Raw genomic sequence first — 55,514 nt, 5'->3', positions numbered from 1 at the left:
GCAATGTGGCGCTAAAGCGTCCGGGTAGCCGGTTTTTCGTACGGTCATATTTCCGGGCAGCCGCGCCGGTTGGCGAAGACCATGCGTTCCGGCCCGCGGCGCGTCATTCCCTGAACGACAATGCTGCGCGGCGACATGCGGACGATCTGGGCGCGGCGAAGGCCTTCGCTGCGGGCAATGTCGAGCGCGTCATCGGGATCGCAGCCGCGCGGCCCGCGACGGTCGTAGCGGTCGTAACGGTTGCGGTCTCGGTCCCGGTCGTAAACGCCGACCCCACCGGGGCCGAGGCGCAATTCCAAATCCTGCGCGGCGGCGAGCGTCGGGGCGATGGTCAGCCCGCTCATGGCGGCCAGGCCGCACAATATGAACTGAAGAGACTTATGCATGGTTTCCTCCCATGGTCTTAGGCTTATTGCCATACCAACATCGCTATTGGGATATTGTTCCGTGAGCAGGAGAAGCCGGGGCAGGAGTGAAAGCCTCCGATCACCGCCGCGGCCCGGCCATTCAGTTCTGGAGCCGCACATGCTGCTCCAGCCAGGCGACGCGAAGCTGCAGATCGACGCCGCGTCCACAGAACCGACGACGCTTCTCCAACCGGGCCTTGCGCACCCTGCCCGCCGGCAAGGAATTCGGCGACGATCCGGGCGAAGCAATCGCTTTCAAGCCCGGCCACCACTACGCGACATCCGTCAATGTCGCAGGCTCGGCCTGCTGTAAGGAGGAACGCTCTTCGATGATCGCGTTCAGCATCCGCAACACCACGGCCGGGGCGATATGATGTGGCAAATGGCCAACGCCTTCGAGGCGTTTCACAAGAAGGTCGGGATGTCTTTGCCGAAGCCAACTGATGTGCCGGTCCGGATCGACGATGAGGTCTTGCGACCCGAAGAGCACATGGACGGGAAGCTGCTCGGGCAGACCTGCCAGCAGAGCCATGTCCCGGTTGAAGGCTCGCAACTCGTCGGCCATCGTCTCGATCGCGCTTGCCCGGATCATATGGCCGGCAGGCAACATGCTCAGATGGGAGGGAAGAGCATTGGGGAATGATGATGAGCGAAGTCCGTGCCGGAGAAAGAAGGAAGCCCAGCGGGGCATGATGTGGCGGCGGATCGCCGGCCCTATCAAAGGCGCAACTGCGGCGCGCAGCAGGACCAAGGGTTCCGGGGGAACCGGGCTGCAGCAAGGCGAGAGCAACAAGAGCGCTTTCAAGAGCTCAGGTCTGCGGGCGGCCAGATGAAGGGCTGAGGCACTGCCGATCGAATGGGCGACGATCGTTACAGGGCCGACCCCCGCGGTCTCGATGAAACGCTCAAGCCAGAAAGACTGCCCGAGCGGACCCCGCTCCGGTGGCGGCAGCGGGGAACTCAATCCGTAGCCGGGACGATCGACGGCGATCAGTCGGTGTTTGCTGTTTTCGAGAGGAAGCAGCACCTCTTGCGCCAGGCTGCCGCAGCCATGAAGAACAACAACTGGGCTTCCATTTGTTGAGCCGCTTTCAAGGACATGAACCTGTTGGTCGTCCATGACGCTGATCGTCCCGAGTCTCGGCTGGATGAGCTGCTTCTTCAACATGGGCAGCAAACCCGGCAGGCCAGCAAAAGTTCCGGCGCCGATAGGGCAAGCGACTGATAACATGTGATTTAATACGTCGTCGACGGACATTCTCGAGGGTACGGCGAACTTTTGGCCGGCATCCGATTTCCGTGCCGCAGACATTCGCTCGCATGATGGCCCGGATTCCCTGGATTGCTGTACGGCCACTTACATCTTATTCTAGTGTCCTCGCGCCCCATAGCCGCGGAACGTGTGTCACGCCGATTTCACGCGATTTCTATGGCGGCTCTGATTAGATTCTGCTGAGATTTCGCCAGCAGGATTTTGGCCAGCATCGCCGGCCGCCGCAACGGTGAGGAGTTCTCGGGCCGATGAAATCCCATGGTGGGCGGCGGTCGGCTGTTTTGGTCTTGATCATGCTGCAGCAGGGGGCAGCTGAAGATGCAATTTCCGGTCCATTCAAAGACGATCGCCGAGCTTGATTACGACAGCCAAACCTGCCTCTTGCGGGTGCTCTACAAAGACGGACGAGTAAGCTCTGTTCCCCATGTCGCTCCCACGCTCGTGATGAAAATCGTCGCGCGCGTTCCCGTCGAAAAATCGTCATACCTCATGCAGACGGCCATCTGAGACTTCCGCGAAGCGGATCAGTCAAACAGCGCCTCTTTCCGCGTGGAACCTTTCCTGGCCGACCGGGATGGATCCTCTACCGCCGATCGCTTCCGCCTAGGCCATCCTTGCGATCTATGAAAGCTTCGGCTTCATCCACCACGCGTTCCTTGATGGCATCATGAGTATCGGAGGCAACGTCCATGGCCGTGTGATAGACCTCCGACGCTACCTCTTTACCCTGCGCGACGACGTCCTGGGCCTGGCGGCTGAGGCTATCTCTAGTGCTATCTGCGGCTTCGCCGACCAACTCATCCTCGGTGTCGGTATGGGGCAGCGCCGCGCCGATCGCTGCACCGACCGCAAAAGCCAGAGCACCGCCGACCAGCGGCTGGTCGCGGAAATGGGTGAGGATCGCCTCGTTGAGCTTGCTCGTTTGCTCCTGAAGACTGGTCGCCGCCGAAGAGGATCGGCTCGACAGGGAGCTCGCCGCGCCAGACGCACGGGCGGTCAGGTCGCTCGCGGCGCTTTTCGCCTGCTCCCATTTCTCCGCCGCCCAGCCGGTTGCCGCGTCGAGCAATGCACCAGTCTCGTCGGTGATCTGGCTGATCTGTTTTCCGCTGGCGTCGGCGAAGCCGCGATAAGTCTTGCCCGCCTCGTCCATGAAATGGCCGGCACGACCTCCTGTTTCATCTGTCAACGCTTTCAACCTCTTGCCGGATTCATCGGCAAAATGGCTGTAACGGGCTCCGTTTTCCATTGCCGGTGGACCAATCCTGCGGACCCGGCCCGTCGCCGGATAAAGCGGATATTCAGGATCCTCCCTCCAGGTCGCCGTGTCGCCTGATGACTGACTGCCTTTCGCCATGAGCCAGGCCAGGCTCACGCCCATTAGCGCGACCGGCAGAGGATTCGCCTTCAGCGCGTGGCCAAGATTGCTGACATATTCTCCGCCGCCGCTTCCCTTGGCATAGGCAATCACCTCATCGATGAGCTGGCCCGGCGACATCCGTTCCTGGATCGCGTCAATCCGGTCTCCTATCCGGCGGCGGTCCTGGTCGATCTCCCGCTGAAGCTCGGCCGATGTTTTCTCCATTGAGTTTTCCATTAGATTTTGTCCTTCACAACATCAACGTCGCGGCGAAGCGAGGTTGCAGTTCGATCCAGTGTCAAGTTGTTGCCGCGAAGCGCGGCCAGGCCACGGGAGACCAATGCCCACGCGATGCCGGCGATGATGATGCCGACGATCAACGAGGCGAGCGCACTGGCAGTGGTTTCGGTAAATCCCTGTGTCACGAGGAAGGCCGCGAGGCCGCCGACAAGGGCACTCAGCAGGACGCCGACCGCCCCGATTGCCAGGACCAACCCGAACAGGAGAATCTCCACGCCGCTGAGCGCCTGCGAAAGTTTTTCCGAAGCCTCCGTCTTGGCAAGATCGATTTCCTTGCGAAGCAGGCCGGTGACATCACCCACGAGGCCACTGACAAGTTCGGAGAGGGGTGTGTTCTCTGAAGATTTAGCCATTGTTTTCTCCTCCGGTCGTTGCGGTGCCGGGGCGAAGGCCAATCGATGGTTCGCGCGGCGCGGCAGCTGTTTGCCTTTTCGCGGAGGCTGTTAGGAAGCGGCTCGCGGCCAAGCCTGCAAGTGCGGCGATGCCGAGAAAGGCGAGCGGTTGCTTGCGCCCGAAATCCTCTGCCATGGTAGCGATTTCGCCGATGTCCTTGCCTTCCATCCGCCGAGCGACAGTCCGCACGCTCCGCCCGATTTGCTTGGCGTATCGTCCGACCTCTGCCTGACCGGAGCTTTCCATTTCGGCGCCCGCTTTCTCAAGTGCCATTGCAACGCCGCCGACCTGGCGAGCAGCGAAGCTGGTGCGTTCGGAAATGACTTCCTTGGCCTTCTCGACGGCAGTGTCGGCGCCTTCCTTGATTGTTTCCTTGGCGGCGGAAACATCTTCGCTCACCTTCGCTTCCAGATCGGAAATGGAGGTGCGCGTCCCCGGCGAAGAACCGGAACCTGGGAATGAGGACGGTGTCTGCGCCGATGCGCTTCTTCCTGCCGGATCTGTGAAATCGTTTTGCATGTCTAACCTCCCATGTCGTGGCGGCGACTGCCGCACCCCCGAACCACGGGTTGCCCGCTTTGTTCCCCGAACGCGCTTCAAACGTTCCTCTTCGGCCCGTGATGACATAATGGGGCTCATAACTGCGACTGCCATGAAGCAGCGCCGTCCTCGGCTCCTTGCTGATCTTTGGCGGGCGTGACAATAGACGCTGCGACGTAACGCTCCTCCCTGTCGCCATCGTTGAAGTAGTAGACGGCGAGCAAGGATCCATCGCCGCGTTTTGCGATTCTGGGATAACCGAGATCAGCCGTGCCGCCGTCGCTCCGGATGACCTTCTCGGCGCCCCATGTCTGGCCGTCATCGAAACTCACGCGCATCCTCATACCAAATGGCGGATCACGGTAGCCGTAGACGACGAGAAGCATGCCTTCGATCCGTCCGAGCGCTGGCGGATTGCCATTGCTGCCCGTGTCGTCGACAATGCAGCCTTTCCGCGTCCAGGTCTTCCCTTCGTCGTGGGAGGTGAAGGCTTCTATCCAACCCTTGCCACCGCCCCTCCCCATGCATCGCGTCAAGGTCAGCATGGCGCCACCGGAAAGTGCCGTCGAGGCCGGCATGATCGAATAGCCCTCAGGTTCCGGGCCGACAAAGCCTTGAAGGACGAAGCTGCGCCCGCCGTCCGCGGTGCGCGCGCAGAACACTCTGCCTTCCGCGCCGTCCTCTTTGGAGGTGCTGAGCATGAAGAGCGCCTGGTCTCTGCCAAGAGGAACGATATCGGTGCGCGCCGAGATCGGAAGATGCAAGCCGGTGAAACGATATGGACCTTGCCATGTCAGGCATCGATCCCGGCTGACATAGAACCAGCTGACAGCATCGCCCTGTATATCCGTCCTGGCGCACATCACGATCGTCCCGGGATCGAGAAAGTCTATGGGTTCATCCAGAACGCAGAGGTCATCACGGAGCGACAGATGGGGACGAATCTTGAGATCGGCGTTCAGGTGCTCGTCGGCCGAAAGCGAGAGCCCACCCGGCAGGCGGCCGCAGAACGGCTCGCCCATCCATGTCAGTCCGCCGTCCAGGCTGCGTGCCTGCCAGGGGACGAATGGATAATCACGGTCCAGTTCGTGCAATTCCCCCTTGGCTCCGAGTTTGCCGCGCGCGAAGACGACGACCATTTCGTCACCCCAGGACCAGAGACCATAATTTGCCGGCCAGGCTGCGAACTCACCCTCTCTGCGGTAGATTTCAAGATGCCGGAATTGCGTGTCCATGGAGGCTTCCAGCGGTCAGAGCGTTTCGACCGGAAGTGCCCGCACGAGCAGTTCATCCTGCCCGAGCAACTCTTCGAGTTTGCGCCGGTATTGGCGCCACCAGGCCCGGTCGAGACTGTTCACCATCACTTCGATCACGATGACGGTATCTTCTTCAGTGCCCTCATCATTGGACCAAAGCCCCTTTGCGGGGGAATTCAGATATGCCGTCACTCCGCCATGGCGCTCCGTCATCTCGCGCTGAATTGTCGCGATAATGTCTTCGATGTCGATCGCCGCCCGCGGCGCTGCCGGAATAAACAACTGTATCAAATGCATGTGGAGTTCTCCTCGTTTCGCAAACTTCGCAGGTCTGACGAGGTTCCGGCTCGGCTCGAAATCTGTGCGATGCCATGATGTCGGCTCCGCCGCCGAATTCGCGGATACCTGTCGGATGACAAGGAAAGCGGCAACAGGCGGTGGTCGCCGTCGTGCAGGGTGCACCGGGCTGCGGTGGCGAACGCAGACGCAAGGTGCCGCCATAGGGCTGTTCAAACAACGGGCATCGCTTTTCAGTCCACCCCGGAGACAGATACAGATTAGTGTTGACTCATCAATTAGTCCACGCTATTGAGTTTCTCATGATCCAGACCGCTTCCATCGACGCCGTCATGCGCGCCCTTGCCGACCCCACCCGGCGGGCCGTGTTCGAGCAGATCGTCAACTCCGATGAGATCACCGTCGTCGAATTGACGCGGGCGAGCCACGTGACGCAGGGCGCCGTCTCGCAGCATCTCAAGGCGCTGAAGCAGGCGGGCCTGGTTACGGAGCGCCCCGAAGGGCGCAAGGTCTATTACCGCGCCGAGCCCGAGGGCCTTGCGCCGCTTGTCGATTGGATGAGCCATTACGGCCTCTTCTGGCGCGACCGCTTTACCAATCTCAGAACATTGCTGAAGGAAATCGATCCATGAACGACGCAGCATTGAAGCCCGACACGCACGAGATCGTCGTCGACGAGATTTTCCCGCATCAGCCGGAAACGATCTGGAAAACGCTAACCACGGCCGAGCTGATGGGCCGCTGGCTGATGATGCCTGAAGGATTCGAGCCGATCGAGGGCAAGCGCTTCACCTATCAGACGACGCCGGCCGGCGGCTGGGATGGCACCATTCACTGTGAGGTGCTGGAGGTGAAGCCGAACGAGCGTCTCTCCTATGCCTGGAAAGGCGGGCACTCGGAGAATGTCGGATACGGATCGCGGCTCGATACCGTCGTCACTTTCATCCTTTCCAGAGCCGAAAACGGCACCCGGCTGCGCCTCGTCCATTCCGGCTTCGTGCTGCCGAAAAACGAAACCGCCTTCCAGAAGATGGGCGAAGGCTGGAAGAAGGTCGTGAAGAATATCGGCGCCCTCGCCAGCGGCGAGGACTGAGCCGGCGTCAGCCACATCACCGAATTGATTCAGGAGAAAGCAATGAGCAAGCCCTATACCGGCGGCTGCGCCTGCGGCGCCATCCATTACGAGATCTCGGCCGAGCCGATTGCGATGAACGACTGCCAGTGCCGCGATTGCCAGCGGACGAGCGGCACCGGCCACGGATCCTATCTGACCTTTCCAAGCCGGCAGGCGGTGAAGCTCGAAGGCGAGGCCAGCCACTGGAGATGGTCGCCGACAACGGCAACGTCAAGACACGCGGCTTCTGCCCAGCCTGCGGCGCGCCTGTCTATCTGACCTTCTCCTACATGCCGGATTTCTTCACCATCCACGCCGCCAGTCTCGACGAGCCCGAGCGCTACCGGGCTGACATGGCGACCTACACCATGCGCGGCCAGGCTTGGGACCGGCTCGACCCCGATGTGGCGAAATTCGAAAAGATGCCGCCGATGTGAGGCTCGGGCAGCGCCCGCGACAAAGCGGGCGGGCGTTGCTACCCTGCGCAAATTGCCTTTGACATTTCTGAGGGATGAATATATCCATATAGCTATATAGCCAAATGGTGATATATGGATGACAAACTCAATGCCATTTTTTCCGCACTCGCCGACCCCACGAGGCGAGCCATTCTTGCGCGGCTTGCGACGGGCAAGGCGACCGTGGCCGAACTCGCTGATCCCTTCGAGTTGTCTCAGCCCGCTATTTCAAAGCATCTCAAGGTTCTGGAACAGGCCGGGTTGATCCGCTCCGGCCGGGAAGCGAATGCGCGTCCGCGCGTCCTCGAGCCGGCCGCGCTGAAGACGATCGCTGATTGGATCGCCGATTACAGACGCTTCTGGGACCAAAGCTTCGATCGTCTCGATGACTATCTGTCCAAGGTACAAGGATACGAAAATGACTAATCCGGAGACCGACCCCGACCACACCCGCGACCTGGTTATTGTCCGGAGGTTTGATGCCCCATGCGATCTCGTTTTCAGGGCATGGACCGACCCGGAAGCCATGGCCCAATGGTGCGGTCCTCACGGTTTTAAGGCGGTGGGCGACAGACTTGAAGCTTGGCCCGGCGGAAGACACCGCGCCTGCCTGATCGCGCCGGATGGAGAGGAGCATTGGGTGGGTGGAAAATATCTGGAGGTCGAGCCGCCGCACAGGCTTGTCTTCACCCATGCCTGGGAGCGCGGAACCGGTGAAACCAGTCCCGAAACGATCGTCACCATCACCTTCAGGGAAAGTGACGGCGGCACGGAAATGACCTTTCGCCAAAGTGGATTTGAGAGCGCATCGTCCCTTGAGGGACATGAAGCCGGCTGGTCGCAAAGCTTCGAGCGGTTGAGCGTTTTTCTTCGAACCGAATCCAAGGGGACGAACCATGCATAAGGCGGCGATGAAGCTCTACTATTGCGAGACGCTCAATCCCCGGAAGGCCTGCGCCGCGGCTCGCTTTCTGAAGGCAGACGTCGAGTTCGTCCGGGTTGACCTGGCAGGCGGTGAACAACGCACCGCAGAATTCCTGGCGCTTAACCCGAACGGCAAAGTCCCGGTGCTGCAGGATGATGCCGGAACCTTGTGGGAAGCGAATGCCATCATGTGCAGGCTGTCCGACAGCGTCGCATCGGATTTCTGGCCGCACGACCGCCGGCAGATCGACGTGCTGCGCTGGTTGAGCTGGGATGCCAGTCATTTTACCCGGCACGGGGCAACGCTGTGGTTTGAAAACCTGATCAAGCCATTGTTCGGCGGGAAGCCGGACGCGGCGGTTATCGAAGAGGCAAAGGCGGCTTTTCGGCTCCACGCTCGCGTGCTCGACGGTCATCTGGCCACCAACAGCGTCGCCGTCGGGGAGACACTGACCGTGGCGGACTTCGCACTGGCCGCCGCACTTCCTTATGCAGCCGCTGCCGAGATTCCACTCGCCGAGTTTCGGCATATCCGAACCTGGTACGAACGGCTTGAAGAACTGGACGCGTGGCAAAACCCTTTCCCAGCTTGAGAAGCTGATGGTACCGCTTCGCCGCCGACTGGTTGAGCTGCGGCGCACAGGCCGTGCTGACGATCAACAGGACGGCATCGCCTTGTATGGGAAAGGCCGATCTCTCGTGAGGTCGCGTCTCGACCCTCTTCTCTATAGGAACGCACTGTGCCTATATTGCCGCTACGCTGAGCACATCACGCGGGGTTGGGTTTGCTGCAAAGCGTTCTGGGCGTTGCCAACCAGCGGGGATAGTCTGTCGTGAGCGCTACAAGGTACCTGCTGATCTTGCCGCTGATGGCGGTCATCGCCTACATGGCGCTGGTGGGCCTGATCTATTTTTCTCAGCGATCCCTGCTCTATCCCGGAGCCGGCGCCGCACCTCTACCGGAGCCCGCGAACTGGGGCGAGACGATCCACATCAAGACGCCCGACGGGGAAATCCTGCAGGCACTCTACAGCCAGGGCGACAGCGACAAGCCCTGCGTGCTGCTGTTTTTCGGAAACGGTGACCGAGTTGACAATTACGCCTTTCTCGCACAGGCGCTGGCCGCGCGGGGGATTGGATTGCTGGCGATTTCCTATCGCGGCTATCCCGGATCGACCGGCTCACCCAGCGAGCAAGGGCTGCTGACAGACGGCATCGCCGCGTTCGACTGGCTTTCGGCACAGACCAAAAGCGGGATCGTTGTGCTCGGCCGCTCACTTGGCACCGGCGTTGCGGTGAACACGGCCGGGCAGAGGCCGGCCGTGGGCCTCGTTCTCGTGTCTCCGTACCTGTCGGTTCTCTCGGTTGCGCAGATGCATTATCCGTTCCTTCCGGTCGAGTTTCTCCTCAAGGATCCCTTCCGCTCGGACCTCAACATAGCCAAAGTGAGACAACCGAAGTTGTTCCTCCACGGCCGACTCGATGACAGCATCCCGCTTTCCTCAGGGCAGGCCTTGTTCCACCTCGCACTCGAGCCCAAGCAGATGTTGATCTATGACCGTGCCGGTCACAACGACATCTTCAACGATGGCATGGTCGGCGACGTGATCGGTTTTGTGGAAGCGCTAAAAGGAAACCGGTCTTAAATCCCGTCATTCGCCTGCCTCCATGCCTGGTGCAGAGTCAGCGTGGAGAAAAGGCGCACCAGGACGGATGAGGATGTCTGGCGCCCTGCGCGACGCCGGTGGCGCCTTCGGCGAAGCCCTCCCCAACCTCCGTCATTCCAGACCTTGAGCCTGGAATCCGTAGCCGCAGTCGAGGGGCCGGCATGGGTCCTCGGGTCAAGCCCGAGGACGACGGAGGTGGGGTGAACTCCGTGGCAAATCCAGCGATGGTGAGGCAATAGCAGCAGCGTTGCGCCTCTTGCCGATGGCCCTCCACAACCTCCGTCATTCCAGGCCTTGAGCCTGGAATCCATAGCCACAGCCGAGGGGCCGGCGTGGGTCCTCGGGTCAAGCCCGAGGACGACGGAGGGTGGGGTGGGCTCCGCGACAAATCCAGCGATGGTGAGGCAATAGCAGCGGCGTTGCGCCTCTTGCCGATGGCCCCTCACAACCTCCGTCATTCCAGGCCTTGAGCCTGGAATCCATGGTCACAGCCGAGGGGCCGGCGTGGGTCCTCGGGTCAAGCCCGAGGACGACGGACGGAGGGTGGGGTGGGCTCCGTGGCAAATCCAGCGATGGTGAGGCAATAGCAGCAGCGTTGCGCCTCTTGTCGATGGCCCTCCCCAACCTCCGTCATTCCAGGCCCTGAGCCTAGAATCCATGGCCGCAGGGGCCGGCGTGGGTCCTCGGATCAGGCCCGAGGACGACGGAGGTGGGGTGAACTCCGTGGCAAATCCAGCGATGGTGAGGCAGTAGCAGCAGCGTTTCGCCTCTTGCCGATGGCTCTCCCCGACCTCCGTCATTCCAGGCCCTGAGCCTGGAATCATGGCCACAGCCGAGGAGCAGGCGTGGGTCCTCGGGTCAAGCCCGAGGATGACGGAGGCCGCTGCACTTCCTTATGCAACCGCCGCCGAGTTCCGGCATATTTACGGACGGCTTGAAGAACTGGATGTGTGGCGAAACCCGTTCCCAGTCTGAAGGCGCGTGAATCTATCGAGATCGGCCAACGAGCAGCGACCCATTCGCCGTCAACCCTGCGCCGGCTCCCACAGCTCGACTGGATTACCCTCGGGATCGTGAATGCGGGCAAAGCGGCCTACCTCCGAGTTCCACTCATCCCGGGTTTCCACCGCGATCCCACTTGCAGTTAGGCTGGCCATTAGCCCATCGAGATCATCAACGCGGAAATTGACCATCCATTGTTGTTCCGGGCGACCGAAATAATCGGTGTCCTTCGAAAACGGGCCAAATATCGTCATCCCGGCCTCCTGCTGCCATACCGACTTGTGCAGGTCGTCAATACCGAGATGCTTTTGATACCATTCCGCCAGGCCGGCCGGGTTCGCCGCCCTGAAAAACACACCGCCGATTCCAACGGCCTTCGGCATAGAATTCTCCTCATCTTGAAACAGAATATGCAATCGATCGGGCACGCGTGCAACCGTCGAGGGCAAACACGCGCTCTCAATTTCCAGCCATGGCTTCTGCCCCCGCAGCGTCGGAGACTTCCTTTGCGACCACGGCGATCAATGATCTCAGCCACCGATGGGCGGAATCGTTTCGGTAGCGGACATGCCATGCCAGCTCGACTGGGAAGCTGCCGAGATCGACCGGCGCGGGGAGGATTTTAAGGCGCGGGTCGCGGGCAAGGCGCTGACAGATCAGCCGGGGCAGTGTGGCGCAGTAGTCGGTCACGGCCACTATTTCCGGGACTGCCAGGAAATGGGTGACGGAGACCGAGACATCGCGCCTGAGACCGGCCTGCTGCAGCATCTGGAACAGGCCGACGCGCATCCGTCCGGGCGGAAGCACGTTGACGTGCCGCATCCGCTGATACTGTTCCTCGGAGATGCTTTCGGTGATCTCGGGATGATCTTTGCGAACGACACAGGCCAGCCCATCATCCATGAGATGCTGCACGACCATGTTATCAGGAGGCTCGACGATCCTGCCGAGCACCATTTCCGTCGCCCCTGATATCGCGCCGGTCTCGGCCAGATCATTGCCGAAGGGCGTCAGGCGCAGCCTGATCCCGGGCGCGCATTCCCGCAGCCGTGCCACGATCACCGGCATCAGAACGAACTCGACGTAACTATTGGGGGCGATGGTGAACTGTCGTGTCGCCCGCGCCGGATCGAACGCCTGCTGGCCGAGAATGGCGTCATCGAGGCTCGCCAATGCGGTGCGGATCACCGGAGCAAGTGCCTCCGCCATCTCCGTCGGCTTCATGCCATAGCGCTCCCGGATGAAGAGTGGGTCGCGCAGCGTTTCGCGAAGGCGGTTCAGGGCATTGGAGACGGACGGCTGCGTCATGCCCAGTCGTTCGGCTGCGCGCGTGACATTGCGCTCTTGCATCAGCGCCACGAAGACAGGCAGGAGGTTGAGATCATGTTTCATCCAGATATATTGCTCAACGCATATCTGAAATCAAAGAAATAAATTTCAGGAATAGGAGCCGCCGAGGCATGATCCCGTCATCGAAAGCGACCGATCACATCTGTCTCGAAAGGATCTCCAGATGAAAATCCTCATGGTTCTCACCTCGCACGACCAACTGGGCAGTACCGGCCGGAAGACCGGCTTCTGGCTCGAAGAGTTCGCCGCCCCCTATTACGCCTTCCTCGAGGCCGGCGCCGAGATCACCGTCGCATCGCCGAAGGGCGGACAGCCGCCCCTCGACCCGAAGAGCGACGAACCCGGCTTCCAGACCGACCAGACCTGCCGCTTCCATGCGGACCCGGTTGCGCAGGCGGTGCTCGCCTCGACTGTAAAACTCGCCTCGGTCTCCGCTGACGATTACGACGCCGTGTTTTATCCGGGCGGCCATGGCCCGCTTTGGGATCTGGCGGAAGACAGGGATTCGATCGCCCTTATCCAATCGCTCTATCAGGGCGGCAAGCCCGTTGCCTTTGTCTGCCACGCACCGGGCGTGCTGCGCCACGTCAAGGCTGCCGACGGCACGCCGCTGGTTCAGGGCAGACAAGTCACCGGCTTCAAGAACTCCGAGGAAGATGGGGTCGGTCTCACCCAGGTGGTGCCGTTCCTGGTCGAGGACATGTTGAGGGAGAATGGTGGCGTCTATTCCAGCGGCGACGACTGGTCGTCCTATGCCATCCAGGACGGCCTGCTGATCACCGGGCAGAACCCCGGTTCATCGGTGGAGACTGCCGGCATTCTGATCGGCGCCGTCGCGGCGGCAAAGGCCGCCTGATCAACAGTCCTGGCGGTGAAGCCGAGGGCGCCGGGACAAACCCGACGCCCTGGCCCCGCCCCGCAGAAGCGTTTCGAACGCTTCCCTTGAGGGTCCCCAGATATCTCAGGTGGCTGTTCGGATATAACCCACGACCGGCCGCCCTTTGTTAGGTCGCGGCGATACTCAGAGCTTTCCCTCTGACAGCAGTTGGCGGGTCCGCTCCAGCGTCGACAGCAGGGCGGCCTTGTAGCCTGTTTCGCTATCGAACTGTGCCTGCTCGGCCTGCTCTTCCGGGGCGTTGGGCCGTTTGCCGCGCAGGCCGAGATAGCAGTAGAAGCGCAGCTGCAGCCGGCCGTCTTCATCCTCGAAGAGCTGGTTGACGATCGCTCCCTCGCGGGGCCCCGTCGCCTGAAAAAAGGTGACCTTGCTTTGCGGTTCCAGGGTGATGATCTCGCGCAAATCCAGCCCGGCAATCGTCGCCTCGCGCACGAAATGGTCCGGGCTTTCCTCCACGACATCGCAGCGGGTGCAGAGACCGGCGGGAAGAAAGAGCCGGGCGTCGCGTGCCTTGCGTTCGAGCCCCAGCCAGGCCTCGGCGCGTGTCAGCGGGGTTTCGCCTTCCGGGTTCACCGGAACTGTGGCTGTGGAATAGATCATGATGATACTCTTTTTGGTCAGATCGCTGTTGCTGCCTCAAGCGGAGGCAGCGATTTCCAAGGCGAAGGCGCGATATGAGCGGAGCGGGCGTCCGAGCAGAGCCGTCAGACGCTCGACGTCGCCCGCCTCGGGCAGCATCCCGTCGGTCAGGAAGCGTTCGCCCATCAGCCGCATGTCGTAGGCCATCCAGGCGGGCATGAACTGCTTGAGATTCTGCTCCAAGCCCTCGGTATTGTCGCCGCCGTAGGCGATCGGGCGGGCGAGCACGGCCGACCAGATGGCGGCGATATCGGTTCCGGTCAGCGTCTGCGGACCGGCCAGGTTGATCCTCTCCAGCGCCAGCGGCTCTGCAGCCTGTTCGCGGCGCAGCAGCTCAAGGGTGGCGATCTCGGCGATGTCACGAATATCGATCATCGCGAGACCCTTGGCGCCGATCGGCATCGGGTAGGCGCCGTAGCCGGTGATCACGTCTTTGACCATCAGATCGTTCTGGATGAAATAGGCCGGGCGCAGGATCGTCGCGTTGAAACCCATCTGCTCGATCATTCGCTCGACACCGAACTTGCCGGCGAAATGCGGCACGTTGACATAGACATCGGCGTGGATCACCGAGAGATAGACGATCCGCTCGATGCCGGCCGATCGGGCGACGTTCAACGCAATCAAAGCCTGGGTGAATTCATCCGGCACCACGGCGCTAAGCAGGAACAGCGTCGACACGCCTGACATGGCATTGCGCAGCGAGTCGACGTTGAGGAAGTCGCCCTGCACGACGCTGACCTCCGCCGGGAGTTGGGCTTTCGACGGGTCGCGGACAAGGGCACGGACATCGGCGCCGCGCTTGACGAGGTGTTCGACGATTTGGCGGCCAACATTGCCTGTGGCGCCGGTAACGAGAATGGTCATGGTCTTTCTCCGCGTTGGGTTGCTTGACACCTCGAATATGTGTGGTTCACTGGCAGTCCGATAGACGGCAATTCTAGACAAACCGTCTCGCTGATGGAACGGACATGGATCTTCTTGCGCTTGCCGATTTCAATCTTGTCGCCCGCCATGGCGGCTTCGGCAAAGCGGCACGGGCGACGGGCCGACCGAAGGCAACATTGTCGCGCCGTGTCGCCGAGCTGGAAAGCGCCCTCACTCTGCGACTGTTTGAACGGGGTGCGCGCAATCTGAAGCTCACCGAGGAAGGGCGGGCGCTGTTCGAGCGGACGGGGGCGCTGCTTGCCGAACTGGACGAAACGGCTGCTGCGATTGCCTCAGGCGGTCAAAGACCCAAGGGCAGATTGCGCATCAGCGCACCCTTGCACTTCTCCCAGACCGCCATGGGCAGGATCGCCGCGGGCTTTGCCCTCGAATATCCGGAGGTCAGGCTCGAGGTGACGAGTGAGGACCGGTCCGTCGATATGATCGAGGAAGGCTACGACCTGGTCATCCGGGTCAATCCCGATCCCGACCAAAGCCTTGTCGGACGGGCCTTTCTGCGCGACCGGCTGGTGGTGGTGGCAAGCCCCAACCTTCCCCGCCCGACCGGCGGACGTGCGGCTCCCGGCGTTGCACGTGGCGCAGGCGAAGCGCAAATATGGCGGGTGAGGACCGCCGGCGGCCAGTCGACGATCAGGATCGAACCCGTGCTCACTTTGTCAACGCTCACCACGATCCGGGATGCGGTGCGCGCCGGCGTCGGTGCGGGACGTCTTCCCATATCGCTGGTGAGCCACGACCTGGCGGATGGCACATTGGTCAGTTGGGGGGACATCGACGGCCCGGAGATCGCTCTCTGGACGCTCTACCCCTCTCGGCGGCTGCTTAGCGCGCGCGTGTCGGCGTTCCTGGACTTTTTGAAACAGGCGTTCCCCAACGGGACGCCTGATGAACTCGCCGCCTATATCGGCAGGTGATGCCGCGCTTTGCCGGCGCATGGACGAGCTCCGGCATTGACTTTATAATGCCTCGTCAATGCGGTCGTCATGGCCGGGACGCGCACAATCGCGAGCACTGCGAGAGCATGATGCCGATAAGCGAGCGGCTTTCTGACGGCATCATGCTCTTACTCTTTTATTCAGAACAGGATCGAGATTTCAGGCCGGCCCCGGCATAAACACCCAACTCCGTGATCCGAAGAGAGCGGAAATGCCCTCAACGGAAGCCGCCGCTGGCGGCCAGCCGTTCGCCGGTTATCCAGCGGGCGTCATCGGACGCAAGGAAGACGGCGACGCCGGCGATATCGTCCGGCTGGCCGATGCGGGCAAGCGGCGTCTGGGCGACGACGGTCTGCTCGAGATCCGAGCCGATGACGCCGGCCGTGTGCGTCCCCTCGGTCTCGACCATGCCTGGCAGGATGGCGTTGACGCGGATCTTGCGCGGGCCGAGTTCCTTGGCGAGCACGCTGTTGATGCCCTCCACGGCGCCCTTGGTGCCGGTGTAGACGGCAGAGGCCGGCGGCGCCATGCTGGTGACCACCGAGGAGATGTTGATGACGCTGCCGCCCTCGCCGAGGTGCTTGACCGCCGCCTGGGTGGTCAGGAGAACGCCGAGCACGTTGACGTCGAAGATGCGGCGATAATGGTCCTCGGTCACTTCCTCGATCGAGGCGAATTCGTAGACGCCTGAGTTGTTGACCAACACGTCGAGCTTGCCGAATTCCTTGACGGCGGCATCGACCAACCCCTGCGCCTGGTCGGCCTTGGAAACATCGCCCTGAACCGCGATGGCCTTGCCGCCGGCGGCGCCGATCGCCTCGACCACTGCGTCGGCTCCGGCCTTGCTCGAGGCGTAATTCACCACCACCTTTGCCCCTTCGGCCGCCAGCGCCTTGGCAATCGCCGCGCCGATGCCTTTGGAGGCCCCCGTGACCACTGCGACCTTTCCGGTGAGCTTCGCCATTTTGAATTCCTTCTGATCCGGACTGCTGCCGGGATTGGCAGCTTGTTCCATAGTTCAGAAATTCGGAACTGTTGATCTCGATGTCAAGGGGCGCTATATAAAATTCATGAGACCGCTCTTTCACCCAGCCTTGGAGGATATACGCCCGGAGGCGATCCTTTATGCGCTGTCCGATCCCGAGCGCGTCGCCATCTTCGCAAAGCTTGCCACCGCCGGCTGCGGCGGCACGTGCTCGGCCCTTGCCGATCTCGGCGACCGCATCATTCCAAAATCGTCGCTCTCCAACCATTTCAAGGTGCTGCGCGAATCCGGCCTGATCCGCAGCGAGCGCCAGGGTGTGGAGATGCGCAACCAGACCCGCTGCGCCGAACTCGACGCACGCTTCCCGGGGCTGATCAGATCGATCCTGGTGGCTTACGGGCAGCTTCCAGCGCAGTTGGAGACGATGTCGGGGGAAAAAAGCTGCGACAGGCAATGAGCCGGAGCGGCGCTGGCTGAGGCTTTACCCCTGACCGATCAGACCGATATCCGCCGCTGCCCTTAAAGTCCGGCTTGCTTTTGGCGCATCCGTCAACGTTCGCGGGGCGCCTTGAACACGAGATGACCACGCCTCAAGCCACGCTCGCGCGTGGCTGGAGTGCGTGAAGAAGGCAACCGTTTGGGGGCGCCTCCTGTTTCGTCAGGCCGGACGTCTGATCATTCTTGCAATAGCGATCAGGATGCAGGCTCCGATGAAGCCCGCGATCAGATAACCCAGCCATCCGCCAAGGGCGACGCCGAAGAGCGACAGGATAAAGTTGGCGACGATTGCGCCGACAATACCGAGAAGAACGTTCATCAGCACGCCCATGTTGCTCTTCATGAACATCTCGGCGAGCCAGCCGGCGATGCCGCCGACGATGATTGCGGCGATCCAACCGATACCTTCATTTTCCATGGAATTTCCCCATTGTGAATTATTGAGCGCCGGCGCCGGCCATCGTGTTACGCAGATAAGCGAAACCGATGGCGCAGCGACAAGACTATAACCTTCCGCGACGCGAGTTGGTTCCATAAGGCCCCGCCCCAAGGCGGTGCGTGCTCTTGTTGATCCGGTTCAGGTCACTTGTGGGCCCGGGCTCTTTTCATGCAAAGCGCATCGCTGATCGCGCACGCGCCTTCGCCGCGACTTCGGCACGGTCGCGAGGCGGCTGAGAGGTCTCCAGCGAATGAAGCAGTTCGTGGGCGCACTGTGCGATCGCGAAGACTGCCTGTTCGAACGCCGCCTCATTGTGTTTCGAGGGCTTGTTGGTCCCGCTCAGCTTCCGCACGAACTGCAATGCGGCATCATGGATCTCCTCGTCCGTCGCCGGCGGATCGAAATTGAAGAGAGGCTTGATATTTCGGCACATGACTTGCTCCCGTCGTCTCCCTCCCATTCGGGAGGATTGCTTGCCATAAACTAGTCGCGCGACCGTAAATGACAAACGGTCTGGTCGTCAGCAACTCAATCGGCAAACAGCGCGGCAAGGCGAAGTATGGCAGCAACAGCACCCCGCCCTCCGTCATCCCAGGCCTCACGCTCGGGATCCACGGCCGCAATCGCCGGAGGACGACGGAGAGTGGGTGGAAGTCCGGCGCCCTCAGTCGCCGGTCTGGTCAGAGGCGGGCTTCGAGGATCAGGTTGAAGGGCGTCTGCATTGCCTTGCGGAAGCGGGTGAAGCCCGCCTTGCGGAAGACGTCCTTGAGCCTTGCCTCGCCGGCCTGGGCGCCGAGCACGATGTGACCGCCATCGGAAATCGCATGGGCACAGCAAATCGTCGTCGAAGCGGCATAATAGAGCCGGCCGACAGGCGAGATATTGTCCTCCACCCGGTCATTGGCGAAGGGCTCGACCAGCATCACCGTGCCGTCCTTCGCAAGGGCCTTGGCCGCATGCGTGGCGGCTGCCACCGGATTGCCCATGTCGTGCAGGCAGTCGAAGAAGCAGATGAGGTCATAGCCCGTCCCCGGATAGGTCTCCGCCCGTGCGGTCGAAAAGCTCGCGCGACCGGAAACGCCCGCCTCGCCCGCCACCCTGCGTGCCTCGTCGACCGACTTTTCGTGCGTGTCGAAGCCGTGGAATTTCGACTTCGGGAAGGCCTGCGCCATCAGCACCGTCGAATGGCCGTGGCCGCAGCCGACATCGGCGACCAGCGCGCCAGCCTTCAGCTTCTCCACCGCGCCGTCGAGCGCCGGCAACCATTCCGGCACGAGGCTGGCGCGGTAGGCGTTGCGGTAGAAGGAAGCGACGCCGCAGAAGAGCCGGCCATCATGGTCACCCCAAGGGATGCCGGCACCGGTGCGGAAGGCCTCGACCGCCTTGTCCTCGTCGGCCCACATGGAAGCCGGCGTTGCCCAGGCATTCGGGATGAAGACGGGGCTGTCCTCGTTCGCCAGCACGAAAGCCTGTTCCGGCGTCAGCTCATAGGTGCCGCTGACAGCATGATAGGTGACATATCCGCCGGCGACCTGCGAATTCAACCATTCGCGCACATATCGTTCGGCGCAGCGGGCGCGACTGGCGATCTCGCGAGACGTGAGCGGACCGCGGTCGGCCATCGCCTTGTAGAGACCGAGGCGGTGGCCGAGGCTGACCATGACCCCGCCATAGCCGGCGGAAAGATCGCTGACGACGCGGCCGACCAGCGTGTCGAGCTTCGCACTGTCGATGGTCTTGCTTTGCATGGTATCCATGATGTTTCTCCCTGGTTGCAAACCTCCGTTCGAGGTCGAGGGAAGGATCGCAGACCGGGAGCGTGAGCGGCAGAGCGGTGCCGGCCATGATCGGGCCATTTGCGCCATGCAAGGAAGCTGTCGCGTCCGCAGTGGCCCCGGCTGCGCTCCGGGGTTATCATTGCTGCCAAGGGGGAACCGATGATGACGGGAACGCAGCAGGAGGCAGAGCGGGCGCCGGGGCCGCAGCCCCTCCATGTCAGCCTGGTGGCGCTGCCGGAGGCGGCAGTCTCGACGCTGAGCGGCATCTTTGATGTCATGAATGCCTTTTCCATCGTACCGCCGGACGACGGCATTGCGAAGACGCCTCCTTTCCACGTCGAAATCGTTGGCGAACGGGCCGGCCCGCTGACGCTCGCCAGCCGCGTACCGCTGGTGGTGCAGCGGCCGGTCGCCGAGATCGAGCGGACCGACATCGTCATCGTGCCGTCGGTCGTGCTCGGGCCGGAAGGCTGGGTGAAGCGCCGCTATCCCGAACTGGTGGAATGGTGCCGGCGGATGCACGAGAAGGGGGCACTGATCTGCTCGGCCTGTTCGGGCATCTTCCTGCTTGCCGAGACCGGGGTCTTCGATGGCGCCGACGCCACCGTCCATTTCGGCTATGCCCAGACGTTCCGCGACGCCTATCCTGGGGTGCCGATCCATCCTGAGCAGGTGCTGGTGGTCGCCGGCCAGCGGGACGAGTTGATTACATCAGGCGCCTCGATGACATGGCACGATCTCGTGCTCTACCTGATCGCCCGCCATGCGGGGGCGACGGCGGCGCAGACGGTGGCCCGCTATTTTGCCCTGCAATGGCACCAGGACGGGCTGGCTCCTTACATGGTGTTCGAGGGGCGGCGCGACCACGGCGACCAGGCGATCCAGACTGCACAGGACTGGCTTGCCGTCCATTTTTCGGTCGCCAATCCGCTGGAGGAGATGGTCAGGCAGGCGGGGCTGACGGAACGGACCTTCAAGCGGCGGTTCACCCGGGCGACCGGCATGAGCCCGATCGCCTATGTCCAACGGGTGCGGATCGAGGAAGCGAAGCGGCGGTTGGAACGAACCGAAGCTTCCGTCGACGAAATAAGTTGGCAGGTCGGCTACGAGGAGCCCGCCTTCTTTCGGCGCTTGTTCAGGCGGATAACCGGCCTGGCTCCGGGAAACTATCGTCGCCGGTTTCAGGTGCCGGCCTATGCCAAGCGGCCTTCATTGCACCAGCACGGCTGATGCGGCGTTTTCCGTCGCTTCCCAGCGACTCTGCTCCACATCAGGCGTCTTGGGGCCGCCGGGAGAGTTCTGCGATCAAATAGTCCGCCACCATTCGAACCGAAGGGAGCTGCCCGCGGCGATGCGCAATCAGCAGGATTGCCGTCACCCCCCTCCTCTCCATCCGGGTAAAAAGGCGTGATCTAGGCGGCGGCGCTCCTTCGCCATTGCGAAGCGTCCAAACCGCTTCCGAAGGCGATGCCGTTAGCTCGTCGAGCTTACTCGCTTCATCGGGTCGCGAACACACACCTTTCTCCCTGATATAATCGGCCGAGGCGACGAGCCGGGTGGGATCGTCATGGATCCGGCGCTGGAACTATTCCGCAAACGGGACGGTGCTGGACATGGCAACGGAGATATTTCAGGCGTGTTTGAGCTGATCCGGCGCGGGCGCAGCGCTGTCAGCTGAAGGGCTGACCGGCCATCCCGAAATAGAAAAGCCTGCCGCGGGAGGAGGTGCGGCAGGCTTTCCTAAAAGAACCGAACAGCGACTTGGGAGGAGGAGTGCCGCTGTTCCAACAGACGTCCCTTCGGGAGGAGGAGTGGACGTCTGAATTTCGAAGCGTTGCGGGAGGAGGAGCATCGCTTCGATGAAAATCATCATACTCACGCCGGCGCCATCCGCCAGCGCTTATGTTGCACTGCAGCTATGCACCCGCCGCAACTGTCGGCGGGACAGATAGGCATTCCTGCCCCTATTCTGTCGGCTGTTCTGCCGCTCCCCATGGAATTTTCGGTGCCATTAAGGGCTCGGATAAATCTGCTTGGGCGAATTAACCCGGGAGTCCCATTGTGCGGCGCAGCAATCGTCCCCACATCGGGAGTTGAGGCCGATTGGCGGCCAAGGAGACGACATTGCTCGACAAGCCCCCACAAAATCACCGCTTGGTCGAAATCGGGAGGTTTGGCTCCAATCCGGGGTCATTAAAGGCGTGGCTATATCTGCCGTCGATCATGGCCCCCGGCACCCCCCTCGTCGTTGCGCTGCATGGCTGCACACAGACGGCAGAGGGCTACGCCGCCGGTTCCGGCTGGTCCCAGCTCGCCGAGCGGCGCGGATTTGCGGTGCTTTATCCCGAGCAACAGCGATCGAACAATGCCAATCTCTGTTTCAACTGGTTCGAGCCCGACGATATCAGCCGGGATGCGGGGGAGGCATTGTCCATCCGGCAGATGATCGGCCATCTCGTCCAGTCGCAGGGCATCGATCCCACGCGCATCTTTATCACCGGCCTGTCGGCAGGCGGTGCGATGGCGAACGTCATGCTTTCGACCTACCCTGAGATATTTGCAGGCGGCGCAATCATCGGCGGGCTGCCCTATGGCGTGGCAGGCACCGTGGCAGAGGCTTTCCAGCGCATGCAAGGCCGCAATCCGCCGACTGTCCCCAGGCTCCAATCGGTTCTCAAGCGCGCCTCGAACCACCGCGGGCCCTGGCCTAGGATTTCGATCTGGCACGGCACGCATGACCAGACGGTCCGAGCCAGGAATGCCGAACAGATCGCCCAGCAATGGAGCGGCGTGCACTCCCTCGCCATCGAGCCAACGCGGAGCGAGTTGATACACGGCCATAGGCGCAAAGTCTGGCTCGACGCGAAAGGCATGGAGGCCGTCGAGATCTATCTCGTCAAGGGCATGGGCCACGGCGTTCCCCTGGCGACGAGCAGCGATCGCGCAATCGGGAGAGCCGGCCCGCATATGCTCGAGGCGGGGATTTCCTCGACCGTTCGTATCGCACATGCATGGAATCTGGCCACGGAGGCAGACGTCGAGGAGGCTGAGGCAGCCGGAAATTTCGCCCGTCGGGGGGAGCCCGACGCCGCTCCATCCACGATAGAAAGAGCATTGCGCTACGCCAGGTCGCGCGCCAACACCGCTAGCGACGCTGCCGACGGCAAGATCGCCAAGGTCATAAACGACGCGCTTCGAGCGGCGGGGCTGATGCGATAGACAATCGCCGCAAGCGGGAATGATCACCTTGATCATAAGATGCCAAAAGCCGCTCGTCGCGGCGGGGATGTAGCTCCCGTCGGGCTACACCAGCCCTTCCGCCACACCCCCGCAGCAAGCGACGCGTGTTCAGCTCCGATGTCTCAGAGCATCGACGATCAGCGCCATCGCCGGGGACATCTGGCGTCGGCTGGGATAGTAGAGATGGTATCCCGTGAACGGCTCGCTCCAATCGTCGAGGACAGCCTGCAGCGTTCCCGCCTGGATGTGTTCTTCCACGAGATCCTCCGGAATATAGGCGATCCCGTATCCTTTAACGGCGGCGTCGATCTGGGAGATCGAGGAGTTGAAGCTGAGCTGCCCCTCGACCCGGACCCGAAGCTCCCTCCCGTCCTTCTCGAACTCCCAAGCATAAAAGCCGCCCCATGTGGCTTGGCGCATGTTGATGCAGACATGGCTTACGAGGTCCTGCGGCGTCTTGGGGATCCCGTGGCTGACGAGATATTCCGGGGCCGCTACGGCACGCAGGCGCCAGTCGGGGCCGATGCGTACGGCGATCATGTCCTTGTCGACGCTCTCGCCGAGCCGGACGCCGGCGTCGAAACGCTCCTCAACGATGTTGCGCATTCCGTTATCGCTGTAGAGCTCGACCTTGACGTCGGGATTGTCGGACAGGACACGGCTCAGCTTAGGCCAGACCGTCGTCTGTAGAGCATGATCTGAGAGCGTCAGGCGCACTGTGCCCGACGGCTTCTCCCGGAAAGCCACCAGATCTGCAAGATCTGCTTCGATCCCCTCGAATCTTGGAGCGAGCGACTGTAGCAGGCGTTCGCCGGCCTCCGTTGTCGCCACGCTGCGGGTCGTCCGCGTCAGCAGGCGCACTCCCAGTCGCGCCTCCAACTGCTTGATCGTATGGCTGAGGGTCGACTGAGAGGTGCCGAGCGTGGCTGCGGCCTTGGTGAAGCTCTGCTCCCTCGCCACCTCGATGAACCACAGCAGGTCCTTCACATCCTCCCGCAGCATGCCGTCCTGGCTCCTATTAATGTTCTATATCGATAACTCCATGCGGATTAGCACGGATTGTTCGCAAAGTCCCCCGGCAATATCTTTCTCTTGCAAGTCGCCAAACGCGAGCACGCAAGGATCCATGACATGAGCATAACATTCGAAGATGGCATCGAGAGCCAGAAAGCCGCTTGGGGAGCAGTATTCTCCATGACGTTGTGCGTCTTCGTTCTGATCGCGTCTGAGTTCATGCCGGTCAGTCTTTTGACCCCGATCGCGTCGGGCCTAAGCATCTCAGAGGGGCAGGCGGGACAGGCGATCTCGATCTCCGGCGTCTTTGCAGTCATCACCAGCCTCTTCATCTCGACGTTCGCCAGTCGGCTCGACCGGAGGATCGTCGTTCTTGGATTGACCGCTCTTCTGACGCTCTCCGGCATCATCGTGACGTTTGCACCGACCTATCCGGTCCTGATGATCGGCCGGGCCATTCTCGGCATCTCGATCGGAGGCTTCTGGTCGATGTCGACAGCGATCGTCATGCGGCTTGTATCAGAAAGCCAGGTGCCTGCAGCGCTGGCCCTGCTGAACGCGGGAAATGCGATCGCCGCGACCATCTCGGCCCCGGCCGGCAGCCTTCTGGGCGCCTACATCGGCTGGAGAGGAGCGTTCTTCCTCGTGGTTCCGGTCAGCCTTCTTGCGATCCTCTGGCAGTTTATCAGTCTTCCCTCGCTGCCTGCCCGGGCAGGCCAGGCTTCGCCGAACGTGTTCAGGTTGCTCCGGCGTCCTCCGGTCATCGCTGGGATGATGGCAATTCTGCTGCTGTTCATGGGGCAGTTCGCGCTCTTCACCTATCTGCGTCCTTTCCTGGAGCAGGTAACCCATCTCGGCATCGAGACGCTTTCGTTCAGCCTGCTGGTTATGGGCTTCGCAGGGGCGGGTGGCACCTGGATGATCGGTAAACTGCTGATGCATCGTCTGTTCAGCATTCTTGTTGTCATACCCCTGGTGATGGCAGGCCTTGCCTTGTTCCTGATCGCTTTTGGAGACAGGGAGCTTCCCGTGTTCGCCGCACTCGTGGGATGGGGCCTTTTCGGGACTGCCGCTCCTGTCGGTTGGGGAACGTGGCTCAGCCGATACCTCGCCGATGACGCCGAGGCCGGAGGAGGTTTGCAGGTCGCGGTCATCCAGCTTGCGATCACGGCAGGAGCATCGATCGGCGGCCTCCTCTTCGACATCGTGGGCTGGCGGTCCGCCTTTGTCCTCAGCGCAGCCTTGCTTGCCGGCTCGTCTCTCACGTCGATCGTCGCCTGGCACACCGTCAGGAGAGCCTCATGAGGGATCGACCGCGCTTCATGACCCGTCGAACACTGGTGCTAGGCGTCGCTGTCCTTGGCCTGTCGGGCCTGAGTCAACCGAAACCAACAACAGGAGGCTTTGACGTGAAGATAAGGCTTACCTTTGGCGAGCACACGATGACGGCGACACTGTACGACAATGCGTCCGCCCGTGACTTTGCCTCCCTGCTTCCACTCGAGCTCGAGATCAAGGACTTCGGATCGAACGAGAAGATCGCATACCTGCCGCGCAAGCTGACAGTCGAAGGACACGGACCCTTCTCCGACGAGCGGCCATACGACCTCTGCTACTACATGCCCTGGGGAAATCTCGCGATGTTCTACGCCGACTACAAGCATCCGGGCCTGGTCCGCCTCGGTCGCTTCGACGACGGGTTCGAAGCGCTTCACGTACCTGGGGAATTCCCGCTGCGCATCGAGCGCATCCAGTGACACTCAACCCATCCAGACAGGAGACTTCCAAATGAGCAAGCACAGTGAGACGCAGGACGGCTTCAATTCGAGCAGGCGTAGCCTGATAAAGGCGACCGGCGTTGCCGTCGCGGCCATCAGCCTGATCCCGGCGGCTGCCGCGACCCAGGCCCTGGCTCAGACCACGGATTGGGACAAGACCTTCCCCAAGAGCGACAAGGTCGACCATCAGAAGGTCTCGTTCAAGAACCGATATGGCATCACTCTGGCCGGCGATCTCTACCTTCCCAAGGATCGGGACAACAATACGCTCGCCGCCATCGTCATCAGCGGGCCGTTCGGCGCGGTGAAGGAACAGTCGTCCGGGCTTTATGCGCAGACGATGGCAGAACGTGGATTTGCAACGCTTGCCTTCGACCCATCATATACCGGAGAGAGCGGCGGCGAACCGCGTAACATCGCCTCGCCGGACATCAACACCGAGGACTTCAGTGCCGCAGTGGACTTCATCGGCCTGCGGCCGGAAGTCGATCGTGAGCGCATCGGCGTGATCGGCGTCTGCGGCTGGGGCGGCATGGCTTTGAATGCCGTTGCCGTCGACAAGCGCGTCAAGGCTGTCGTCGCCAGCACCATGTACGACATGACGCGCGTCATGTCCAAGGGTTACAACGACAGCGTTACCCTGGAGCAACGCACGCAAAGGTTGGAGCAGTTAAGCCGGCAGCGTTGGGTCGATGCGGAAAAGGGTACTCCCGCGTACCAGGCGGCCTATAACGTCGAGGTCGGCCCAGATGCACCGCAGTTCATGGTCGATTACCACGACTACTATTCGACGCCGCGCGGTTATCATAAGCGCGCTGTCAACTCGGGCAACGCCTGGTCGCAGACCACGCCGATCTCGTTCATGAACATGCCGATTCTGACCTACATCGCGGAGATCTCGCCGCGTCCGGTGCTGTTCATCCACGGCGAGAAGGCTCACTCACGCTACTTCAGTGAAACCGCCTTCGCAGCCGCCGCGGAGCCAAAGGAACTGATGATCATTCCGGATGCAAGCCATACCGACCTTTACGACCGCATGGACAAGATTCCCTTCGACCGGATGGCCGAGTTCTTCGGTCGACATCTGGCATAAGCGAAACTCGCCGGTCGAAATATCACAGGCGGCGAGGTGACCTTCTGGTCACAACGCCGTCTCGCTTCTCATCAGGAGACACGAATGACAGACAGCATCGCTGGCAAGACCATCGTAATCACGGGCGCCTCGAGCGGCATGGGTGCCGCAGCCGCCCGGTATCTCGCGACCAAGGGCGCCAACGTAGTCCTTGGAGCGCGCCGCTCCGATCGGATCGACGCCCTAGCCGCCGAACTCAACGAAGCCTGCTTCAAGGCCACTGCTGTAGCCACCGACGTGACGAGGCAAGAGGACCTGCAAAAGTTGATCGACGCGGCCGTTGAGACCTACGGACGGGTCGACGTGCTCATCAACAATGCGGGCGTCATGCCGCTTTCGCCCATGGATCGTTTGAAGGTGGACGAATGGGACCAGATGATCGACGTCAACGTCAAAGGCGTCCTCTACGGCATCGCCGCAGCGCTCCCCCATATGAAGGAGCAGAGGTCGGGCCACATCATCAACGTGTCCTCCGTGGCCGGCCACAAGCTCTTCGGCGGCTCGGCCGTCTACTCGGCCACCAAGTTCGCAGTGAGGGCATTGTCGGAGGGGCTGCGGCAGGAGATGGCGCCTTACAACATCCGCACGACGATCATCTCGCCCGGAGCCGTCAAGACGGAGCTGCTGGACCATATCAGCGAGAAGGACGTGCAGCAGGCGAACCAGGATTACGTCGGTCAGGTCGGCGTACCAGCCGATACGTTCGCCAGGATGGTCGCCTTCGCGATCAACGAACCAGAGGATGTCGCCGTGAACGAGATCCTGTTCCGGCCGACGGCGCAAGAACTGTAACCAGCATTTAGACCGCCCGGCGGCGGTTCTGCGACTTGACCGAAGACGGCCGAAGGGACAGCCCCGGCCGTCTTCGTATTTGCAAAGTCGTCGAGGTTTGATGTCGAGATCGGATAGACCCTATCGGAAATAGCGTTCTAATCCTGCGTTTCCTCGCTCCTATCTCATGGTGATTGGTACACCATCGAAAGGATGTCGACCGTGAAACTCCTGGCCGCCGCCACCCTCACTCTTGCGACGGTCGCATCTTCACCCACCTTCTCCCAGCAGAGTTCGACAATGATCAGATCATCAAGCGTGTCTTCGGACGACATCCGGAGCGTTTCCCCAGCTCTCGGGCGATACGAGAAGGAGGACGTCGTAGAGGGCCTGTGGACTCGCCCGCAGCTTTCCGTCCGCGACAGAAGCGTCGTCACCGTCGCCATCCTTGTCGCGCGCAGCCAGACTGGCAATCTTTCGCACTACATGAACCTCGCGCTCGACAACGGCGTCACGCCGAAGGAGCTTTCCGAGATTATAACTCACCTCGCATTCTATGCGGGCTGGACGAACGCGACGTCGGCGTTGGCTGTCGCTCAAAACATCTTTGCCGAGCGGAACATAGGCGCGGATCAGTTGCCTGAAGCTTCTCCGGATCTCATGCAGCTCAACCAGGAGGGTGAGGCTGTGCGTCGAAGGGCGGTCCAAGGCCTGCTGGGGGATGCGTCGCCTAGGCTGGCGGATTTCACGACGGATCCGCTGTTCAAGGATGTCTGGCTGCGACCGGATCTCGCGCCTCGCGACCGCAGTTTGGTGACCATCACGTCCCTGATGGCCAACGGTCAGGTGGCCCAGCTGGCAGGACACCTCAACAGGGCGCTCGACAACGGGCTCACTCCCGACCAGGCAGGCGAGGTGGTCACGCAGATCGCCTTCTACGCCGGGTGGCCTAACGCCTTCTCGGCAGGCCCTGTCGTCGCCGAGGTGCTCAAGAAGCGCCAGCAGTAAGCGAACAAAACTATACCGAAAAGGAAGGACTTATCTATGAAGAAGACCCTCGTTGCTGCCACCCTTTCCACCATGGCATTTGCCGACGCGCCTGCAGCTAGACCTGAAAACATCACCGTCAGCCCCGTCGGCGCCGCGCCGTCTGTCCTTGCTGATCCGAAGAACTTCACGGGCAACGTCGTCGTCGACATGCTTCTGCCTGGTTCACTGTCGACGCCAGCGTCATCTGGACTTGTTACGTTCGCACCCGGAGCTCGAACCGCATGGCATAGCCACCCGCTTGGTCAGATGCTGATCGTCACAGCAGGTAAAGGGTGGGTGCAACAGGAAGGCCAGGAACGCCAGGAAATCCGTCAGGGCGAGACTGTCTGGATTCCAGCAGGCATGAAGCACTGGCATGGTGCGACTGCGCAGAACGCCATGAGCCACCACGCCATCACCTACATCCAGGATGGCAAGAACGCCGAGTGGATGGAATTGGTTTCTGACGAGCAGTATCTTGACTAGGTACCATCGGATCACCGTGATTGATGACTGTGGAGGTCGGCCGCACAAAGCGACAGCTATATCGTCCGCCACCTCCAGAACCGGCCATTCCGCTCCCGGCGCCATCGCGGACTACTTCATTGTTGAGAGATTCGGCTGCTCTGCGCTGAAGCGGCTCCGTGCGGCTGCACATCCTCTTGCCCCCGCGCATGCGAGAACGACGCTGGCCGCCGTAGGGTTCGCTGGCGGCACTGTTCTAGTTTGGTGCGGCAGCCGCGGTTTCACCGGGCGGCAAGATCCGCATCATGAAGGTTGAAACCTTCTCCCCCGGCTTGAAAGGTCCAGGGATCTGATGGCTGACCGGTTTCAGGCTTTGAAGGAAGACTGCAATAGATGTCACGTCTTCTTCAGTGAGTTGCGCGAATGCATGCCACGGCATGATTGGCGCCAGGAGGCGGCCATCCGGCCGCTGCCCGGTCTGAAGCGCAGTCACAATCTGTTCCCGGGTCCAGCTGCCGATGCCGGTCTCCTTGTCAGGCGTAATGTTGCGGCCGACGAAGACACCCTGCCCCGGGATCTCGAAACCGACATCCGATCCACCCAGAAATCGCGAGCTGTCCGGGTTTCCGAAGAAATATCCCGGTGTGTGGCAGTCGTTGCAGCCGCCGATCGTGACGAGGTATTCGCCGCGGGCAGTCTGCGCATCGTCGGCCGCTGCGATATTCGACTGCAGCGCCAATGCTGAGGCGGCGAAAAATGCCACCCGAATGCTCGATCGAAACATCATTCCCTCCATGATACAGAAGCTCGCAACGGCCAGCGAACTGAATATCACGATGAACATGTTCTATATATTAGCCATATTTAATTATCGAAGATTGTAGATGGCCGCTAAGCGGGCCGGCAGTGAGCGAAGGAAGCTGCCGTCGGCGGGCTTGACAGATCCTCCGCAAACAACAAACGCCAATCGAGACAACCTCGTATTCTATTGCCCCTGCCCCAGGGCCGGATGGCCCGATCTGCGCGCTCGCGTCACAGGCGTAGCTGGATCAGCGATCGGTCGCGCTTCTTCCCACCGTCAGCGCTGTCGAAAGCCTCTCTCGCTGCGGTGACCTCCGGCAGTTTTACGAGCGTCCATTTGTGCAGTTCCTGAAGGGGTTCCCGCAACGTGTGACCGAGTGGCGTCAGGTGGTATTGAACCGCGACCGGAGAAAGTGAAATCACCTCTCGTGCGACAAGACCGTTGCGCTCGAGGCGGCGAAGGCATTGAGTGAGCGCCTTCTGCGTCACCCCTTGCAAACGGCGGCGAATGGCGTTGAAGCGCTGAGGCCCCTCGTTGAGAACCGCAATCACCATCATCGACCACTTGTCAGCGATCTGATCGAATAGAGCCCGGCTCGGGCATTCGGAAGAGAAGCAGAGCGGTTCCAGTTCGAGCATGTCGGTTTCCTTCACTATACCTAGGCGACTTCAGGTGCCTGATTGACGCTAGGTTTACATCGTATACCTGGAAGTCCGTTTTACGCAACGGAGTTCTACGAATGCCCAATCCCGATACAAGCAGCCTGTTTCGACCTTTCACCATTCGATCGCTTGAACTGAAAAATCGTATCGTCATGGCGCCAATGACCCGCCTGTTTGCGCCCGAAGGCGTGCCGGGGCCGGCAAATGCCGACTACTATCGGCGCCGAGCAGAAGGTGGTGCGGGACTGTTACTGTCTGAAGGCACGGTGATTGATCGCCCGGCCTCCCGCAACGACGGTGGGATTCCGTTTTTCCACGGTGATGCGGCGTTGAGGGGGTGGAAAAATGTGATCGACGCTGTTCATGGTGCTGGCGGTCGCATGGGGCCGCAGATCTGGCACACCGGCGCGACGCGCTACATCAATAATTGGGAGCCCGACGCCCCGGTGGAAAGCCCGTCCGGCCTCAACGCGCCTGGTGAGGCCCGCGGCGTTGCGATGACCGAAGAGGATATCGCCGATTCTATCGCAGCCTTTGCCAAAGCGGCGGCAGACGCCAAGCGGCTCGGCTTTGACACTGTTGAAATCCACGGCGCGCACGGCTACCTGATCGATCAATTCTTCTGGTCGGGCACGAACCTGCGCACCGACCGGTATGGCGGACCGACGATCAAGGAGCGCTCGCGCTTTGCTGGCGAGATCATCTCCGCCGTACGCGAAGCGGTGGGACCTGATTTCCCGATCATTATGCGCGTCAGCCAATGGAAGCAGCAAGATTTAACCGTGCGTCTCGCAGAAACCCCAGCAGAGATGGAGACGTGGCTCCTGCCGTTGGTTGAGGCAGGGGTGGATGTCCTTCACGTGTCGCAGCGTCGCTTCTGGGAGCCGGAATTCCCGGAAATTGATGGCGAGAACGGCCTCAACGGCGCAGGCTGGGCAAAGAAAGTGACGGGTGCCGCGACAATCGCTGTCGGCTCGGTGGGCCTCGAGAACGACGTGACTGCAAGCGCTTTTGTCGGCAAGGGGTCAGCCACGGCAAGCATCGATCGCTTGATCGACCGCATGGACCGCAATGAGTTCGACCTTATTGCCGTGGGTCGCGCGCTGCTTACCGATCCAACTTGGGTCGCCAAAGTTGAGAACGGCGATTATGCAGAATTGAAGGGGTTCGACCCAGCTACCTTATCCGAGCTTGCCTGACCCAGATGGCGTGAGCGGATGCAAGCGCGGGCTGCATCCGTTCACCCCGCTGACACTGGTTATTGCTCATCTTCGGTGCAACGGGGCAACAGGTTCAAGATCGGACATTGACCCGTCATTGGACGACCCCCGCATTGCGCAGCCCCTCCATGACGAGCTCGAAATCGGCGGGGTTCTTGAAGGGCAAGACTTTGCGACGGTATTCCAAGGAGTAGTCGGGATTGACGCGCAGCACCTCTTGCCACCTCGCACGAGCCTCTTCGAAACGGCCGAGGTGTCCGTAACAGGCGGCCAGAAGCGCGCGCGAGACATCGGTGATGGGGTTGCGGTTCACGCGCTGCAGCAACAGTTCGACGGCCTCTTCGTACCTTCGCAGTTGAAACAAGGCCAAGGCCTGGAAGTGGAGAACGACATCCGGAAAGTACGGGTTCAGGACCCTTGCCCGATCGAAATAGGCGAGCGCCTCCCCGGATCTGCCTGAATAGATGAGTGCCTCGCCGAGGCTGACCTGCCCTTCGGCGAAGTTTGGATTGAGGGCGATCGCACGCTCGGCCTCGCTGATGGCTCTATCGTGTTGTCGCGAATAAAGCGTGACCACACTCAGTGCCCAGTGCGCAACTGGATCGCTATCGTCCCGCGCTACCGCCAGCGTCGCGGCCTCTTCAGCCTGCTCGATCGCGCGCTGCGGCGACGCACTCCACCGGTTCAGGTAATCAAGCCCGTGAGTAAGGGCGAGGAAGGCGTGCGCTGAGGCGAAGTTCGGGTCCAGTTCGACGGCACGTTGCAAAAGGTCGCGGGCGTCGCTGTTGGTCTGCTTCGTCAGCCGGTGCCACAGCTCCCGGCCGCGCAAGAAGCAGTCATAGGCCTCGGGGTGCCGCGTCTGCCCCGGCGCCAGTCTTTTCCGATCGCCCTCTGTCAGGTTGACCGCCAGCGCGTCGACGATCTGCTGCGTGACATCGTCCTGAACCGCGAATATGTCGGTGAGCTCGCGATCGAACCTCTCCGCCCATAGGTGGCCGCCGGTGGTCGCGTCGATGAGCTGCGCGGTGATGCGGACCCTGTTTCCCGATTTGCGGACGCTGCCCTCAAGGACATGCCGCACGCCGAGCTTCGTGCCCACCTCCTGCACTTGGACGTTCTTGCCCTTGAAAGTGAACGACGAATTGCGGGCGATGACGAAGAGCTGCGACAGCTTCGATAGCGCCGTGATGATGTCTTCCGAGATGCCGTCGGCGAAGTAGTCCTGTTCGGCGTCACCGCTCATGTTGGCGAAGGGCAGGACCGCGATCGACAGCTTCGGCACCCCTGCCGCCGGTTGGCTCGTCGCGGTTTCCGAGGTCGCGGCCGCCTTGGTCCCGGCGCTGCCGACTTGCAGCGAATAGACCCGGATCGGCTCAGCGATGTTCTTGAGTTGCGTGCTGCCGAGATCGCTGACGGACAGGTCGAGCCTCGACTTGACCTGGCGATAGGCATCCTCGGACAGGCAGATCGCGCCCGCCGCCGCGACGCCCTCCAATCGCGAGGCGATATTGACGCCGTCGCCCATCAGATCGCCATCGCTTTCCTCGACGACGTCGCCCAAATGGATACCCATCCGGAAGTCGATGCGACGGTCCTGCGGCACGCCGTCATTGCGCTCCACCATGCCGTTCTGCACCTCGATGGCGCAGCGCACGGCGTCCACAACGCTGCGGAACTCGACCAGCGCACCATCGCCGGTTCGCTTCACCACCCGGCCATGATGCACGGCGATCGTCGGATCGATCAGATCGCTGCGCAGTGCCCGCAACCGCGCCAGGATGCGCTCCTCGTCGGCGCCGGCAAGCCGGCTGTACCCGACCACATCGGCGGCCAGGATTGCAGCCAGCTTTCGGGTCTCGCTCATGGCGCCGTCTCCTCGCTTCCACGATAGCAGGGAGACAGAAGGCAAGAAAGAACTTTGAGCCGCTGCTCTGAGCGATCTTGGGTGAGATCGAGTTGGCCGTGGCTCATGTGGACGCAGCCGAGGTGTTGCCCTACGCAATGACTGCCCCTGGCTTCCGGCCGCTCGACGCGGCCGTTCCGAAGCCCACTCAGGATCAGGTCACGATGATATCCATGCTCACCGCGATGTCCGGTCGCCGAGCCTTTCGCAGTAGTTGCCAAATTTTCGCCAAGGCACGCAACATCCCGCGGACAGCTTCTTCTGGCAAGCATATCGGCTCAAACCGCTGGCCGACCGTCTGAAGACTGAGTGAGCATCAGGCAGTATGGCTCCGTAGGGGGCCTTCGCTCACGGACTGACAGGCAGCCGCCGGGGGAATGAGATTCGCTTCAACCGCAGCGCATGCTTTTCCAGCAAATGCCATGAAAGCCAGCCGAGCAACAATGATATCGGCAGGGAAAGGCCGAACACTGTCCACCACGTGCTGTACTGACCGAGGGCATGGTTCATCACCTGCTCCACTGGCCAGCCGTAGAGATAGATCCCGTAGGAGACATCGCCCAACCGGTCGAGAGTCGGCAGCTGTATGCTCGGCGAGGTCACGAAGTAGACAAGCGGATAGGCAAACAACATCGGTCCGTAAGAATAGTCGGGCCAGAAGACAAGGCAGAGCACGCCGAGCGCCGCGAAGATCGACGCCAGGACAACGTTCGGCTGCCGCTTGTCCATCACGAACCAGAGAAGCGAACCGCAGAAGAAGTAGGGCGCGATAAAAGTGAAATCCGTTATCAACTGTGTGTCTGGCCACGGTTGCTCGAAGAAAAGCTGCCAGGTCACGCCCACGGCAAGGGCAAGCGCCATCACCGGCGCTCGCAGAAGCCCGATGGCCATCAACGCCGCAAGGATCAGGTAGCAGAAGATTTCCTGGCTGATCGACCAAAGAGAGCCGTTGGTGAAGGTGGCAAGCCAGGAGATCGCAGGATCATAAAACTGCACTTTCGGCAGTTTCATGCCATAGCTCGGATTGAGCACAGAGAGCACGGTCGTCTCCAGGGGATTCGACCAGCGCAAGTAACGCCTGAGGCCCAGCGGGCTGAACAACGGGCCTAGCACATACACGCTGAGAAGGATGCAGACGACAAGCGCCGGATATATCCTCAGCGCCCGTCGCCAGAGAAAGCCGCCGACGCTGCCGAACCGCGCGCTCTGCGTGACGAGGAAGCCGCTCGTGATGAAAAATGCATAGACCCCGAATATACCAAGAATCTTGTCATCGCCGAGCAAACGCACGAAGGGCTCGTTCGCCTCGGTCTTTTCCGAGATGAGGAAGGCATGCGAGAAGATAACGGTGGTGGCTGCGACGAGCCTGATGATGTTGACGTTTGGGTAAAATGGCTTTGTGACCCCGCGCCCGGGCATGCGATTCCCCGCTTTGACAATTCGGCAGAGCATTAAGGTGGGTTTTGAATGTTGTCACGAGCCGTTGTGCAACAGGGCGCGATAATCTCTGATCCACCGAGATAGGCCTCGGTCAAACCCCTTCGGCAGCTGCGCGCCCCCGTAATGGTCATCGAGCCAGCGGTCGCTATTGCTGCAAAGCGGACAACATGGGTCGCAGTTGCGCCAACAGCAGTCGTTCGTCCGGATTCGGACCAATGACCGCGCCATTTCATGGGCCTGGACAGGATGTTTTAGGCCCGGTCGGCCTAAAATCTGATTCCTAAATTAAAGAGTTAGAGCATGATGTCGTCCGAAAACCGCTCATTTTTCGGCAGCATGCTCTAGCCAGCGTTGCAGGAAGGTCGAGTTGCGACGCTGGCCCGAGGGCTGGTCGACGAGGTTGGTGCCTGTAGAGGTGATAACCCGCGCGAACGTGAGCCTAGGACCCAGGCTTGTGACAAAGTCGATCGAGCGTGTCTCGAAGTGCGGCGGCGGCCTGATCGCGCTCATCGGTAGACATAAGCTCGGGCTCAGCTTCCAATCTCAGGTGCGGCAGTTCGGTGCGAACAGTACGACGGCTGCGGACCAGATTTTCCTTCAGATCGACCACGCGGTAGGTGGCGACCGGATAGGCTATTCCCTTTACCAGGACATGCCCCAGTTCCTCACACTCGATCGTGTCCTTCACTAGCGCAAACGTCTCATAAGAAATGAGCACGGTGCCCGGCGACGCTTCCTGCTCAAGGCGCGAGGCGAGATTCACGGCGCCGCCGATTATCGTATAATCCATCCGGTCCTCGCTGCCGAAGTTGCCCACAGTGCAGTAGTCTGTGTGAATGCCAATGCGGCAGCGCAGCGGTGTTTCAATTCCGACATCGCGCCAGATTTCCCCAAGCGCGCTCATTCGCTTTTGCATGGCGAGAGCCATCTGCACGCAGGCGAGCGCGTCATTCTTGACGCCGCGGGTTTCCGGATCGCCGAAAAACATCAGGATGGCGTCTCCGACATACTTGTCGATCGTCGCGCCGTGATCTGAAGCAATCTTCGACATCTCCGTCAGGTAGTGATTGAGGAGCTGTGTGAGATCCTCGGATTCCATTTTGTCCGTGGTTTCGGTAAAGCCGGCGATATCGGAGAAGCATATTGTCAGCTTCTTCCGCTGGCTGGCGATCCTGACGTCCTGGCGGCCGGTGAATATGGAGTTATACACTTGCGGCGCCAGGTATTTCGCCAGCTTGCTGGAAAGCGCCTCGAGAGCCGCGGATTTCTCGGCAAGGTTTTCCTCCCGTTGCTTCAGCTCGGTGATGTCCGAGTAGACGGCCACCGTGCCGCCAGCCGTGATCCGCCGTTCGCTGATCATGATCCATCGCCCGTCGCGACGCCGCTGCACCCACGTTTCACCAGGGTTGCGATGCCGCGAAAGCCGCTCGGCAACCCACTCCTCGACTCGCCCCTCAGCATCCTTGATGTAGCCGCACTCAGCGGACCGGCGAACAATCTGCTCGAATGTCGTGCCGGGTGTCATTTCCGCCAGGCCGGCGTACAACAGCTCGCGGTAGCGGCTATTGCTCAGCACGAGCCTGTCCTCGCCATCGTACAGAGCGAATCCTTCGGAGATGCTCTCGATGGCATCCACAAGCCGCTGGCGCGCTTCCGCAACCTCGCGCAGGCTGTTTTCCTCCACCTCGACCGCAGTATCCCGGAACAGCCTGAGCGCCCCGGCCATGCGGCCGATTTCGTCGCGGCCTCCGGCGGGCATCTGCGCATGCAGATTGCCGCCCGCGATTGCCAGCATGCCTTGGCTTACCTCTCCCAGACGGGCGAGAAGGCTGCGGTCGACATAGAGCCAGACAACCAGAACCGAACTCAGGAGGCTTAGAAGGGCGGAGCCAAGGACAATGCCGGTGCCGTAGCGCTGGACGACCGAGGCTTCGAGGGCGGACGCGGCAATCTCATGGTTTGCCTTTGCAACCAGGCGATCGACGGCCGCGGTAAGGTCGCCCGATAGCCGACTGTTTTCAGCCAGAAGCTTTTCGCCCTGGGCAAGGACAGCAAACTCGTCCTGTCGTACCTTCGGGATCCCGTTCTCACCGTCGGTCAGCGACTTCAACTCGTCCAACCGTTGTTGGAAGCGGGTTCGCAGCTTTTCGTCGATCTCGGTGGAGACAGTTTCGAGTGCGGCGAGCGACCGGCGCAGCGGAAACAAGATCAGCTTCAGATCTCCCGGCGTAGGCGCGTTGGCAGTTTTGACCAGCGCGTCGTTGACTGCCGATATCTCCTGTTGCGCCCTCTGCTGGGGGATGTAGGCCGCGATTGCCTTGACCAGGTCGCTCGTCGCCGCAGCACGCGCATCGGGTGGTGCGGCCGGATCAGCCACCGCTGCGCGCCACTGGGGAACCTTGGAATTCATCACGACGATACCGGGTGCGACGAGACGCTGACTTGCATTTGTCGTGTCCGATAAGCGGCGCAGCAACTCCTCCTTGCGCTGAACCATGGTAAGGCGAACGGCCACAAGATAGTCGAGAGCATCGACGTTTCGTCGTAGACCAATCACGGCGTCTTCGATTTCAGTCACCGCCGTCGCGCTGAATGCGGTGCCTTTAAGTGCGGCGAGCAACTCTTCGAGACGCCCCATCTCGACTCCGATTGCAGCCGAGACCTCGTTGTGCTGAACCGTGCTGGTCGCCGCCAGCACCGACGGCGCGGTGGAGGCCACCCTCTCAGCCTGGCGCGACAGTTGGAGAGAGGCGAGCGCCGTCGGCACCCGTTCCTTGGTGATGCGATCGACCACGTCGCCGACCTGAAGGAAGGCATAGAGAGCTGCGGCGGTCGCGAGCACTGCGAAGGTGCTGATGCCGAAGAAAGCGAGCAACAAGCGCCCGCGTATGCCGACGCGTTCAAACATGGCGGCAACCGTAACGTCTGGCTTGCGCAGCCACCAAAGTCTGCACAGACTGGTCTAACGCGATCCACCCGGCCGGCGGTTGACTATTCCAGCGGCACGTATTCGCCACCCTTCCAGACATACCAGATCCAGCTTTGAAGGGTGAGGTCGCCCTTGTCGTCGAAATCGACCCGGCCCATTACCGTTTCAAATTGATTACCTCGCATTGAGGCGATGACCTCTTGCGGCCTTAGAGAACCAGCCTTCTTCACCGCCTGCGACCAGACCTGGACGGCGGAGTAACTGAGCAGTGTGTAGCCTGCGGGCTCGAAATTCTCGGCACGGAAACGCTCGACGACTTGAGCCGCCTGAGGGACGCGCCGTGGGTCCGCGCTAAATGTGAACAGCGTACCCTCGGCGGCAGATCCGGCGATCAATGCAAAGTCCTCGCTCGCCATGCCATCGCCTGAGACGAGTTGAAGTGCGTAGGCGCGGTCTCGTGAAGCGCGAACCATCAGCGCGACCTCGGGCAAATACCCACCAACATACAACACGGCGATGCCGTCGCCCTGTAACGCCGAGATCTCGGCCGTATAGTCGTTCTTCCCAGGGGTGAAGGCCTCGTAGATCGCTTCGGTGACACCCCGCTTCTTCAACTGCTTTCTGGTTTCGTCGGCGAGCCCCTTCCCATAGGTGGTGTTGTCGTGAAGGATCGCTATTTTCCTGTCACCCCAATGATCGGCCAAATAGTTGCCGGCTACTACCCCCTGCGCATCGTCGCGACCAATGACGCGGAAAACATTGGCACGACCTTGTTCGGTCAACAGCGGATTGGTCGAACCCGGTGAAATCTGTAGAATTCCCGCGACCTCGTACACCTTGGATGCCGGGATCGAGGCCTGGGAACAGTAATGCCCGACGACGAGCACCACACCGTCAGCCACCAGTTTCTGGGCGGCCGCCACAGCCTGCTCGGGATCGCAAAAGTCGTCGACGGTGATGAGTTGCACCTGCTGCCCGAGCACGCCGCCAGCCGCATTGATGTCGGCCACTGCCATCTCTGTGCCGCGCTGCATCTGCTCCCCGATCCAGGCGAGCGGTCCTGTGACCGGGCCTGCCGCTCCGATCAGGATCTCCGCCCGCGCTGGGCTGCCAAGCGAAACGACAAGCGCGACGATAGCTGCAGTGATGCTGCTGCGCATGGTGTACCTCCTTCACAGCTTACGCCAATTTAGTCCCCGCCGACAGCCCCCCGCAGGCGCCGATATCTCCGCCATTCTGCAATCCCAGCCCTTGTCGGCATGAACTTTGATGTCCGCTTTTCGTCTTGAGTAGTTCAAGGTAACGGCATCTTCGCGCCGGGCTCGCTGACGCGTTTTGTGGCGCGTCCGAAGAAGATTGGCACTGCGATCCAGGCCGCCGTTCTCGCGCAGCGCATGTCCGTTGATCAAGTCCTCGGACGGGTCGGGATTGGCCTCATCCGCTGTCACATCTCAGGCAGGCCGGCCTTTCGGAAGCCGTCGACGAAGTGGTCTCGTACAGTTGCATCGCGCAGCGGCTGGGAGCTGAGCCAATGGGCGATGGTGAAATGAGGGTGGGCGATCAGAAACAATTCTGCTTCTCGCCGCGCCTCCTCGCGGTGGCCCGACTGCGCAAGCGCAGCAGCCAGGAATTTGCGTGAGTTGGTGCGATAGGTTTCTTTCCTGCGGAGCGTAGCGGTTGCCGCCTCATAGTCACGCGCGGCATACTGCGCCTGCCCAAGGTGACAAAGATACCAGCAGGTTGGATGGGGATTGAGCCGCAGGGCTTTTTCGATCTGCGCCAGTCCGTCGGCAATCCTGCCGTCCAGCACGGATATGTCCGACATGGCGGCCCAGGTGTCGGCGTGGTTGGGGTCCAGCTCCAGGGCCTTGGCAAAGGCTGCCTCCGACTCCTCCCATCGCCGCTCATAAGCCAAAATGGTACCCAGGACGTAACGGCAGCCGGCATCGTTGGGATCCAGGTCGACCGCCTTCTGCGCTGATGTCACCGCCATCCGACGGTTAGGATCTTCGGGCTCGCCGAAATGAGTCCAGGCAAGCCAACGGTTATAGGCGAGCAGACCGAGCGCCTCGGCATATGATGGATCGAGCTCAACCGCGCGTTGGAGCAGCATATAGGCCTCACGCTCGGTTTGCGGTGACTCTTCCGTCAGCAGGCGAGCGCGCACACACAGATCGTAAGCCTCAAAGTTCTTCGGCCGATTGCGCGGCGCCGGGATGGTCAGCCGGCCGACGAGGGCTTCAACAATCTTGGCGTTAACTTCATCTTGTAATTCGAAGACATCCTCCACCGTCCTGTCAAACCGGTCGGCCCACACGTGCTGGCCTCCAAGCGTATCGACCAATTGGGCATTGATGCGGACACGGCCCATTGCGCGTCTGGCGCTCCCCTCCAGGACGTAGCGGACGCCGAGTTCCTGGGCGACCAGCCGTACGTCGACCGGCTTGCCTTTGTAGCCGTATACGGAATTGCGCGCGATGACGAACAGGCCAGCCGTACGGGAAAGGTCGGTGATCAGGTCTTCGGTCAAGCCGTCGACGAAAGACGCGTCCGCTTCATCCCCACTCATATTCGTGAACGGCAGTACAGCGACCGAGGGACATTCAGGCAGCGGCAATATGCTCTGCAGCGCATCCGGCCAATGCCATACGTGAACCGGGCGGGTCAGGTTCTTCAGGTAACGTTCGCCTGCATCAAAGAAGCAGTCGTCGATCTTGCCGACGATCTCGCCGTGAACGCTGCCTGAAATGCAGATACCTCCCGGTGCGGCCTGCGTCTCGAGGCGCGCCGCGACATTGACGCCGTCGCCGAGGATGTCTGAACCATCGTCGATGACATCTCCAAGATTGACGCCTATCCGCAAAAGCAGGCGCCGGTCTCGGGAAGCCTCGACCGCAGTGGTGGTCCGTTGCATTTCCAACGCTGCAGCGACCGCATCCACCGCGCTACCGAATTCGATCAGGAATCCGTCGCCCATGACCTTAAAGATGCGACCGTTGTGGCGCATCACAGCCGGCTCGATGACGCCAGAACGGAGTTCCCTGAGATTGGCCAGCGTTGCGGCTTCATCAGCCTCCATCAGGCGTGAATATCCCACCACATCGGCAACGACGATGGCAGCAAGGCGACGCTGAAGAGATCGATCCGTCATGTGAGGACAAGCCTAACGACCGGGTTCATAAGTTATTGCTCAAATACGGGTCAGTCAACAAGTGGCAAGAGGTGATGTCCAGGCGATCTGCACCTCCATCGAGCCGTCATCCTCTTTGTGACCGACGCGAAGCCTGTATTTCTGGCTAACTCTCCAGATGCGGCCAGTCTCCTTCGGGCTATTTTCGCAGGATCTTCTCCATCGCCCTGCCCTTCGCGAGTTCGTCGATCAGTTTGTCCAGGTAGCGGATTTCCCGCATGGTGGTTTCCTGGATCTCTTCCACGCGGACGCCGCAGATCACGCCCGTGATCGACGATCGGGAGGGATTCATCTCAGGTGCCTGCGCAAAGAAGTCCTCGAAGTTGGTGTTCCTCGCCAACTGGTCGTCCAGGGCCTCTCGGCTATAGCCCGTCAGCCAGCAGATGATTTCGTCGACCTCCGCCTTCGTGCGTCCCTTCTTCTCCGCCTTGGCGACATAGTGGGGATAGACGCTCGCGACGCTGACCGAATAGATGCGATGCTTCGTCATGCGTCCTCCTGAATGTTGCAGGTATTTCCCGGCTGAGATGGCTGGGCGACAAACCCATCGATGGCCGACAATGAGCGACCCTCCTGCGGCGCAGGCGCGAGGCAGGTTGGCTCATGGACGCAAACTCTACAGCGCCGCCGGCCATGACCGCAATTGGCGCAATCCAGCCGAAGCCACTCGTCTGCTGTCGGCCCTTTGCGGACTTCTCGGGACCCGCTAAACGTACCGCTGGAACAGCGAGGGCGCGATGGTTAGAGGCAGAAAGCAGAATCGAGGCGATATCGTTAGGATCGACATTGGAAACGGAAAGCAATTTCACGCAGTCGCCCTAACACATCCGCTCTTCGCCTTTCTCGACGGTGTTTTCGAACGTGAAGAACCGGTTCAAGACGTGCGAGATCGAGCGGTTCTCTTTAAGCTATGGGTGATGGAAAGTGCTGCAAAGTCCGGCCGATGGCCCATCGTCGGAAAGGTTGACCTACCCACAGTGTCCGCCTTGGACGGCGCGGTGTTTTTCAAGCAAGATCGGATTTCAGGCAAATTATCAGCGTATGATGCCATCGCGAATGCCGAGTCCGAGCTCAGCTTTGAAGAGGCAGACCGCCTAGAATGCGCTGCTGTTTGGAGCCCCGAGCATGTCGAAGACAGACTTCGAGATCATCTGAACGGCGTCTCGAACAAGTGGTGGGCATCAATGCGGCCCCGAAAATAGCGACGAACTACCTTGTCGGAACGTCTGGTGTTGGCGCATTGCCGCCGGCAGCATTGGCAGTCCGTCGGTGGTGTCTCTGACCTCATTTCTGCTAAAACTGGGGAGTAAATCGGCCGCGATGTCACCAACTGCCGAAGTGTGAAGGGCGCAACGGGCTGATAGGCTCTTGTCTTGAAGGAGGAGCGCTGGGATGAGCACCGACCGGGAGACTGTGCGGTCCTATGATGCGGTCGCGGCGGAGTACGCTGCCGAGGCCGCGGTGATGCCCGGATGGGTCGCGACAGAGATCGATGTGTTCGTGACCGAGCTCCCCGGCTCGGGCAGGGTGCTGGAGATCGGAAGCGGTGGCGGGCGAGACGCACTTGAGCTTGAGAAGCGGGGCATCAGCGTCCGGCGCACCGACGTTTCGATGGGTTTCGTCGAACTGCTTCGCGAAGGTGGCTTCGAGGCCGACCTGTTGGACCCGCTGACCGATGACTTGGCCGACCCGCAGCGTCCCGGCATGCCGTATGACGGGATCTGGGCCTGTGCCTGCCTCATTCATGTCGCGCGCGAGGATTTCGGCACCGTGCTTGGACGGCTTGCCGAGGCGACCCGGACCGGTGGCCGACTGCACGCCTCGGTGAGGGAGGGCGAAGGCGAGGATGTGTCCACACACGGCAGTGCTGCAGCACCTCGGCGCTACGTCGAGACGTACTGGCGCGAGCCTGCCCTGCGGTCGGCACTCACAGACGCCGGCTGGATCGTCAGCGATATACGTCGGTACGTCGGAAGGCCCCATGATCGGTGGCTGAGCGTTCGGGCGAGTCGGCCCTGAGGCAAACAGAACTTACGGGAATGGCGGTTGAGGCGCGACTATGAACTCGAGGTGATCGCCGGACCGTCGGCTTCCGGGCGAAGGCAAAGATCGCCACCTGTGGCCGACATGAGGACGCATTGCTGACCTTGCGTTCCAGCCGATCTCGGCACCCTCCTCACGTGTTGTTGATCGCAGCCCAGCAGCGGCTGGTTGCACTGCACACTTTTTGCTGTTCTTTTCGCACCTGCGAACGAATCGCTTCTGTAACCCGCCGGACGAGAGACATTCCTCCCCAATCCGACGTCCGGCCAGAAAGAGGATCCGAACAATGGGTGATCTCCTGAAAGGTATCTCCAGTTTTCGCGGCGCGGTTTTTCCCAACCAGTCGGCGCTTTATCGCAAGCTGGCGAGGGAAGGCCAGCAACCACAGGCTCTGATGATATCCTGCGCCGATAGCCGGGTGATGCCCGAAACCATCACGCAGGCCGGTCCCGGCGATCTCTTCGTCTGCCGCAATGCCGGCAATATCGTCCCGCCGTTCTCGACGCTCAACGGCGGGGTCTCTTCCGCCATCGAATATGCGATCCTGGCGCTCGGCGTCAGCGACATCGTCGTCTGCGGCCATTCGGATTGCGGCGCAATGAAGGGCCTGTGCCATCCGGAGCTGCTCGAGCCGATGCCCAATGTCGCAGCCTGGCTGCGCCACAGCCACGCCGCACATTCGATCGTCTGCCGGGCCTATCCGGACGACCTGTCCGAAAGTGACCGCGTGCGCGCCGTGGCGATGGAAAACGTCGTCGTTCAGCTCGATCACCTGAAGACGCATCCTTCCGTCGCCGCAAAACTCGCCACAAGCGAGATCACCCTTCATGGCTGGTTCTTCGACATCGAGACCGGCGAAGTTCAGGTCTATGACGGGGCGAAAGCGACTTTCACGATGCCGCAGGAGGGAGAGCCGCTGCCGGTTGCGGTGACCGGCCGCGATCGGCCGCATGTCATGCCGCAAATCGCAGCAATGCTTGCCGCGGAGTAGCGCCATGACAGCAGTGAGCTCCACCTTTTCGCGCGACCTCGCCTCCTCGCTGGTCGTCTTTCTCGTCGCCATACCCCTGTGCCTCGGGATCGCTATCGCCTCCGGCGTGCCGGCGTCGATGGGCCTGATCTCCGGAATCATCGGCGGCATCGTCGTCGGCTTCCTGTCGGGTTCGCCGCTGCAGGTCTCCGGACCTGCGGCCGGACTTGCCGTCATCGTCTTCGGCTTCGTCGAGGAGTATGGCGTCGCCATGCTCGCCCCCGTCCTGATCGCCGTCGGTTTCCTGCAGATCGCCGGCGGGTTCCTGCGGGCCGGCTCCTGGTTCCGCGCGATCTCGCCGGCCGTGGTTCACGGCATGCTCGCCGGTATCGGCATTCTGATCATATTGGGGCAGATTCATGTGCTGATGGATGCCAAGCCCGCTGCCGGCGGGATGGAGAACGTCGCGGCGATCGAGGATAGTCTCGGCCGTCTTTGGGGGACTGGCCTGACGAGCGAGGCAACCGCTTTGAAGGTCGGCCTCATATCCCTGCTTGCGATGGTGTGCTGGGAGAAATGCCGCCCGAAATCCCTTGCGCTCATTCCGGGAGCGCTGGTCGGTGTCGCAGCGGCGACGGTTCTTGCCGCCGCGTTGCAGTTGCCGATCGCGCGCGTCGAGGTGCCCACCTCGCTCGTGGACAGCATCACACTGCCGACCGCGGAAAACTTCGCCCGGTTGCTGGAGCCCGGCGTCATTCTCATGGCGGTGATGATTGCCGTCATCGCGAGTGCCGAAACCCTTCTTTCGGCCGCCGCCGTCGACCGGATGCATGACGGCGTGCGCACCCGGTTCAACAAGGAGCTGTTTGCTCAGGGCGTCGGCAACGGGCTCTGCGGCCTGCTTGGCGGATTGCCGATCACCGGCGTCATCGTCCGTTCCTCGGCCAACATTCAGGCCGGCGCACGCACGCGGGCCTCCGCCATCTTCCACGGGATCTGGATACTGGGCCTGGTAGCGCTGGCGCCAAGCCTCTTGACCCTGGTTCCCTTGTCGGCCCTCGCCGCGGTTCTGCTCGTCACCGGATGGCGGCTGATCAGCCTGCGTCATGTCAGACACCTGTTCGAGCATCATGGATTGGTCCCGGTCGGCATCTGGGCTGTGACCGTCGCCATGGTCGTCCTGCAGGACCTGCTGGTCGGCGTGGCGCTCGGCCTGGCGCTGTCGATCATCGAGATCGTACCCTATCTCAGGCGAAAACTCGCGATCAGGCACGCCGAGATAGACGAGGAAATCCATGTCCAGCTCGGCGGCGCAGCGACCTGCAAGGATGTACCCATACTGCTCAACACGCTCGAGCAGCTGCCCGAGGGCCGCAAGGTCAAGATTGTCAGCGAGGACCTCCATTACCTGGATCACACCAGCGCCGAAACCATCAGCGAATGGCTACGACGCGAGGCAAGGGCCGGTCGGGCCATTGAAATTCATCCGCCGCCGGCGGCGCGCCACCCTCGCCTGAAACCGCTGTTCCAGCGTTTTGCGACCGAAGTCGCCTGATAAAATCTGGGGAGGGCAACCGCCCTCCCCGGGCGCTTGCTATCCATGGCTTTTCAAACCGGCTGCGGCTGCCTTGGTGGCCTATTTCACCGGCCAGACGAAAAGCAGCGCGGGCACGCTGACCAGGATGATCAATGCCGACAGCGGCAGGCCGAGACGCGGGTAGTCGGAGAACTTGTAACCGCCCGGACCGAAGACGAGCGTATTGCATTGATGGCCGACGGGAGTCAGGAAGTCGCAGCCCGCGCCGATTGCGACCGCCATCAGGAAGGCTTCCGGCCTGAAGCCGAGACTGGTTGCAAAGCTGGCGGCGATCGGCGCCATGACGAGAACGGTGGCGGCGTTGTTGAGAAAGGGCGTAACAGCCATGGCGCTGACCAGGATCAGGCCGAGTGCCCCCCATGCCGGCAGGTTCATCGCCACCACACCCAGCCAGCCGGCGATCAAGTCGCTGCCGCCGGAGGTGCGCAAGGAATCCGAGACGGGAATAAGGGCGGCGAGCATAACCAGGATCGGGCCGTCGACCGCTTTATAGATATCGGTCAGTGGAATGGCCCGAAAAACGACCATGCCCAGCGCCGCTGCGAAGAAAGCCACCGGAACCGGCGCGAGGCCGACGGCGGTCGTTGCCATGGCGAGGGCGAGGATCAGCAGCGGAATGAAGGCACGGCGTCGGGTGCCGAGCATCACCTCGCGCTGGGCGAGCGGCAACAGGCCAAAATCCTGCAGAAGTGCGGCCAGGCTTGCCCGGCTGCCCTGCAGGAGGAGGACGTCGCCGACGCCGAGCGTCATGCTGCCCAACCGTTCCTTGAGGCGTTCGCCATGCCGGCTGATCGCCAGAATGTTGACCCCGCGCGTGTAGGAAAGCGCCAGCTCCTTGGCCGAAAGACCAGTGAGGGACGAGTCCTGGCTGACGATCGCCTCGAGCGAAATGATGTTCCTGTCCGGCAGGCCATCTTTCGTCAAGGGCTTGCCGGAAAGCTTCAATTTCCCTTGTGATACGATGCGGTCTATTGCTGCCGAAGGGCCTTCCAGTATCACAATATCGTCCGAGCGGAGCGTCAGATCAGGAAACGGCGCCCTCCTGGTGCCGCCGCGCAGGACGGCCGTGGCGATGACCTCGCCATCGCCAAGCTTCACCAGGTCGCTGAGCGCCCGCTCGAGCAGCGTCGACTGGTCGGTGATTGCGACTTCGCTCGTGTAATTCTTGATCTCGACGACATCTTCGATGGCGTGGTTCTGCTTGGTGCGGCTCGGCACCAGCCAGTGGAAGAACAGGAGAAAGGTGATGCCGACGACCGTCAGGATCGCGCCTGTCGGCGTGAAGTCGAACATGGTGAAGGATGTTCCCGTCATCTCCTGGCGAAGCCGCGATACGACGATGTTCGGCGACGTGCCGACCTGCGTCATCAGTCCGCCAAGCAGGGCGGCGAATGACATCGGCATCAGATATTTCGAGGGAGAAACGCCGGATTTCCGTGCGAACTGAAAGGCGACAGGCATCATGATGGCGAGCGCGCCGATATTCTTGATGAACGCCGAAAGCAGGGCCACGGCGATCATCAGGAGCGCGAGCTGGGTATGAAGCGTGTTCAGGTTCGGGAAAAGCCGCTTGATCGCGGCATCGACGATGCCCGACCGGGCGACGCCCGCACTGACGATCAGGGCGCTGCCAACAATGATGACAATGTCATCCGAAAAGCCGGAAAAGGCTTTTTCCGGCGGCACAATCCCCGTCGCGACCGCCAAAACGAGCGCGCAACAGGCAACGACATCATAGCGGAAGCGATCCCAGATGAAGATCGCCATCATGAGCCCGATGACAGAAAATGCGATGATCTGCTGTGTCGTCATACGGACCTGGAAAGAGGCTGGGATGTCGGCGACAACCGAGCGGACGAAGTTATCCAGGGAACGCCGTTACCTCCAGCCGGTTCCCTGCCTTCCTAATCTAGCGCCTGTGGGCCTCCTGACCAGCCTGTGCGCGAGCAGATATGCGGGCACGCCGGCGCGGCTCCAATAGCAAACATCGCGACATGTTGACGGATCGGGGTCGGACCGACATCCTGACGGCAGCGTGGCCCGCGCCTAACCTCCTGGACCCCGCCAGCATGGCCATCGTTTTCGGACGGGTTGCTGGGCAACTGCGTCCGGGACGTGAACGGCCGCTCAATTCAGCAGGTTGCATCGCGTCGGCATCGGAACCTGACCTCGGCCGCATCGGACTAAAGTCCATTTTGAGTTGTCCGCAACTAAGTTAGATTGCAACGCGATAGCCTGCCGTGCCATGCGTGTACATGGCTGTGCTCCCGCGGAGGATTGAGCTCTGCACAGTCTGTGATCCACGCGCGTGTGTAGGAGGCCCGATGCTAGACGAACCTCCTACATCTGAAACGCAACATTGTTCGACCGCATGAGAGAGCTGGAATATAAGGATCGGAGGGAGACTGGTCATTTAACCCGGCCGCTGGTTTCGGTCGTCATCCCGGCCTTCAATGCTTCCCGTTATATTGAACTCACACTTCGATCCGTCGTGTGCCAGACTTACCAAAACTTGGAGATCATAGTCGTCAATGACGGCTCTACCGATGATACGGCAAAGATGGTCGAGCAAGCGGCGCGGGCAGATTCGCGGATTCGCCTGCTCTCCACGTCAAACCGCGGTGTTGCCGCAGCAAGGAATACCGGTATCCGTGAATCAGCAGGTCGATACGTGGCATTTCTTGACGCGGACGACCTTTGGCATCAGACCAAAATCGAAAAGCAGGTAAATGCTCTCAGTCGCCTATCCCCAAAGTGGGCTGCGGTTTATGTACTGCATTATATCATTGATCATGATGATGAGATCATTCGCTCATGCACCCCCAACGCCGCGAGAGGATATCTCTACGCTCGGCATCTGACATTCAAATATGTCGGCAACGGAAGCTCTCTTCTTGTCCGTCGGGATGTCGCGCTCGAGGTTGGTGGGTTCGATAGCTCATATGCAGCGCAAGGAATTGGCGGCTGCGAAGACCTCGATTTCGAACTCAAGCTGGCCGCGCGCTATCTTATCGAAGTCATCCCCGAGCGGCTCGTTGGATACAGGCAATATCCCGGCAACATGTCGTCCAATCACCTGCAAATGGGCCAAAGCGCTCTGGAAGCTGTGCAGCGCTCACTGGCCGCAAACCCTCAGCTCCCCCGGTACGCAGCCCGAAGCGCGACCATCGCTACTCAGAAATATGCATATTGGGAGTTCCGAAAAGCCGGAAATACACATCTGTCACTTCTAACCCTTTGGTCGATATCGTGGCGCGAGCCAGGTTTCATGGTTCGGCTTGTGCTCGATATGTGCCTGCGCGTGATACGACGCTGTCATCGTCTTGTGTCGAGAACAGCAAATGGTGAAGATCCACGACTATTGAACAGGTCGAAGTTCGACCCGGAAACGGCCCCTTCGTCAGTCGAACGGCCGGATGAGACCGCTAAATTTCGACGTCACCTGATGCGGCTGACCGAGGCGGATGTCAAGCTGAGTTCAACCCTCGAACCCCTATCGAACAGCTTCGCCCCGGTGGCGAAATCACAAGCCATATCTTCGTAGTCGGATGTGAAAATAAGCTATTTGAGTTGGCATCCGAGTGCCGGTCATGTCATGCGATAAGACACGCCCCGAAGGCGCCGCGGGTCAAAATCACCAATATCAAACAAGCCTGAACATAAAGTGTTCAGTCGTTCCTAAGTGTCTCTCTGGACGTTTGCCAAACGCCTGCCATTTCATCGTCGATTGGCCGGCTCACAGACGCCAGATGTTTTCAATTCAATCCAGGAGATGGAGGGTACAGCGTGACAGGCATTACGATAGCGATCGTGGACGACCACCCTCTTTTTCGAGAAGGGGTGAGCCGCAGTCTGTCTGAAATCGAGGATTTCGTCGTTGTGGGCGAAGGGGCAAATGCCGCTGACGCGGCCACACTGGCGGCGCGCCATAGGCCCGACATCCTTCTGCTCGATGTGTCGATGCCCGGAGGGGGAATAGATGCAATTTCCGATATCGTGGTGCGAAGCCCACAGACAAAGGTGATGATGCTGACGGCCTCCGAGGAAATCGAAGCCCTTGTCGCTGCGTTACGGCGAAAGGCGGCGGGCTACGTTGTCAAGGGTGCTGGATCACGCGAACTTGCAGAGGCCATTCGAACGGTCATGGGAGGCGCAAGGTTCGTCTCGCCGACGATGCGCGCCTCGACAAGTCTGTTTGACAGAAGGGCTTCATTGACCCGCCGGGAGATCGAGGTGATGGAACTCGCAGCAGAAGGTCTTTCCAACAAACATATTGGGCGTCGGCTGAACCTGCAGGAGAAAACGATCAAGCATCACATGACCCAAATTCTCTCCAAGCTTGGCGCCAGAAACCGAACTGAGGCAGCGATCCGATGGCGCCAAGGAACCGAGCGAAGATAACGCGAAGGCGCTGAAGGCGCAGGGCAGATCGCCAAAGGTTCGACCTTATCGATCGGTGCCTTATGGTGGCTTCAATAGTTGTTATTTGGCCTCGCTTCCTGCGAGCAATGGCAAGGCTCCGCCCTCGTCCGGACCTCGCTGCCGATATTGGTCGACAGCTGACAAGTCATCAGGAGGTTCCGGCTGGAGTCAGCAATATTGCTAGAACCTCCCTGATGGTCCTTCCAAGAAGAATGAGGAGAATCTAAGCGGCAAAGTGGCGGAGGAAGACGGACCTAAGTCGGGATGGCCAACGCAGGGTGCGCTGCTCATATACGTGTGTGAGGCAACATCAGGTCTGTTGAGGGGCGGAACAGGAGAAGAATATGAGCTTCGGCCCCACCAGTCATGAAGAGCGCTGCTCGGAAGGCCACAGTACGGCATCGACCATCGCGACGATATCGGCTGCCCTTTCCGCCGACCCGGAAATTGACAGCAGCGCGATCGAGATCAGGATGCTCGGCCCGGTCGTGCTGCTCGAAGGCTACATCACGAAAGCGTCAGATCGAGACAAAGCCATCGCGATTGCAGCCATGATCGTAGGCTGGGAGAACGTCCATGACCGGATGCTGAGCCACTTTCCCACGCAGTGAGATGACAACCGATCCCGGCTAAGACCAAGGGGCGGTCATGCCCCGGCATAAAGTCCTAACCACGGAACACTTCCTCCGTTCGGCGGTTCGTTTCCCAGCGGAGCCAACCGCATCGAAGGAGGAAAATCAATGAATATCAAAACAGTAGGAATTACCGCAGGCATGATACTGGCGTCGTCCGTTGCCTTTGCCCAATCGTCGACCGTTACAGGCGCAGCCGGTGGTGCTGCAGCGGGTGCAGTCGTGGGTGGCCCGGCCGGTGCTGCTGTGGGCGGCATTGTGGGTGGAGTTGCTGGAAGCGTCCTTGAACCGCCGCCGCAGAAAGTCGTGACCTATGTTCAGCAGGCTCCCGCTCCGACCAAACGCGTCGTGGTGAAGGAGAAGGTTGTCGTCGGAGAGCCGCTCCCGGAGACCGTGGTCGTAACACCGATTCCAGAAGATCCAAAATATGCCTACGCGATCGTCAACGATCAGCGGGTGATCGTCGAACCTTCCTCCCGGAAGGTCATACAGATCATCCAATGAGAACGGGCGGCTTTCGCCGCCCCTCTCCAACAACGAGCCAAGGTATGCACCGCATGAGAATGCGGTCGTCATCCTGCGCGCAGACCTCGGAGATTGACCATGAAAAGTACCCGTCTCACCATCTTCATCGCGGCACTGTCACTGAGCGTATCGCCGCTTGCATCATTATCAGCCACAGCTCAGCAGGACACCCAGAAGAGCGGCCAGACCCAATCCGGCTCCCAGTCGGACACGCAATCCGGCTCTAGCGCCACCGGCGCCGGCGCCGACTGCACGCCCGACGCATCGGGAGCCTGCCCACAAGGCAAAGGCCAGTCATCGCAGCAGAAGTCCGGTCAAGGTTCGGACACTCAGAAGAGCGCTCAGCAGCCGTCGAACGACAACCCGTCGAAGAGCGGCAGCACGTCCGGCAAGTCTTCGACAGAAACCCAGTCCGGTGGCACAGACGCCAGCGGCGGCGCCACCACCCAACAGAAATCCACCACCAAGTCCGGTGGCACCTATACCGGCGGCGCGGCCGCTTCAGGTTCGAAGAGCAGCACGCAAAATGCCAGACCTGCGGAGGGAACGGGCAGCGCCGGCACCACGCAAAGCGGCGATGCGTCTAAGCAATCGACCGATCAGAACTCATCGACGACGAACAAGAGTTCTTCCGAAACCAACGTCAACAGCAACACCACGACGAACAACCAGACCACTAACACCAAAACCAGCGTCAACATCACCGTCGAACAGCAGACGGAAATTCGCCAAGTGGTGAAGGAGGTCCATGTCGAGCCGGTCAAGGAAGTCGACTTCACGGTGTCCGTCGGGGTAAAAATCCCGAAGAAGGTCCGGCTGCAACCGCTGCCGCCGCGCATCGTGAAGATCGTTCCGCAATATGAAGGCTACCGCTTCTTCATCCTTGCGGACGGCAGGATCGTCATCGTCGATCCCGATGCTCTGACGATCGTTTACATCATCGAGGTGTAACAAGGTTTCCTCCGGCGGCGCCCGCGCGCCGCCGGAATCCCGGACGCAAGCGCCCTGCTCCGGTCGCTCGTTCTCGATGTCGCCGGCAAGGGAGCGAGGAGGCCATCACCCGACAATCCTCCAGAACGATCGAACGTATCGCCGGTGTCGAATGTCTGTGCGCGGCCATACCTGTCACGGCAGGCGCCGCGATATAGGCTTGCGTGATTTCATCTGCGCTGGCAGGGCGGCTGAACAGGTATCGTTGCAGCTCATCGCATCCCGAAAGCCTGACAACCGTAGACTGCTCCCGTGTCTCGAGAACGTCATGCACCGGCAGACAGGTGTTCTGCTCCTTCCACCCCCGCACCGTCACGTCCCCGCACCGCCCAGGAGGCAGTATCGTGATCGGGATGCTGGTTGTTGCTCACCTTGATCGCCGCGGCCCAGTCGGCGCCGTTGGTTTCGGTTGCTCCGGTATTTTCCAGGCCGGTGATCGTCTCGAACCACGTCACCATGTTCTCGGTGCAGGTATTGGCCAGCGGCGGGAAGGCGTTCGGATCGTCAAGCGAACCGATCATCAGGTTGGTGCGGCCGTTTTCGAGGTGGTGGAAAAACAAGGGCGTGCCGCAATTGGCGCAGAAACCACGCTCGACAAGCTCCGAGCTCCTCCAGACGCTCGGCTTGCCGCGCGTCCAGGTCAGCGCATCATCGGGCGCGGCGACGAGCGCGGCAAAGATGCTGCCCGAGGCTTTCTGGCACATACGGCAATGGCAGAGATGCGAGTTATCGAGCATCACGCTTGCATGATAGCGCACGGCGCCGCACTGGCAGCCGCCGCTCACTTCCCTTTCGATGCGTTTCATCTTTCTTCTCCTGAAAGAGGTGGATTTGGCCTCATCCCTTTTAGGTAGTGGTATATTCATCGTCCAGCGTTCATCGCCGCGTCGGATATATCCGCCCAAGGCCATCGAAGCCTTCCCCGTTCGCGTCTTCTGATAGTTGAGAGAGTTCCCGCAGCCGGCCGCGGTGCGGAACTCTTCGGTGTCGATAAACGGGAAGTACAGGTTGCCAATAGAATGTTCACGCAAATAATCACATGCATTGGTGATAACCATATGCATAAGCAAATTAACTCTATTGTATAGTTTACAGCGTTATATGTATTGTATGGCTTACTTTTCGTAAAAATATAATATACCTTCCAGATTGCATGTTTATCCCGCGATTGCGTCGGGACGGGTGGGGGCGCCCGGCTAACAATAACAATTGGGGGGCGAACACTTCCGTTCGTTCGCAGTATCACGGGGGGAATTTGTAATGGCGACTACCACAGTTTCAGGCACGACCGTCACGTTTTCGAATTCAGGTGCGGCAGCCAATCTCACACAATCCGGCACCGAGGACGGCAGCCTTCAGTTCACGTTCGACGTCCTGGGCGCAAGCGGCGGCGGCGTGAAGACGACGATCTATTCGGTGGATGACGGCGTCAAAAACGACGATGGAGGGGCAACCATCGTCGTCACCAACAAGGCGTTTGTCGATTACAACAAGGACCTGCTGATCCAGGACGGCGTGGGCATTAGCTTCAGCGAAACCAGCCAGATGGGAGCAACATTCTGGATCGGCAGTGACAACAAGATCCACTATGACGCAGCCGGTCTAAGCGCGCAGATCAACGCGCTCGACGCCGGAGAGACGTTCAAGGACACGATCCAGTACACGATCAAGATGTCGAACGGCACGCTCAGCGTCGGCACGCTGACGGTTGTGATCAATGGCATCAACGACGCACCGGTCCTCAGCGGCAATGCGGCTACGCTGGCAGGCAGCGAGGACACCCCCTACACGATCAGCGCCGCCGACCTGCTCGCCGGCTTCACCGATGTCGACGGCGACCAGCTGTCGGTCTCCGGCCTGACCGCCAACCATGGCGCCCTGGTCGACAACAACAACGGCACCTGGACCTTCACGCCGGATGCCAACTACAACGGCCCGGTCAGCCTCAGCTATACCGTCAGCGACGGCCATGGCGGCAGTGTGCCGGCAACGCAGAGCTTGACGCTGGCGGCGGTCAACGACGCACCGGTCCTCAGCGGCAGTGCGGCGACGCTTGCCGCAGGCAGCGAGGATACGCCCTACACGATCAGCGCCGCTGATCTGCTCGCCGGCTTCTCCGATGTCGACGGCGACCAGCTGTCGATCACCGGCCTCAGCGCCAACCACGGCGCCCTGGTCGACAACAATAACGGCACCTGGACTTTCACGCCGGATGCCAACTACAACGGCCCGGTCAGCCTCAGCTACGCCGTCACCGACGGAAACGGCGGCAGTGTCCCGGCCACGCAGAGCTTCACGCTTGATGCGGTCAACGATGCACCGGTCCTCAGCGGCAGTGCGGCGACACTTGCCGCCGGCAGCGAGGATACGCCCTACACGATCAGCGCCGCTGATCTGCTGGCCGGCTTCTCCGACGTCGACGGCGACCAGCTGTCGGTGTCGGGCCTGACCGCCAATCATGGCGCCCTGGTCGACAACAACAACGGCAGCTGGACCTTCACGCCGGATGCCAACTACAACGGCCCAGTCAGCCTCAGCTACGCCGTCACCGACGGAAACGGCGGCAGTGTGCCGGCAACGCAGAGCTTCACGCTTGGCGCGGTCAACGATGCACCGGTCCTCAGCGGCAATGCGGCGACGCTTGCCGCAGGCAGCGAGGATACGCCCTACACGATCAGCGCCGCTGATCTGCTCGCCGGCTTCTCCGATGTCGACGGCGACCAGCTGTCGGTCTCCGGCCTCACCGCCAATCATGGCGCCCTGGTCGACAACAACAACGGCAGCTGGACCTTCACGCCGGATGCCAACTACAACGGCCCAGTCAGCCTCAGCTACGCCGTCACCGACGGAAACGGCGGCAGTGTCCCAGCCACGCAGAGCTTCACGCTTGATGCGGTCAACGACGCCCCGGTCCTCAGCGGCAATGCGGCGACACTTTCGGCCGGCAGCGAGGACACCCCCTACACGATCAGCGCCGCCGACCTGCTGGCCGGCTTCACCGATGTCGACGGCGACCCGCTGTCCGTCACTGGCCTCACCGCCAATCATGGCGCCCTGGTCGACAACAACAACGGCACCTGGACCTTCACGCCGGATGCCAACTACAACGGCCCGGTCAGCCTGAGCTACACCGTCACCGACGGCCATGGCGGCAGTATCCCAGCCACGCAAAGCTTCACGCTTGATGCCGTCAACGACGCTCCCGTCCTCAGCGGCAGTGCGGCGACGCTTTCGGCCGGCAGCGAGGACACCCCCTACACGATCAGCGCCGCCGACCTGCTCGCCGGCTTCACCGATGTCGACGG

The 55,514-nt window shown here is 61.0% G+C and carries 56 protein-coding genes and 2 pseudogenes; 32 read left to right on the top strand and 26 right to left on the bottom strand.

Annotated elements, in window-relative coordinates; genetic code table 11:
- Window positions 1–44: 44 nt before the first annotated feature.
- Window positions 45–386, bottom strand: a complete 342-nt coding sequence (locus tag PYR71_RS19150; RefSeq protein WP_275620472.1) for a hypothetical protein — start codon at window positions 384–386, stop codon at window positions 45–47.
- A 292-nt stretch (window positions 387–678) separates the two neighbouring features.
- Window positions 679–1,575, bottom strand: coding sequence for an alpha/beta fold hydrolase (locus PYR71_RS19145; RefSeq protein WP_275620665.1), 897 nt, complete (start codon window positions 1,573–1,575; stop codon window positions 679–681).
- Window positions 1,576–1,998: 423 nt separating this feature from the next.
- Here PYR71_RS19145 and PYR71_RS19140 point away from each other — a divergent pair, with 423 nt between their 5' ends.
- Window positions 1,999–2,187, top strand: a complete 189-nt coding sequence (locus tag PYR71_RS19140) for a hypothetical protein (RefSeq protein WP_183919394.1) — start codon at window positions 1,999–2,001, stop codon at window positions 2,185–2,187.
- Window positions 2,188–2,263: 76 nt separating this feature from the next.
- Here the strand turns inward: PYR71_RS19140 and PYR71_RS19135 are convergent, their stop codons facing one another.
- The 5 genes from PYR71_RS19135 to PYR71_RS19115 form a co-directional block, all read right to left on the bottom strand.
- Window positions 2,264–3,274, bottom strand: a complete 1,011-nt coding sequence (locus PYR71_RS19135) for a DUF3618 domain-containing protein (RefSeq protein WP_275620471.1) — start codon at window positions 3,272–3,274, stop codon at window positions 2,264–2,266.
- Entirely contained in the window at window positions 3,274–3,690 is a 417-nt protein-coding gene (locus tag PYR71_RS19130; protein WP_064809817.1) for a phage holin family protein, read from the bottom strand. Before PYR71_RS19130 ends, PYR71_RS19135 begins: the two co-directional genes overlap by 1 nt.
- A complete protein-coding gene (locus PYR71_RS19125) occupies window positions 3,683–4,249 on the bottom strand; it encodes a nutrient deprivation-induced protein (RefSeq protein ID WP_275620470.1) in 567 nt (188 codons plus the stop codon). Before PYR71_RS19125 ends, PYR71_RS19130 begins: the two co-directional genes overlap by 8 nt.
- Window positions 4,250–4,365: 116 nt before the next feature.
- A complete protein-coding gene (locus PYR71_RS19120; RefSeq protein WP_275620469.1) occupies window positions 4,366–5,505 on the bottom strand; it encodes a sialidase family protein in 1,140 nt (379 codons plus the stop codon).
- Window positions 5,506–5,520: 15 nt separating this feature from the next.
- Window positions 5,521–5,823, bottom strand: coding sequence for a hypothetical protein (locus tag PYR71_RS19115; protein WP_275620468.1), 303 nt, complete (start codon window positions 5,821–5,823; stop codon window positions 5,521–5,523).
- Between the two features lie 302 nt (window positions 5,824–6,125).
- Between PYR71_RS19115 and PYR71_RS19110 the strand changes: the two genes are divergently transcribed.
- The 8 genes and pseudogenes from PYR71_RS19110 to PYR71_RS19075 form a co-directional block, all read left to right on the top strand.
- Window positions 6,126–6,455, top strand: coding sequence for an ArsR/SmtB family transcription factor (locus tag PYR71_RS19110; RefSeq protein WP_138393692.1), 330 nt, complete (start codon window positions 6,126–6,128; stop codon window positions 6,453–6,455).
- Window positions 6,452–6,916 carry an SRPBCC family protein gene (locus PYR71_RS19105; protein WP_275620467.1) on the top strand — a complete coding sequence of 155 codons (465 nt, stop codon included), beginning with the start codon at window positions 6,452–6,454 and terminating at the stop codon, window positions 6,914–6,916. Before PYR71_RS19110 ends, PYR71_RS19105 begins: the two co-directional genes overlap by 4 nt.
- A gap of 114 nt (window positions 6,917–7,030) precedes the next feature.
- Window positions 7,031–7,374 (top strand): annotated as a pseudogene (locus PYR71_RS19100) (GFA family protein).
- A 114-nt stretch (window positions 7,375–7,488) separates the two neighbouring features.
- A complete protein-coding gene (locus PYR71_RS19095) occupies window positions 7,489–7,821 on the top strand; it encodes an ArsR/SmtB family transcription factor (protein WP_275620466.1) in 333 nt (110 codons plus the stop codon).
- Entirely contained in the window at window positions 7,814–8,299 is a 486-nt protein-coding gene (locus tag PYR71_RS19090) for an SRPBCC family protein (RefSeq protein ID WP_275620465.1), read from the top strand. The genes PYR71_RS19095 and PYR71_RS19090 overlap by 8 nt, the downstream gene beginning before the upstream one ends.
- A complete protein-coding gene (locus PYR71_RS19085; RefSeq protein ID WP_275620464.1) occupies window positions 8,292–8,912 on the top strand; it encodes a glutathione S-transferase family protein in 621 nt (206 codons plus the stop codon). Before PYR71_RS19090 ends, PYR71_RS19085 begins: the two co-directional genes overlap by 8 nt.
- 240 nt (window positions 8,913–9,152) lie before the next feature.
- The gene (locus tag PYR71_RS19080) at window positions 9,153–9,965 is read left to right on the top strand and encodes an alpha/beta hydrolase (RefSeq protein ID WP_275620463.1); all 813 of its coding nucleotides are present in this window, start codon (window positions 9,153–9,155) and stop codon (window positions 9,963–9,965) included.
- A 900-nt stretch (window positions 9,966–10,865) separates the two neighbouring features.
- A pseudogene (locus tag PYR71_RS19075) lies at window positions 10,866–10,961 on the top strand (glutathione S-transferase family protein); the annotation flags it as partial.
- Between the two features lie 50 nt (window positions 10,962–11,011).
- Here the strand turns inward: PYR71_RS19075 and PYR71_RS19070 are convergent.
- Both PYR71_RS19070 and PYR71_RS19065 read right to left on the bottom strand, forming a co-directional pair.
- On the bottom strand, window positions 11,012–11,371 hold the full coding sequence (locus tag PYR71_RS19070; RefSeq protein WP_275620462.1) for a VOC family protein: 360 nt from the start codon (window positions 11,369–11,371) through the stop codon (window positions 11,012–11,014).
- Between the two features lie 76 nt (window positions 11,372–11,447).
- The gene (locus PYR71_RS19065; protein ID WP_275620461.1) at window positions 11,448–12,380 is read right to left on the bottom strand and encodes a LysR family transcriptional regulator; all 933 of its coding nucleotides are present in this window, start codon (window positions 12,378–12,380) and stop codon (window positions 11,448–11,450) included.
- A 121-nt stretch (window positions 12,381–12,501) separates the two neighbouring features.
- Here PYR71_RS19065 and PYR71_RS19060 point away from each other — a divergent pair, with 121 nt between their 5' ends.
- Window positions 12,502–13,194, top strand: coding sequence for a type 1 glutamine amidotransferase domain-containing protein (locus PYR71_RS19060; protein ID WP_275620460.1), 693 nt, complete (start codon window positions 12,502–12,504; stop codon window positions 13,192–13,194).
- A 165-nt stretch (window positions 13,195–13,359) separates the two neighbouring features.
- Here the strand turns inward: PYR71_RS19060 and PYR71_RS19055 are convergent, their stop codons facing one another.
- Both PYR71_RS19055 and PYR71_RS19050 read right to left on the bottom strand, forming a co-directional pair.
- On the bottom strand, window positions 13,360–13,833 hold the full coding sequence (locus tag PYR71_RS19055) for an SRPBCC family protein (RefSeq protein WP_275620459.1): 474 nt from the start codon (window positions 13,831–13,833) through the stop codon (window positions 13,360–13,362).
- Between the two features lie 36 nt (window positions 13,834–13,869).
- On the bottom strand, window positions 13,870–14,739 hold the full coding sequence (locus tag PYR71_RS19050) for an SDR family oxidoreductase (RefSeq protein WP_275620458.1): 870 nt from the start codon (window positions 14,737–14,739) through the stop codon (window positions 13,870–13,872).
- Between the two features lie 104 nt (window positions 14,740–14,843).
- Between PYR71_RS19050 and PYR71_RS19045 the strand changes: the two genes are divergently transcribed.
- Window positions 14,844–15,734 (top strand): LysR family transcriptional regulator, encoded by an 891-nt coding sequence (locus tag PYR71_RS19045; protein WP_275620457.1) that lies wholly within the window; start codon window positions 14,844–14,846, stop codon window positions 15,732–15,734.
- A gap of 238 nt (window positions 15,735–15,972) precedes the next feature.
- Here the strand turns inward: PYR71_RS19045 and PYR71_RS19040 are convergent, their stop codons facing one another.
- Entirely contained in the window at window positions 15,973–16,719 is a 747-nt protein-coding gene (locus PYR71_RS19040; RefSeq protein WP_275620456.1) for a glucose 1-dehydrogenase, read from the bottom strand.
- A gap of 106 nt (window positions 16,720–16,825) precedes the next feature.
- Between PYR71_RS19040 and PYR71_RS19035 the strand changes: the two genes are divergently transcribed.
- Window positions 16,826–17,197: an ArsR/SmtB family transcription factor gene (locus PYR71_RS19035; RefSeq protein ID WP_275620455.1), complete on the top strand. Its 372-nt coding sequence runs from the start codon at window positions 16,826–16,828 to the stop codon at window positions 17,195–17,197.
- Window positions 17,198–17,398: 201 nt separating this feature from the next.
- Here PYR71_RS19035 and PYR71_RS19030 read toward each other — a convergent pair whose 3' ends face one another.
- The 3 genes from PYR71_RS19030 to PYR71_RS19020 form a co-directional block, all read right to left on the bottom strand.
- On the bottom strand, window positions 17,399–17,656 hold the full coding sequence (locus PYR71_RS19030; protein ID WP_183919438.1) for a GlsB/YeaQ/YmgE family stress response membrane protein: 258 nt from the start codon (window positions 17,654–17,656) through the stop codon (window positions 17,399–17,401).
- A gap of 187 nt (window positions 17,657–17,843) precedes the next feature.
- Window positions 17,844–18,110, bottom strand: a complete 267-nt coding sequence (locus PYR71_RS19025) for a DUF2277 domain-containing protein (RefSeq protein WP_275620454.1) — start codon at window positions 18,108–18,110, stop codon at window positions 17,844–17,846.
- A gap of 247 nt (window positions 18,111–18,357) precedes the next feature.
- Window positions 18,358–19,434 (bottom strand): class I SAM-dependent methyltransferase, encoded by a 1,077-nt coding sequence (locus PYR71_RS19020; RefSeq protein ID WP_275620453.1) that lies wholly within the window; start codon window positions 19,432–19,434, stop codon window positions 18,358–18,360.
- A 180-nt stretch (window positions 19,435–19,614) separates the two neighbouring features.
- Between PYR71_RS19020 and PYR71_RS19015 the strand changes: the two genes are divergently transcribed.
- Window positions 19,615–20,685 (top strand): GlxA family transcriptional regulator, encoded by a 1,071-nt coding sequence (locus tag PYR71_RS19015; RefSeq protein WP_275620452.1) that lies wholly within the window; start codon window positions 19,615–19,617, stop codon window positions 20,683–20,685.
- 873 nt (window positions 20,686–21,558) lie between these two features.
- Window positions 21,559–22,674, top strand: coding sequence for an extracellular catalytic domain type 1 short-chain-length polyhydroxyalkanoate depolymerase (locus tag PYR71_RS19010; protein WP_275620451.1), 1,116 nt, complete (start codon window positions 21,559–21,561; stop codon window positions 22,672–22,674).
- A gap of 129 nt (window positions 22,675–22,803) precedes the next feature.
- Here PYR71_RS19010 and PYR71_RS19005 read toward each other — a convergent pair whose 3' ends face one another.
- Window positions 22,804–23,697: a LysR family transcriptional regulator gene (locus PYR71_RS19005; protein ID WP_183919446.1), complete on the bottom strand. Its 894-nt coding sequence runs from the start codon at window positions 23,695–23,697 to the stop codon at window positions 22,804–22,806.
- Between the two features lie 129 nt (window positions 23,698–23,826).
- On the opposite strand from PYR71_RS19005, the gene PYR71_RS19000 reads away from it, so the two are divergent.
- From PYR71_RS19000 to PYR71_RS18975, 6 genes are all read left to right on the top strand, one after another.
- Window positions 23,827–25,014 carry an MFS transporter gene (locus PYR71_RS19000; protein ID WP_275620450.1) on the top strand — a complete coding sequence of 396 codons (1,188 nt, stop codon included), beginning with the start codon at window positions 23,827–23,829 and terminating at the stop codon, window positions 25,012–25,014.
- Window positions 25,011–25,466, top strand: a complete 456-nt coding sequence (locus PYR71_RS18995; RefSeq protein ID WP_416340318.1) for a cyclophilin-like fold protein — start codon at window positions 25,011–25,013, stop codon at window positions 25,464–25,466. Before PYR71_RS19000 ends, PYR71_RS18995 begins: the two co-directional genes overlap by 4 nt.
- Before the next feature lie 31 nt (window positions 25,467–25,497).
- Window positions 25,498–26,580 carry an alpha/beta hydrolase gene (locus PYR71_RS18990; protein ID WP_275620449.1) on the top strand — a complete coding sequence of 361 codons (1,083 nt, stop codon included), beginning with the start codon at window positions 25,498–25,500 and terminating at the stop codon, window positions 26,578–26,580.
- Between the two features lie 84 nt (window positions 26,581–26,664).
- Complete coding sequence (locus PYR71_RS18985; RefSeq protein WP_275620448.1) at window positions 26,665–27,411, top strand: SDR family oxidoreductase; 747 nt, start codon at window positions 26,665–26,667, stop codon at window positions 27,409–27,411.
- 192 nt (window positions 27,412–27,603) lie between these two features.
- Entirely contained in the window at window positions 27,604–28,398 is a 795-nt protein-coding gene (locus PYR71_RS18980; protein WP_275620447.1) for a carboxymuconolactone decarboxylase family protein, read from the top strand.
- Window positions 28,399–28,434: 36 nt separating this feature from the next.
- Window positions 28,435–28,905: a (R)-mandelonitrile lyase gene (locus tag PYR71_RS18975; protein WP_275620446.1), complete on the top strand. Its 471-nt coding sequence runs from the start codon at window positions 28,435–28,437 to the stop codon at window positions 28,903–28,905.
- A gap of 235 nt (window positions 28,906–29,140) precedes the next feature.
- Here the strand turns inward: PYR71_RS18975 and PYR71_RS18970 are convergent, their stop codons facing one another.
- Complete coding sequence (locus PYR71_RS18970; RefSeq protein WP_275620445.1) at window positions 29,141–29,668, bottom strand: cytochrome c; 528 nt, start codon at window positions 29,666–29,668, stop codon at window positions 29,141–29,143.
- Window positions 29,669–29,916: 248 nt separating this feature from the next.
- On the bottom strand, window positions 29,917–30,324 hold the full coding sequence (locus PYR71_RS18965; RefSeq protein WP_183919456.1) for a winged helix-turn-helix transcriptional regulator: 408 nt from the start codon (window positions 30,322–30,324) through the stop codon (window positions 29,917–29,919).
- A gap of 101 nt (window positions 30,325–30,425) precedes the next feature.
- Between PYR71_RS18965 and PYR71_RS18960 the strand changes: the two genes are divergently transcribed.
- Window positions 30,426–31,547 carry an NADH:flavin oxidoreductase gene (locus tag PYR71_RS18960; RefSeq protein ID WP_275620444.1) on the top strand — a complete coding sequence of 374 codons (1,122 nt, stop codon included), beginning with the start codon at window positions 30,426–30,428 and terminating at the stop codon, window positions 31,545–31,547.
- Window positions 31,548–31,662: 115 nt separating this feature from the next.
- Here PYR71_RS18960 and PYR71_RS18955 read toward each other — a convergent pair whose 3' ends face one another.
- Entirely contained in the window at window positions 31,663–33,432 is a 1,770-nt protein-coding gene (locus PYR71_RS18955; protein ID WP_275620443.1) for an adenylate/guanylate cyclase domain-containing protein, read from the bottom strand.
- A 77-nt stretch (window positions 33,433–33,509) separates the two neighbouring features.
- On the opposite strand from PYR71_RS18955, the gene PYR71_RS18950 reads away from it, so the two are divergent.
- Complete coding sequence (locus tag PYR71_RS18950) at window positions 33,510–33,773, top strand: hypothetical protein (protein ID WP_275620442.1); 264 nt, start codon at window positions 33,510–33,512, stop codon at window positions 33,771–33,773.
- A gap of 46 nt (window positions 33,774–33,819) precedes the next feature.
- On the opposite strand, the gene PYR71_RS18945 is transcribed toward PYR71_RS18950, so the two are convergent.
- The 5 genes from PYR71_RS18945 to PYR71_RS18925 form a co-directional block, all read right to left on the bottom strand.
- Window positions 33,820–34,890: an acyltransferase family protein gene (locus tag PYR71_RS18945; protein WP_275620441.1), complete on the bottom strand. Its 1,071-nt coding sequence runs from the start codon at window positions 34,888–34,890 to the stop codon at window positions 33,820–33,822.
- Window positions 34,891–35,350: 460 nt separating this feature from the next.
- The gene (locus PYR71_RS18940) at window positions 35,351–37,819 is read right to left on the bottom strand and encodes an adenylate/guanylate cyclase domain-containing protein (protein WP_275620440.1); all 2,469 of its coding nucleotides are present in this window, start codon (window positions 37,817–37,819) and stop codon (window positions 35,351–35,353) included.
- An 83-nt stretch (window positions 37,820–37,902) separates the two neighbouring features.
- Window positions 37,903–39,000 (bottom strand): branched-chain amino acid ABC transporter substrate-binding protein, encoded by a 1,098-nt coding sequence (locus PYR71_RS18935; RefSeq protein WP_275620439.1) that lies wholly within the window; start codon window positions 38,998–39,000, stop codon window positions 37,903–37,905.
- Window positions 39,001–39,284: 284 nt separating this feature from the next.
- On the bottom strand, window positions 39,285–40,991 hold the full coding sequence (locus tag PYR71_RS18930) for an adenylate/guanylate cyclase domain-containing protein (RefSeq protein WP_275620438.1): 1,707 nt from the start codon (window positions 40,989–40,991) through the stop codon (window positions 39,285–39,287).
- Window positions 40,992–41,169: 178 nt separating this feature from the next.
- A complete protein-coding gene (locus tag PYR71_RS18925; RefSeq protein ID WP_275620437.1) occupies window positions 41,170–41,520 on the bottom strand; it encodes a DUF2200 domain-containing protein in 351 nt (116 codons plus the stop codon).
- A gap of 247 nt (window positions 41,521–41,767) precedes the next feature.
- Between PYR71_RS18925 and PYR71_RS30850 the strand changes: the two genes are divergently transcribed.
- The 4 genes from PYR71_RS30850 to PYR71_RS18910 all read left to right on the top strand — a co-directional run bounded on the left by PYR71_RS30850 (window position 41,768) and on the right by PYR71_RS18910 (window position 45,598).
- The gene (locus PYR71_RS30850) at window positions 41,768–42,232 is read left to right on the top strand and encodes an Imm26 family immunity protein (RefSeq protein WP_323115746.1); all 465 of its coding nucleotides are present in this window, start codon (window positions 41,768–41,770) and stop codon (window positions 42,230–42,232) included.
- A gap of 190 nt (window positions 42,233–42,422) precedes the next feature.
- Window positions 42,423–43,049 carry a class I SAM-dependent methyltransferase gene (locus PYR71_RS18920; RefSeq protein WP_275620436.1) on the top strand — a complete coding sequence of 209 codons (627 nt, stop codon included), beginning with the start codon at window positions 42,423–42,425 and terminating at the stop codon, window positions 43,047–43,049.
- Window positions 43,050–43,359: 310 nt separating this feature from the next.
- The gene (locus PYR71_RS18915; RefSeq protein WP_275620435.1) at window positions 43,360–44,064 is read left to right on the top strand and encodes a carbonic anhydrase; all 705 of its coding nucleotides are present in this window, start codon (window positions 43,360–43,362) and stop codon (window positions 44,062–44,064) included.
- A gap of 4 nt (window positions 44,065–44,068) precedes the next feature.
- A complete protein-coding gene (locus tag PYR71_RS18910; protein WP_275620434.1) occupies window positions 44,069–45,598 on the top strand; it encodes a SulP family inorganic anion transporter in 1,530 nt (509 codons plus the stop codon).
- Between the two features lie 81 nt (window positions 45,599–45,679).
- Here PYR71_RS18910 and PYR71_RS18905 read toward each other — a convergent pair whose 3' ends face one another.
- Window positions 45,680–47,452, bottom strand: a complete 1,773-nt coding sequence (locus tag PYR71_RS18905; RefSeq protein ID WP_275620433.1) for an SLC13 family permease — start codon at window positions 47,450–47,452, stop codon at window positions 45,680–45,682.
- A gap of 559 nt (window positions 47,453–48,011) precedes the next feature.
- Between PYR71_RS18905 and PYR71_RS18900 the strand changes: the two genes are divergently transcribed.
- From PYR71_RS18900 to PYR71_RS18880, 5 genes are all read left to right on the top strand, one after another.
- Window positions 48,012–49,184 (top strand): glycosyltransferase family 2 protein, encoded by a 1,173-nt coding sequence (locus tag PYR71_RS18900; RefSeq protein WP_275620663.1) that lies wholly within the window; start codon window positions 48,012–48,014, stop codon window positions 49,182–49,184.
- Between the two features lie 242 nt (window positions 49,185–49,426).
- A complete protein-coding gene (locus PYR71_RS18895) occupies window positions 49,427–50,041 on the top strand; it encodes a response regulator (RefSeq protein ID WP_275620432.1) in 615 nt (204 codons plus the stop codon).
- 365 nt (window positions 50,042–50,406) lie between these two features.
- Window positions 50,407–50,673 carry a BON domain-containing protein gene (locus PYR71_RS18890; RefSeq protein WP_275620431.1) on the top strand — a complete coding sequence of 89 codons (267 nt, stop codon included), beginning with the start codon at window positions 50,407–50,409 and terminating at the stop codon, window positions 50,671–50,673.
- Between the two features lie 129 nt (window positions 50,674–50,802).
- The gene (locus PYR71_RS18885) at window positions 50,803–51,198 is read left to right on the top strand and encodes a DUF1236 domain-containing protein (protein ID WP_275620430.1); all 396 of its coding nucleotides are present in this window, start codon (window positions 50,803–50,805) and stop codon (window positions 51,196–51,198) included.
- Between the two features lie 99 nt (window positions 51,199–51,297).
- Window positions 51,298–52,170, top strand: a complete 873-nt coding sequence (locus PYR71_RS18880) for a DUF1236 domain-containing protein (RefSeq protein ID WP_275620429.1) — start codon at window positions 51,298–51,300, stop codon at window positions 52,168–52,170.
- Between the two features lie 305 nt (window positions 52,171–52,475).
- Here PYR71_RS18880 and PYR71_RS18875 read toward each other — a convergent pair whose 3' ends face one another.
- Window positions 52,476–53,015: a GFA family protein gene (locus PYR71_RS18875; RefSeq protein WP_183919477.1), complete on the bottom strand. Its 540-nt coding sequence runs from the start codon at window positions 53,013–53,015 to the stop codon at window positions 52,476–52,478.
- A 454-nt stretch (window positions 53,016–53,469) separates the two neighbouring features.
- Between PYR71_RS18875 and PYR71_RS18870 the strand changes: the two genes are divergently transcribed.
- Window positions 53,470–55,514 (top strand): cadherin-like domain-containing protein (locus PYR71_RS18870; protein ID WP_275620428.1); only part of this gene is annotated, 2,045 nt, incomplete at its 3' end.

It is taken from the genome of Rhizobium mulingense, assembly GCF_029194105.1.
GTDB lineage: Bacteria > Pseudomonadota > Alphaproteobacteria > Rhizobiales > Rhizobiaceae > Rhizobium > Rhizobium mulingense.
Note: the sequence above shows the minus strand (reverse complement) of the source record. Positions and strands in the feature narration are given on the sequence as shown.

Bases quoted from the DNA above. Each gene is read 5' to 3' on its own strand.
- PYR71_RS19150 (WP_275620472.1), bottom strand. From the start codon at position 386: ATGCATAAGTCTCTTCAGTTCATATTGTGCGGCCTGGCCGCCATGAGC.
- PYR71_RS19145 (WP_275620665.1), bottom strand. From the start codon at position 1,575: ATGTTGAAGAAGCAGCTCATCCAGCCGAGACTCGGGACGATCAGCGTC.
- PYR71_RS19140 (WP_183919394.1), top strand. From the start codon at position 1,999: ATGCAATTTCCGGTCCATTCAAAGACGATCGCCGAGCTTGATTACGAC.
- PYR71_RS19135 (WP_275620471.1), bottom strand. From the start codon at position 3,274: ATGGAAAACTCAATGGAGAAAACATCGGCCGAGCTTCAGCGGGAGATC.
- PYR71_RS19130 (WP_064809817.1), bottom strand. From the start codon at position 3,690: ATGGCTAAATCTTCAGAGAACACACCCCTCTCCGAACTTGTCAGTGGC.
- PYR71_RS19125 (WP_275620470.1), bottom strand. From the start codon at position 4,249: ATGCAAAACGATTTCACAGATCCGGCAGGAAGAAGCGCATCGGCGCAG.
- PYR71_RS19120 (WP_275620469.1), bottom strand. From the start codon at position 5,505: ATGGACACGCAATTCCGGCATCTTGAAATCTACCGCAGAGAGGGTGAG.
- PYR71_RS19115 (WP_275620468.1), bottom strand. From the start codon at position 5,823: ATGCATTTGATACAGTTGTTTATTCCGGCAGCGCCGCGGGCGGCGATC.
- PYR71_RS19110 (WP_138393692.1), top strand. From the start codon at position 6,126: ATGATCCAGACCGCTTCCATCGACGCCGTCATGCGCGCCCTTGCCGAC.
- PYR71_RS19105 (WP_275620467.1), top strand. From the start codon at position 6,452: ATGAACGACGCAGCATTGAAGCCCGACACGCACGAGATCGTCGTCGAC.
- PYR71_RS19095 (WP_275620466.1), top strand. From the start codon at position 7,489: ATGGATGACAAACTCAATGCCATTTTTTCCGCACTCGCCGACCCCACG.
- PYR71_RS19090 (WP_275620465.1), top strand. From the start codon at position 7,814: ATGACTAATCCGGAGACCGACCCCGACCACACCCGCGACCTGGTTATT.
- PYR71_RS19085 (WP_275620464.1), top strand. From the start codon at position 8,292: ATGCATAAGGCGGCGATGAAGCTCTACTATTGCGAGACGCTCAATCCC.
- PYR71_RS19070 (WP_275620462.1), bottom strand. From the start codon at position 11,371: ATGCCGAAGGCCGTTGGAATCGGCGGTGTGTTTTTCAGGGCGGCGAAC.
- PYR71_RS19065 (WP_275620461.1), bottom strand. From the start codon at position 12,380: ATGAAACATGATCTCAACCTCCTGCCTGTCTTCGTGGCGCTGATGCAA.
- PYR71_RS19060 (WP_275620460.1), top strand. From the start codon at position 12,502: ATGAAAATCCTCATGGTTCTCACCTCGCACGACCAACTGGGCAGTACC.
- PYR71_RS19055 (WP_275620459.1), bottom strand. From the start codon at position 13,833: ATGATCTATTCCACAGCCACAGTTCCGGTGAACCCGGAAGGCGAAACC.
- PYR71_RS19050 (WP_275620458.1), bottom strand. From the start codon at position 14,739: ATGACCATTCTCGTTACCGGCGCCACAGGCAATGTTGGCCGCCAAATC.
- PYR71_RS19045 (WP_275620457.1), top strand. From the start codon at position 14,844: ATGGATCTTCTTGCGCTTGCCGATTTCAATCTTGTCGCCCGCCATGGC.
- PYR71_RS19040 (WP_275620456.1), bottom strand. From the start codon at position 16,719: ATGGCGAAGCTCACCGGAAAGGTCGCAGTGGTCACGGGGGCCTCCAAA.
- PYR71_RS19035 (WP_275620455.1), top strand. From the start codon at position 16,826: ATGAGACCGCTCTTTCACCCAGCCTTGGAGGATATACGCCCGGAGGCG.
- PYR71_RS19030 (WP_183919438.1), bottom strand. From the start codon at position 17,656: ATGGAAAATGAAGGTATCGGTTGGATCGCCGCAATCATCGTCGGCGGC.
- PYR71_RS19025 (WP_275620454.1), bottom strand. From the start codon at position 18,110: ATGTGCCGAAATATCAAGCCTCTCTTCAATTTCGATCCGCCGGCGACG.
- PYR71_RS19020 (WP_275620453.1), bottom strand. From the start codon at position 19,434: ATGGATACCATGCAAAGCAAGACCATCGACAGTGCGAAGCTCGACACG.
- PYR71_RS19015 (WP_275620452.1), top strand. From the start codon at position 19,615: ATGATGACGGGAACGCAGCAGGAGGCAGAGCGGGCGCCGGGGCCGCAG.
- PYR71_RS19005 (WP_183919446.1), bottom strand. From the start codon at position 23,697: ATGCTGCGGGAGGATGTGAAGGACCTGCTGTGGTTCATCGAGGTGGCG.
- PYR71_RS19000 (WP_275620450.1), top strand. From the start codon at position 23,827: ATGAGCATAACATTCGAAGATGGCATCGAGAGCCAGAAAGCCGCTTGG.
- PYR71_RS18995 (WP_416340318.1), top strand. From the start codon at position 25,011: ATGAGGGATCGACCGCGCTTCATGACCCGTCGAACACTGGTGCTAGGC.
- PYR71_RS18990 (WP_275620449.1), top strand. From the start codon at position 25,498: ATGAGCAAGCACAGTGAGACGCAGGACGGCTTCAATTCGAGCAGGCGT.
- PYR71_RS18985 (WP_275620448.1), top strand. From the start codon at position 26,665: ATGACAGACAGCATCGCTGGCAAGACCATCGTAATCACGGGCGCCTCG.
- PYR71_RS18980 (WP_275620447.1), top strand. From the start codon at position 27,604: ATGTCGACCGTGAAACTCCTGGCCGCCGCCACCCTCACTCTTGCGACG.
- PYR71_RS18975 (WP_275620446.1), top strand. From the start codon at position 28,435: ATGAAGAAGACCCTCGTTGCTGCCACCCTTTCCACCATGGCATTTGCC.
- PYR71_RS18970 (WP_275620445.1), bottom strand. From the start codon at position 29,668: ATGTTTCGATCGAGCATTCGGGTGGCATTTTTCGCCGCCTCAGCATTG.
- PYR71_RS18965 (WP_183919456.1), bottom strand. From the start codon at position 30,324: ATGCTCGAACTGGAACCGCTCTGCTTCTCTTCCGAATGCCCGAGCCGG.
- PYR71_RS18960 (WP_275620444.1), top strand. From the start codon at position 30,426: ATGCCCAATCCCGATACAAGCAGCCTGTTTCGACCTTTCACCATTCGA.
- PYR71_RS18955 (WP_275620443.1), bottom strand. From the start codon at position 33,432: ATGAGCGAGACCCGAAAGCTGGCTGCAATCCTGGCCGCCGATGTGGTC.
- PYR71_RS18945 (WP_275620441.1), bottom strand. From the start codon at position 34,890: ATGCCCGGGCGCGGGGTCACAAAGCCATTTTACCCAAACGTCAACATC.
- PYR71_RS18940 (WP_275620440.1), bottom strand. From the start codon at position 37,819: ATGTTTGAACGCGTCGGCATACGCGGGCGCTTGTTGCTCGCTTTCTTC.
- PYR71_RS18935 (WP_275620439.1), bottom strand. From the start codon at position 39,000: ATGCGCAGCAGCATCACTGCAGCTATCGTCGCGCTTGTCGTTTCGCTT.
- PYR71_RS18930 (WP_275620438.1), bottom strand. From the start codon at position 40,991: ATGACGGATCGATCTCTTCAGCGTCGCCTTGCTGCCATCGTCGTTGCC.
- PYR71_RS18925 (WP_275620437.1), bottom strand. From the start codon at position 41,520: ATGACGAAGCATCGCATCTATTCGGTCAGCGTCGCGAGCGTCTATCCC.
- PYR71_RS30850 (WP_323115746.1), top strand. From the start codon at position 41,768: ATGGTTAGAGGCAGAAAGCAGAATCGAGGCGATATCGTTAGGATCGAC.
- PYR71_RS18920 (WP_275620436.1), top strand. From the start codon at position 42,423: ATGAGCACCGACCGGGAGACTGTGCGGTCCTATGATGCGGTCGCGGCG.
- PYR71_RS18915 (WP_275620435.1), top strand. From the start codon at position 43,360: ATGGGTGATCTCCTGAAAGGTATCTCCAGTTTTCGCGGCGCGGTTTTT.
- PYR71_RS18910 (WP_275620434.1), top strand. From the start codon at position 44,069: ATGACAGCAGTGAGCTCCACCTTTTCGCGCGACCTCGCCTCCTCGCTG.
- PYR71_RS18905 (WP_275620433.1), bottom strand. From the start codon at position 47,452: ATGACGACACAGCAGATCATCGCATTTTCTGTCATCGGGCTCATGATG.
- PYR71_RS18900 (WP_275620663.1), top strand. From the start codon at position 48,012: ATGAGAGAGCTGGAATATAAGGATCGGAGGGAGACTGGTCATTTAACC.
- PYR71_RS18890 (WP_275620431.1), top strand. From the start codon at position 50,407: ATGAGCTTCGGCCCCACCAGTCATGAAGAGCGCTGCTCGGAAGGCCAC.
- PYR71_RS18885 (WP_275620430.1), top strand. From the start codon at position 50,803: ATGAATATCAAAACAGTAGGAATTACCGCAGGCATGATACTGGCGTCG.
- PYR71_RS18880 (WP_275620429.1), top strand. From the start codon at position 51,298: ATGAAAAGTACCCGTCTCACCATCTTCATCGCGGCACTGTCACTGAGC.
- PYR71_RS18875 (WP_183919477.1), bottom strand. From the start codon at position 53,015: ATGAAACGCATCGAAAGGGAAGTGAGCGGCGGCTGCCAGTGCGGCGCC.